Genomic DNA, 57,671 nt, shown 5'->3' on the forward strand with positions numbered 1-57,671 from the left:
TTTTCAAGTTGGCAAGAAGATGTGCTATCTAAACACGCCTTGGCAACGAGAAGTTTTAACTCACGACTATATTTGGACATAAAAGACCCCCAGTAATTAGTTTGTCCAACTATTGGGGGTCAGTTCACATTAGGCTGCTTTTTTGATTTTGCTAAGGCTAAGTTAAACGTCTAGGTTAGCAACAGATAAGGCATTGTCTTGAATAAAGTTACGACGTGGCTCAACTTCATCACCCATCAGAGTGGTAAACATTTGATCCGCTGCAATCGCATCATCAATAGACACCTGCAACATACGGCGCGCATCTGGGTCCATAGTGGTTTCCCAAAGCTGATCAGGGTTCATCTCACCTAGACCTTTATAACGCTGTATCGCCATACCACGTGATGCTTCTTTCATTAACCAAGACTTCATATCTTCAACAGTATCAACATGTTGAGTACGCTCGCCACGCTTGATGAAAGACTCTTCTGTGAAGATCTCATTAATCAAACCAGACATAGCAACCATACGCTTGTATTCAGCTGATGCGAAGAAGGTTTGCTCAAAGCGATAATGGTTAGCAACGCCGTGAGACATAATTTCTACCGCTGGTAGATATAGATCTCTTTCATCATCATGATCAACTTTAAACTCAAAGCGGAAGCCTGTACGCACATCTTGTGGCATTAGCGCTTTCAGCTCATCAATCCAAGCGTTGACCTTAGCTTCATTGCTTAAGTCTTCTGATGTTAGCTCAGAGCAATACATAAGTTTGCCCATCACATCGGTTGGATACACACGTGACATACGTTCAATATCTTCTGATATCTCAATATAGTCATGCATGATTTTCGCTAGAGCTTCGCCTTGAATACCAGGAGCTTGATCGTTCACAAACATTTGCGCGCCAGATAAGGCAACTTCTATCAAGTGTTGCTCTAATGCAGCTTCATCTTTTAGATACTGCTCTTGCTTACCACGAGCAATCTTATAAAGAGGAGGCTGAGCAATATAGATATGGCCGCGTTCAATGACTTCAGGCATTTGACGGAAGAAGAAGGTCAAAAGTAGGGTACGGATGTGCGATCCATCCACGTCCGCATCCGTCATGATAACGATGCTGTGATAACGTAGTTTCTCAATATTAAATTCATCACGACCGATACCACAACCTAGTGCAGTAATCAGAGTTCCTACTTCAGCAGAAGAAAGCATTTTATCAAAACGCGCTTTCTCTACGTTTAAGATCTTACCTTTCAGCGGTAGGATGGCTTGAGTACGACGATCACGACCTTGTTTTGCAGAACCACCCGCAGAGTCACCCTCCACTAGGTATAGTTCAGAAAGTGCTGGGTCTTTCTCTTGGCAATCTGCCAACTTACCCGGTAAACCTGCAATATCCAAAGCACCTTTACGACGAGTCAAATCACGCGCACGACGAGCAGCTTCACGGGCACGAGCTGCATCAATCATCTTATTAACAATGATTTTAGCTTCGTTCGGAGACTCTAGAAGGTATTCAGATAAGCGACGGCTCATCTCTTGTTCTACAGCTGTTTTCACCTCAGAAGAAACCAGTTTATCTTTAGTCTGAGAAGAGAACTTAGGATCAGGTACTTTCACTGAAACTATGGCAGTTAGACCTTCTCGTGAGTCATCACCAGTTGTCGCTACCTTAGTCTTCTTACCCAAGCCTTCTTTTTCAATGAAGCTGTTTAGAGTACGAGTCAAAGCGGCACGGAAACCAGCTAGGTGAGTACCACCATCTCTTTGTGGAATATTGTTGGTATAGCAGTAAATGTTTTCTTGGAAACCTTCATTCCACTGCAATGCGACTTCAACTGCAATACCATCATCTAGGTCTTCGCGTTGGCAGATAAAGTGGAAAATTTGGTTAATCGGAGTTTTGTTGGTATTCAAATGCTCAACAAATGAACGTAAACCACCGGTGTAATTGAAAGACTCTTCTTGGCCACTACGCTCATCTTTTAAATTAATTGCAACGCCTGAGTTCAAGAATGAAAGCTCACGTAGACGTTTTGCTAAGATGTCATAATGGAATTTAATATTACTGAAAGTATCAGCAGAAGGCTTAAAGTGAACCTGAGTGCCGTTTGCTTCAGCATCACCGATTACAGCGATAGATGCTAACGGGTCACCATGGGAATAATGTTGTTCGTACAATTTACCATCTTTACGAATGGTAAGTGTAAGGCTCTCAGATAAAGCGTTTACAACCGAAACACCTACACCGTGAAGACCACCAGAAACCTTATAAGAATTATCATCAAACTTACCACCCGCGTGTAGTACTGTCATGATAACTTCGGCAGCAGACACTTTTTCTTCAGGGTGCATTTCAACTGGGATACCACGTCCATTATCGGACACAGTAATGGATTCATCTGGGTGGATAGTGACGTTGATAGTGTCACAATGACCAGCCAACGCTTCATCAATTGAGTTATCCACCACCTCAAATACCATGTGATGTAAGCCAGTGCCGTCATCCGTATCGCCGATATACATTCCTGGGCGTTTACGTACTGCATCAAGGCCTTTAAGTACCTTGATACTGGATGAATCGTAATTGTTTTCGCTCATTTAACTCTCCTGCAAAGCATCACTCGGATAATGGGACAATTCGCCTGCTTTCATTGCAAAGTGACGAACGTCGGTCGTCTCAGACCAGTCATAATCCATTATTTCTGGGCCGACACTTGTAATAAAAATTTGGCTATCTAACGCTTCTAATAATTGACAGAGTTTATCTCTGTGCTCTTTGTCTAGTTCAGCTGGTAAGTCATCTACCAGAAAGACGATCGAACGTCCTGATTCTATCAACAGCTTGCCTTGGGCTATTTTCAAGGCAGATACCACTAATTTTTGCTGGCCACGAGATAAAGCATCGAGAGCATCACCATGGGGTGTTTTTACTCTTAAATCAGCTCTTTGAGGTCCAGTATTAGAATATCCAGACTCAATATCTCGCGTGCGGCTAGCATCTAACACTTGAGCTAATGATTTTTGCGCATCCCAACCTTGGTATAGCTGCAAATTCACTTCAAGCTCAGCATTTAAGCTTAATAAAACCTGTTTAAAGACAGGAATTAAGCGATCTAGGTAATCATGACGGTACTGATTTACCTCTGAGCCTAATCGAATCAGCTCATGATCAAATGCTAACAACAAACTATCAGATATTTTACCACGTCTGAGTAAGGAATTGCGCTGTTTTAATGCTTTTTGCCAGCCTCGCCATGCATTTATAAAGCCTGTTGCATGATGAAACACACCCCAGTCAAGAAACTGGCGTCGAATCTTAGGAGAACCTTCTAATAATCGAAAGGCATCAGGGTTAATTAGCTGTACGGGAAGGGCTTGGGTAAGCTCAACCAAGGATTGAATTTTTTGACCTGAGACCCGTGCATCTAAACTCCCATCTAGTTGGCGTTTGAGGCCTATTGGCTGAGGTGATTGACGCATACCAGAAGCCGTTTCAGCTTGCTCAAGCAAAGCAAAAATTACGCACTCAGAGGTTTCTTTTTGAATATAGGTTTTATGTTTATGGCTGCGAAAAGAGCGACCTAAGGATAATAGGTGAATCGCTTCCAAAACAGAGGTTTTACCACTGCCATTGGCACCAGAAATTAAATTAACTTGAGGAGAAGGTTGCAAACGGACGTTGGATAAATTTCTTAGCTGGGAGATATCCAAGCGATGCAGGGGCATACAGATAAACCTTGTGGGATAGCGTCTAATGCCAAACTAGGTTTGATCATCACCTAGCTTGGCATTATAAGAATCGATTATAGACGCATTGGCATCACGACATATTGCGCCGCGTGACTATCAGCTTCTTCGACTAGCGCACTGGCAGTCGCATCATTTAATGAAATACGAACTTCCTGGCTATTCACTACACCTAAGACATCTAGCAAGTAGCTTACGTTAAAGCCAACTTCTAGGTTTTCACCTTGGTATTGAACCAATACAGATTCTTCGGCTTCTTCTTGCTCTGGGTTGTTCGCAAAAACTTGCAACATACCATTCGTAAGAATCAAGCGAACACCACGATACTTTTCATTAGAAAGAATCGAAGCACGAAGGAAAACTTGACGTAATTCCAGACGGTCAGCAATCACAATCTTGTCATTATTACGTGGAATTACTCTGTGATAATCAGGGAACTTACCTTCTACTAATTTAGAAGTGAAAATGTAATCTGCGACCTTCGCACGGATATGGTTTGAACCAATTTGAAGCTCAACCGTTTCATCTGTATCACTTAATAAGCGGTTAAGTTCTAGTACACCTTTACGAGGTACAATAACTTGGGTGAGGTCACCAGACACTTGTGCATCTTCAATTGCCGTTGCTAGACGGTGTCCGTCAGTTGCAACAACACGCAGTTGTCCATCAGCAACTTCAAACAACATGCCGTTTAGATAGTAACGAACATCTTGGTTCGCCATGGCAAAGCCCGTTTTCTCAATCAATTTGCGTACGCTGTTTTGCGCCACAACCACGCTTAGGTCACCTTGCATATCTTGGATATTAGGGAACTCATCAGCAGGTAAGGTCGATAAAGTAAAACGAGAACGTCCTGAACGAATTACTGCACGAGTATCATCCACAGACAATTCAATCACAGCACTGTCCGGTAAACTTTTGCAGATATCCATTAGCTTACGAGCAGGAACAGTAATACGGCCTTCTTGGCACTCATCTAATGTGATATGACCCACTAATTCTACTTCTAAATCAGAGCCAGTTAAGGTTAAAACATTGTCTTTAACCTCTAACAATACATTGGCTAAAACAGGCATAGTTTGCTTGCGTTCAACCACACCAGCAACAAGTTGGAGTGGCTTTAGAAGTGCCTCGCGGACAACTGAAAATTTCATTATTTTCCTCGTATTTATCAATCACGACCTTAGGTCGTCAAAATTCGCATAAGTTGCTTATAGTCTTCACGAATATCCGAATCCGTATCCTGTAGTTCTTTGATCTTACGAATAGCATGGAGTGCTGTTGTATGATCTCGACCACCAAAAGCATCACCGATTTCAGGCAGGCTATGGTTTGTCAGTTCTTTTGCAAGTGACATGGCAACTTGACGGGGGCGGGCAATCGAACGATTACGACGCTTCGACAATAAATCACTTATTTTAATCTTGTAATACTCAGCCACAATACGCTGAATATTATCTATGTTTACTAGCTTATCTTGCAATGCAAGTAAGTCTTTTAAAGACTCTCTAACAAAGTCAGGTGTTATAGCACGGCCCGTAAAGTGAGAGTTGGCAATAACACGTTTTAGCGCCCCTTCTAATTCACGTACATTGGAGCGAATTTTCTGTGCAATAAAGAAGGCTGAGTCATAAGACAGTTTAATATTACTTTCATCTGCCTTACGCATCAAAATAGCGACTCGAGTTTCAAGCTCAGGTGGCTCAATCGCTACCGTTAAGCCCCAACCAAATCGAGATTTAAGTCTGTCTTCTAACCCTTTGATCTCTTTAGGATAACGATCACAGGTCAGAATCATTTGCTGGCCACCCTCTAATAAGGCATTAAAGGTATGGAAGAATTCTTCTTGGGTTCTATCTTTTCCAGCAAAGAATTGAATATCGTCAATTAGCAAAGCATCAACAGAACGGTAATAACGTTTAAAGTCATTAATCGCATTAAGCTGTAATGCCTTCACCATATCAGCAACAAATCGCTCCGAATGTAGATATACCACCTTAGCATTCGGATTATGACGCATTAACTCAGTACCCACAGCTTGCATTAAGTGAGTTTTACCTAAACCAACTCCACCATAAATGAATAATGGGTTATATGCGCCACCTGGATTTTCAGCAACTTGTAATGCCGCAGCATGAGCTAATTGGTTCGACTTACCTTCAACAAAGTTATCAAAAGTAAAAGAATTATTTAGATTAGCACCGTGATTAATCCCTCCTTCCACATCGACTTTACGATTAGATGAAGGAGATAAAGGAAGCTGTCCTTGCTTATAAGGTTCTAAATCACCAATCAAGCCACTATCAGAAAGCTTTAATGGTGCTTCAAATTCAAGGTCTGCATGCTTTTCAGTGTCCTCTTCCATTAAGCTAAAGCCTGGTCGATAGCTGACATCTGAAGAAAGATCTTCACTGATAGGAGTAACAACGGTTTCTACGACTGGCGCAGGTGCTGGCGGAGCACTAGGTTTGCTAAAACCTTGTGAACGAACGGTAAAGGATAAAACGGGTGCAGGCTCACTACCAGCAAACTCTGTTAGCAGCTCTTTTATACGCGTTTGATACTTATTACTCACCCAATCTAATACAAATCGATTAGGGGCCGAGAGAATTAAATCGCCATTTGAATTGACTTCAGCATCAAGAGGACGAATCCAAGTATTGAATTGTTGAGCAGAAAACTCATCTTGTAATCGCTTTTGACAAAGATCCCAATACTCCAACGACACTAACTTTTACTCCTGCTGGGCAAATAAAAAACAGTTAAGCGCGAAATTCTAACTCGGAGCGAACCAGTTATCCACAAAAAGATGTAAATTAGTTAAGAATACACAGGAAAAAGTGAATTCGTTAGAAAATGTTAATAACAGGGGCAGTTATTAACACAAGCAAAATTAAAACCTTAAATGTGGATAAAACACCTAGTTATCAACATAAAAACATTCTCTTGTTAATTGTTTTATTAACATCTTTTTTCCAATTTAAGACAATGATTTTATTCACAATTAGCATGTAAAAAACATAGACTGTGAATATCTTTTTAACTTTTTAATTTTTTTCGTCCACACATTTCATGAAGCTTGTTAATAAAATGTTGATGTATTATTTCTCTAGTTTTTTAGCCCAATTGTATGTTTAACGATTGAATTCATTGACAAACTCCAATAAAATTCGCCGCCTGATTTTGAATCAAAAAGAAGAGGCTTGGCTAAGGCTAACCCTCAAAACTGAAACACTGCTTCAGTAGTGAGAGAAAGAAAATGAAAAGAACTTTTCAACCTAGCGTTCTAAAACGTAAGCGTAACCACGGTTTCCGTGCCCGTATGGCTACTAAAGGCGGTCGTGCTGTTATCACACGTCGTCGTGCTCGTGGTCGTAAGTCTCTAAGCGCATAAGCCGTTTATGACAGACTTTTGTTTTCCCCGGCAGGTCAGATTACTGACTGCTGGGGATTATCAAACCGTATTTAATCACACCTCTTGTAAAGTCTTTGCTGGCGAATTTCTTCTTTTAGCAACCAAACGAGATGACGACCTTTCAAGGTTGGGGCTCATTGTTGCTAAAAAAAATGAAAAACGAGCAGTAGGACGAAACCGCATCAAACGACTCGTACGGGAGTCCTTCCGTCATCATAAAGTCGAACTCGCTGGATTTGACATTGTCTTTCTAGCACGCCAAGGAATTAAAGAGTTAGATAACCCAACTTTGTCAAAACGCATAGACAAAGCATGGAATCAACTTATTAAAAGGTCTAAAAAAACCAATAATCAGTCAAAAGACACGAAAGCCAAACAGAAATAGGCTGAAAAAAGCTTGAAAGGCTGGTTTAATAACGCCAGTTTTTTTCGTGAAGCTTTTGTCTGACATACGCGACCATTATTGGCAGGATGTAAGAGACGTGAGTTTCAGGGCCTGGCCCTTTTTTCTAACCAAACAATATTAGTTGAATACCATGGATTTCAGACGTTATTTTTTATGGGGTGCACTTTTTGTTGTTGGCTATATGCTGTTTTTACAGTGGAACCAAGACTATGGTTCGGTGGCTACAAACAATGTTGCTCAAACAACCCAAACACCAGTTTCCTCTAACAACACTGACATACCTTCAACGGTTGCTGCTCCTGCTGCATCCAATGACATTGTGGTCGACGCTCAACAACCCGCTTCAGGAACTCTGATTCAAGTTGAAACAGATACCTTAATAGTGTCTATCGATCCATTAGGTGGTGATATTGTTAAAGCGTCTTTGCCTGATTATAAGACAGCACAAGGTTCAACTGATCCCTTCGTTCTATTAGATAATGGTGTAGAGCGTATTTATGTCACTCAAAGTGGTCTTGTTGGAGCCAATGGTCCTGATGCAAATAAGGCAGGCCGCCCACATTACCGTGCTGAACAAACTCAATTTACCTTAGGTGACGGCGAAGACAGCCTTCAAGTTAACCTGTATTTTACGGATGAAAATGGCGTTCAATATACCAAGACCTTCACTTTCAGTCGTGGTAAATACGCAGTTCGCCAAGTCATAACGGTTGATAACAATGCCTCAACCGCTTGGCGTGGTAATTTATTCGCGCAAATTAAGCGTGATAATACAGAAGATCCAAGTGCATCTAGTGCAATGGGCCTACAGCCTTACTTAGGTGGCGCTATTTCGACAACAGAGACTCCATACTCTAAAGTAAGCTTCTCTGATATGGCAGAAAGCCCAACTAAAGTCACGACGACTGATGGCTGGATTGCTCTACTACAACATTACTTTGTAAGTGCTTGGGTACCAGAGCCAAACCAAAAAGCAACCCTGTATACACGCCAAAAAGGCGAATTCAATATCATAGGCTTTACTGGCCCAAGTGTTGAAATTGCAGCAGGTACTCAAGGTTCATTGAGCTCAACTTTGTACATGGGTCCTAAGTTACAAGATCAATTAAGTGCAACAGCAGAGAACTTAGAACTCACCGTAGACTATGGTTGGCTGTGGTGGTTAGCACAGCCTTTATTCTGGCTACTAACAGCAATTCAATCTTTTGTTGTTAACTGGGGTATTGCCATCATCCTTGTGGTTGTTGTGGTAAAAGCTTTGTTCTTCAAACTATCTGCAGCAAGTTATCGTTCAATGGCTAAGATGCGTAAATTTGGCCCAGAGCTAACACGTTTACGTGAACAGCATGGTGATGATAGACAAAAAATGTCTGCCGCCATGATGGAGTTATATAAGAAAGAGAAGATTAACCCGTTAGGGGGCTGTTTACCTATCTTGGTACAAATGCCAGTATTCTTATCTCTATACTGGGTACTAATGGAAAGTGTAGAACTACGTCATGCGCCATTTATGCTTTGGATTAATGACCTTTCTGCAATGGATCCATTCTTCATCCTACCATTACTAATGGGTGTGAGTATGTTTGCTCAACAAATGTTGAACCCAACACCGCCAGACCCAATGCAAGCACGTATTATGAAGATAATGCCTGTTGCTTTTACTGTTTTCTTCCTATGGTTCCCAAGTGGCTTGGTACTATACTGGGTAGTCAACAATACCTTATCTATCCTACAGCAATACGTTATTACTAAGCGTATTGAAAATGAAGCCTAAAGGTTTCAAGTAAGATAAGATAATTTAAAAGGGCCTCTGATGAGGTCCTTTTTTATGACCTGTTTTAATCCAGACTAAGCTCTTTTAGTGGCTTGAGATTGCCCTTAGACTAGCTGATAATTTAAGCACTCCATACATAGCTCGATAACATATAGGCAAATAATGACGGAATTAAGCCAAGTCCTAGATAAAGATACAATTGCAGCACAAGCGACACCACCTGGTAGAGGTGGCGTAGGTATTATCCGACTATCAGGCCCTTTAAGTTTAACCATAGCAGAGCAAATTTTAGGCTTTAAACCTAGCCCTAGACACGCTCATTATGGACCCTTTAAAGATGCTGCTGGGGAGCAAATAGATTTAGGAATAGCGATTTATTTTCCTAATCCTAACTCCTTTACTGGTGAAGATGTCATTGAGTTTCAAGGTCATGGTGGACCTGTCATTATAGATATGTTGCTTAGCCGAACTCTTGAGCTAGGTGCGAGATTAGCCCGTCCTGGAGAGTTCTCAGAACGTGCTTTCTTAAATGATAAAATGGATTTAACACAAGCCGAAGCCATTGCGGATTTAATCGATTCAGCTTCAACTCAGGCAGCTAAATGTGCTTTAAGATCCTTACAAGGTGCTTTTTCTAAACGTATTGATGAACTCGTTGAGTCTCTTATCCATTTACGTATTTATGTCGAAGCGGCGATAGACTTCCCAGAAGAAGAAATCGACTTTATTGGCGACGGTAAAGTAGCCAAAGAGCTGGCTGGTATTCAGCAAAACCTTATAGCAGTTCAGAAAGAAGCCAAGCAAGGAGCCATCATACGAGAAGGTATGAATGTGGTAATCGCAGGCCGTCCTAATGCAGGTAAATCTAGCCTGTTAAATGCTTTATCGGGTAAAGACTCTGCCATAGTCACCAATATAGAAGGCACCACACGAGATGTGCTTAGAGAGCAAATTCATATTGATGGCATGCCATTACATATTATCGATACAGCTGGCCTCAGGGAAAGCCCTGATGAAGTTGAGCAAATAGGGATTGAAAGGGCATGGCAAGAAATCCATAAGGCAGATCGTATTTTGCTTATGGTAGATAGTAAGTCCTCTTCGAATGAGACAGATCCAGCACAAATTTGGCCAGAGTTTGTCGCACAGCTCGCTAATCGAGATAACCTAACCTTAGTTCGTAATAAAGTGGACCTGACCGAAGAGAAGGTAGGGGTAACTCAAGTAAATGATATCCCTGTTATTTCTTTATCTGCTAAAAATCATGATGGCGTTGAAAACCTTACCCAACACCTTAAAGATGTCATGGGGTACGACAGTACGACAGAAGGGGGCTTTATTGCTCGCCGTCGTCATATTGAAGCCCTGAACAAAGCACAAGATTTTCTGAACGCTGGATCATTGCAGTTACATGATTTCGGTGCGGGAGAATTATTAGCAGAAGACTTAAAAGAAGCTCAAAATGCCTTGAGTGAAATCACTGGAGCCTTTACGAGTGATGACTTATTAGGTCGTATTTTTGGTTCTTTCTGTATTGGTAAATAGCCATAATAAGGCAGATAAAGCGATTTTATCTGCCTCTTAATTTTGTATTAATCCTTCAATCCCCACACCAGATTTCAATTCTAATCCTCCCTTACTTTTAAGCTATTTAGCTAAACCGCTAAACTCGGTGTTAATCAGGTACTTTTACATTTAGCCAAACTTTGTGAATAAAGAATCCTGTTCCTAAAATACCTTATCCACTGCTACAAACCAAAAAAGTAAGCAAAAACGCTTACCTGTTGAAAGTATTATTCACATTCTTTGTCTTTTTTAAGAAACATTTAACTTTTTTTATGTTTTTTAATGTGGATAAAAAAATATTGAAATTAGATTAACAATGTCTTTAAAAGTCTTATTTTATCAACTGATTCAGCTACTTACGCACAAATAAACAAGTAAAAACACCTTGTTAATAAGTGTGGTGATATCCTAACATTAAGTTTTGCACAGTTTTGAACAAGTAGGAGGCTTTAAAAACCAAGTGTATAACTATACATTTTATACACACCTTTAGGTTTTCCACATCACAGCTTAATGTATCTATTTCTAACAGTTTTATATTTTATTAACATGATGATTTTTAATGTTTTTTTATTTTTATCAACAGATTTTGATCTGTTATATAATAACTACAGATATAAGAATAGACATATATATACTTATATTTTTATTAATGATGACCGGGGGTAACAAGCTCGCTTCGCTTTCTTTTTGAAATTTTGGCTTTATACTAGCGCCCTCAAATTCGAGCATTGTTCGTTTTTTATTCGTTTTGTTTTTTCTTATTAGTAATACCGAGGTTCAAGTGGATTTCCCAAGTCGCTTTGATGTAATTGTTGTTGGTGGTGGTCATGCTGGCACTGAAGCGGCACTCGCTGCTGCACGCACAGGTGTGAAAACCTTACTTTTAACCCACAACATAGAAACGCTAGGGCAGATGTCTTGTAACCCTGCCATTGGTGGTATCGGGAAATCTCACCTAGTTAAAGAAATTGATGCTTTAGGCGGCGCTATGGCACTTGCTACAGATAAAGCAGGTATTCAATTTAGAACCTTAAACTCTCGTAAAGGACCTGCTGTTAGAGCAACCCGTGCTCAAGCAGATCGAATTCTTTATAAAGCGGCGATACGAGACATGTTAGAAAACCAAGAAAACCTTTGGTTGTTCCAACAATCTGTTGAAGACTTAATTGTTGAAAATGGACAAGCATCTGGTGTTGTGACTCAAACGGGTATTCGCTTTCAAAGTAAAACGGTTGTTTTAACTGCTGGAACCTTTTTAGGTGGCCTTATTCATGTGGGGCTTGAAAATCATGCTGGTGGTCGTGCTGGTGATCCACCATCTATTGGTTTAGCTGAAAAACTCAGAGCTCTCCCTTTTAGAGTTGACCGCCTTAAAACTGGAACACCTCCACGTATTGATGCTCGCTCAGTTGATTTTAGTGTGATGCAAGCTCAACCTGGTGATGACATTACACCTGTTATGTCTTACATGGGCTCTAGAGACCTTCATCCGGCACAAATAAACTGCTTTATTACTCATACCAATGAAAGAACTCACGACATTATTCGTGGTGGTATGGATAGATCACCTATGTATACAGGGGTGATTGATGGTATCGGACCAAGGTATTGTCCTTCCATTGAAGATAAGATTGTACGTTTTGCTGATAAGAACTCACATCAGATTTTTGTTGAGCCAGAAGGTTTAACTACGCATGAGCTATACCCAAATGGGATTTCAACATCTCTGCCTTTTGATGTGCAAATTGAGCTAGTACGTTCAATGAAAGGTTTTGAAAATGCTCATATTACACGTCCAGGTTATGCGATTGAGTATGATTATTTTAATCCTCAAGATCTAAAATACTCATTAGAAACGAAACATATGCCTGCTTTGTTCTTTGCTGGTCAAATTAATGGCACAACAGGATATGAAGAAGCGGGTGCTCAAGGCTTATTGGCCGGTTTAAATGCCTCTTTATTAGCACAAGGTAAAGACGCTTGGTGTCCAAGACGTGATGAAGCCTATATCGGTGTATTAGTTGATGACCTTATCACCATGGGGACAAAAGAACCTTATCGTATGTTTACCAGCCGCGCTGAATATCGCTTAATTTTACGTGAAGATAATGCGGATTTACGTTTAACTGAAAAAGGGCGTGAATTAGGCTTGATTGATGATGAGCGCTGGGCTGCTTTTTGTCACAAAAAAGAAGCGATCGAAACCGAACAAACCAGACTTAAGTCTAATTGGATTGTGCCTAACACAGATGAAGCGGCAGAAATTAATCCAAAATTAGAAAATCCAATTACTCATGAATTCAGTTTAATGGACCTACTTAAGCGCCCTGGTGTTGAATATGCTGATGTAGCTAATTTAAAAGATGCTCCTGCAGAGCCTGTTTCAGAACAAGTTGCAGAGCAAGTACAAATCGCAGTTAAGTATGCTGGTTACATTAGTCGTCAAGCAGAAGATATTGAACGATTACGCCGCCAAGAAAATACACCTTTACCGCTTGATATGGACTACGCCAATATTGAAGGCCTATCAAATGAAGTAAAACAAAAGCTGATAGAAGCCAAGCCTGAAACGCTAGCGGCGGCCTCTAGAATCCAAGGCATAACCCCTGCTGCGGTTTCATTATTGCTAATCAGTCTTAAAAAACGTGCCATTGCGAGCAAAAGTGCCTAGAATCAGCAGCCGTTAACCTTATTTTTTACGGAATTGATTGTGACGCATTTTGAGACTATTCAGAAAGGCGCCCAAACGATGGGCGTCGATCTTCCTGAGACAACTATTCAAAAGCTGGTAGATTACCTAGCGCTATTGCAAAAGTGGAATAAGGCCTACAACCTTACTGCTATCCGCGATGTGGATCAGATGATTGCCTTACATCTAATCGATAGCTTATCAACGATTCCTTATATTCAGGGTAACAAAATCATAGACGTTGGTACCGGCCCTGGTTTACCTGGCATGGTTCTGGCTATTTGTTTTCCTGAGAAGTCATTTACTCTCCTAGATAGTAATGGCAAGAAAACACGTTTTTTAACTCAGGTAAAAATGGAGCTAGCTGTTAATAATGTAACAGTAGCTAATGAAAGAGTTGAACAGCATGCTTTTGCTGGTGAATATGATCACGTTATTTCAAGAGCCTTTGCATCGATTCAGGATATGATTAATTGGACTTTGCCTTTGCCTAAACAAGATGGAAATTTTTTAGCAATGAAGGGCGTATATCCTGAACAAGAAATTCAAGAGTTACCTGCTGAAGTCTATGTTGATACGGTACATAGTTTAACTGTTCCCCATGTTGACGCAGAGCGTCACTTGGTCGTCATGAAACGTAAAGGAAGCGAGTAATGGCAAAAATTATAGCCGTCACTAACCAAAAAGGCGGTGTCGGTAAAACCACAACCTGTGTCAACTTAGCGGCATCATTAACAGCGATGAAGCGCAGGGTGCTGCTTATCGACTTAGATCCACAAGGTAATGCCACTACAGGAAGTGGGGTAGACAAGGAGTCTTTAAGTGTCAGCGTATTTGATGTTCTGGTTGGAACGCATGGAGTCAAAGATGCTGTGGTAGATGTTGAGCCCGCTGGTTATAGTGTGTTACCTGCAAATGGTGACTTAACCGGTGCTGAAGTTGTATTGTTGGATTTACCTAGCAAAGAAACACGGCTTAGATCAGCGCTCTATGAAGTAGAGCAAGAATACGACTTCGTTTTGCTTGATTGCCCGCCTTCTTTGAATATGCTCACTGTAAATGCGTTAGCGGCAGCACAAGGTGTGCTCATTCCTGTACAGTGCGAATACTATGCGCTAGAAGGTTTAACCGCATTGTTACAGACCATAGAGCGTATTACACAAGCTTTAAATCCTACTTTGGCCATAGAGGGGATCCTACGTACCATGTATGACCCAAGGCCAAGTCTTACTCATGATGTATCTCAGCAGTTAATAAAACACTTCGAAGAAAAAGTTTATGATACCGTGGTACCGCGTAATATTCGTTTAGCAGAAGCACCAAGTTATGGTGTGCCTGTTTTACACTACGAAAAGCAATCGCGAGGTGCAATTGCATACCTTGCTTTAGCTGGTGAGTTTATTCGTAAAAATCAGGCCTAAAAATTGCCTGAATATCAAGAAAGTTAGCAGTAGTTAAAGCATGCTTTTGTCGTAACAAGAGTATTACTTGTAAAAAGGGTTAGAAGATGACGGTAAAAAAACGTGGTTTAGGTAGAGGCTTAGATGCCTTATTAGCACCTCAGGTTGTTGCTAATGAAGAGCAAACAGATGAGGTGGTAGAGCAGCTGACAGGGCTTACCTATCTAGATCATGACTTACTCTGCAAAGGTAAGTTTCAACCTCGTCGTGATATGAACTCAGTTCAACTTGATGAATTGGCTATTTCTATCAAACAGCAAGGGATAATGCAGCCTATTGTTGTTCGTCCAATAGAAAGCGGTAAATATGAAATTATTGCCGGTGAAAGGCGCTGGCGCGCTGCTAAAATCGCCGAATTATCAAAAGTTCCAGTTATTGTGCGTCATGTGGAAGATTCTGACGCGGTTGTCTTAGCTCTCATTGAAAACATTCAACGCGAAGATCTTAATCCAGTAGAAGAAGCCATTGCTTTACAACGTTTAATTGAAGAGTTTGAATTGACTCAACAAGAGGTCGCTGAAACTGTTGGTAAATCCCGTTCAGCAGTGGCGAATTTATTGCGACTATTGAGCCTAACCCCAGAAGTAAGACGCCTACTAGAGCATGGTGACCTAGAAATGGGTCATGCTCGTGCTTTACTGCCTCTTGAGCATGACGAACAGATTCATGCTGCCTCTCAAGTGGTTACAAAAAGCATGTCTGTTAGGGAAACTGAGCGCTTAGTGAAGGCGATTCAGTTTAAATCGCAAAACACTGATCAAGAAAGCGTCAGTCTCCCTGATTTCAGCCAAAGGGAAGAAAACATTAGCCAGAAAATTAATGCGGCGGTGAAGATTCAACAAAACCCGAAAGGTAAAGGGAAATTGGTAATTGAATACCGTAACCCTGAGCACTTGGAATTGCTGTTAAGTGAACTATTTGAGGCCAACTAAGGGCCTCATATGCGTTTTTTTTGTGCATTTTTTCCATAAAACTTAAGAATCATCGACATGAATAGCCCTATAGTGTTGAACGCGCCACATATTCCCCCTATAATGCGTCGAATTTTTAACCTCTAGGGTATTTTGTAGATTCAAATTAAGTATTTGAGTTTGTTAAATAAGCTGGTAATTATTCGGTTTGTTTAGCGGCAAAATTTAGAGATTTGGTACCGATGACACAGAGTAAGCCACTAAGTTCTAAAGAACTTATTAAAGCGAAAAAAACAGCAGTCTACCGCTTTGTCTTTTTTCAGTTTTTAGCGGCGTGTGCTGTTTCAGTGGTTATTTACTTTGCGAATAGTGAGTTATCTGCCTACTCATTTTTTTTAGGCGCTATCGCAAGTGTAATACCAAGTGCCTATATGGCGTTTAGAGTATTTGGAAGTAAAAAGGTTAGACCGGCTCAAGAGATCGCGAAATCTTTTTACAAAGGCGAAGCTGGCAAGTTAATCATCACTGCAATCATGATGAGCCTGATTTTTAGCCTAGTAAAACCATTAGCCGCAGGTTACTTCTTTGCAGGTTTTGGTATGACAGTTTTAAGCCATTGGCTTAGCCCTTTTGTCCTCAAGCACTAAGGACAATTGGATGACAGTTTTTAATCATTAAAGAGCGTGGATAGATAATATGGCAAGTGAAAATCCAACAGCTTCTGAATATATTCAGCATCACCTTCAGAATTTGACCTTTGGTCAACATCCTGATGGAACATGGGGTATTGCCCATGGTGCAGCAGAAGCAGCCGACATGGGCTTTTGGGCAATTCACCTAGATACAATGGGTTTCTCCATTGCGCTGGGTTTGTTGTTCATTTGGCTATTTAGAAAAGCAGCTAAGAAGGCATCTGCTGAGACTCCTTCAGGTTTGCAAAACTTTGTAGAACTTATGGTTGAGTTCGTTGACGGTAGTGTCAAAGAAACCTTCCATGGTAAGAGCAAAGTTGTTGCTCCATTAGCATTGACGATATTTGTCTGGGTGTTCTTGATGAACCTCATGGACTTAATACCTGTAGACTTCTTGCCTACACTAGCCTCTCTTGCTGGTATTCCTTACTTTAAAGTGGTACCGACAACAGACATGAATGCGACGCTAGGTATGGCCTTCTCTGTCTTCTTCTTGATTGTTTTCTACAGCATCAAGGTGAAAGGTATTTCTGGATTTATTGGTGAGCTAACCTTACAGCCTTTCGGTAAGTGGATGATTCCATTCAACTTATTACTAGAAGGTGTTGGTCTTATTGCTAAGCCAATTTCCCTAGCATTGCGACTTTTCGGTAACCTGTACGCAGGTGAGTTGATCTTTATCTTGATCGCTATTCTACCGTTCTGGGTACAGTGGGCATTATCTGTCCCATGGGCAATTTTCCATATCTTGGTAATCGTATTGCAAGCATTCATCTTCATGATGCTAACAATTGTATACCTAAGTATGGCACACGAAGATCACTAAGATCTTGGTGTAAAACGAGCACAGAGTTATATAAAGTTTTTTTAAACCTTCAATCTAAAACTATGAAAATTAGGAGTTAAAATGGAAACTGTAGTTGGTCTTACTGCGATTGCTGTAGCCCTTCTTATCGGTCTAGGTGCCCTAGGTACTGCGATTGGTTTCGGTCTACTTGGTGGTAAATTCTTGGAAGGCGCTGCGCGTCAACCTGAGATGGTTCCAATGTTGCAAGTTAAAATGTTCATCGTAGCGGGTCTTCTTGATGCCGTAACTATGATCGGTGTAGGTATTGCGTTGTTCTTCACTTTCGCAAACCCATTCGTTGCTCAGGTTGCTGGCTAAGTTTTTGCTTTTTTTGCAAGAATTTTTTAAACGACTTAGAGCGAGGATATTAGCGTGAACTTAAATCTCACACTTATAGGCCAAGCTATCTCGTTTGCCTTTTTTGTCTGGTTCTGCATGAAGTATGTGTGGCCACCAGTAATTGCTGCGCTTGAAGAGCGTAGTGCAAAAATTGCAGATGGTTTAGAAGCAGCTAACCGTGCTTCACGTGATTTAGAGTTGGCTCAAGAAAAAGCCACTCATACTTTACGTGAGAGCAAGGAACAAGCGGCCGAAATTATTGAACAAGCCAACAAACGGGCTAACCAAATTATTGACGAAGCAAAAGAACAAGCATTGGCTGATGGCCAACGTTTGCGCGATGCAGCAAATTCTGAGATTGAACAAGACGTTGTTCGTGCTAAAGAAGCACTACGCGCTCAAGTTTCTCAACTTGCTCTTATCGGTGCTGAGAAGATTTTGGGTGCCAGTGTTGACGAGAAAGCCCACAGCGAACTAGTTGAAAAACTAGCACAAGAGCTTTAAGCGAGGGTCCAATGGCTGAATTAATGACAGTCGCTCGCCCGTATGCCAAAGCTGCGTTTGAAGTTGCTCGTGAGCAAGGTCAAGTAGCAGAATGGGCCAATATGCTTAGCGTATTGGCTACCGCTGCGAGTGACACGACATTAGCACAGGCAGTGCAAAATCCTGCTTTTAGTGCTGAAGAAAAAGCAAACGCGTTGGCAGATGTTTGCAATGAAGTGATGACAGATCAAGGTAAAAACTTTGTGAAATCATTGTCGGAAAATGGCCGCCTAACTTTGTTGGTAGCAATTTCCGAATTGTTTAATCAGTTCAAACTGAACTTCGAAAAAGCAGTCGACGTTAATATGACGTCAGCTTACGAACTTTCAGCTGAACAAGAGCAAGCAATCAGTGCTTCATTGAGCAAAAAGTTGGACCGTACCGTCAACTTGGCGACTGAAACAGACGCAAGCCTTATCGGTGGCGTGGTTATCCGTACAGGCGATTTAATCATCGACGGATCAGTTCGCGGGAAACTTGCGAAACTGGCCGAGGCGATAAACTCCTAGCGTTTCGATAAATCGAAACCAGGGTTGAGGAATTTAGCATGCAGCAACTGAATCCATCTGAGATCAGCGAGATTATCAAGAAGCGCATCGAGAACCTTGATGTGACTTCTGAAGCCCAAAATGAGGGCACAATTGTCAGCGTAGCAGACGGTATCGTATTGATTCACGGTCTGGCTGATGTAATGTACGGGGAAATGATCGAATTCCCTGGTGGTGTTTATGGTATGGCATTGAACCTAGAGCGTGACTCTGTAGGTGCTGTAGTATTAGGCGGCTACCAAAATCTAGTCGAAGGTCAAAAAGTTAAGTGTACTGGTCGTATTTTGGAAGTTCCAATCGGTCCAGAACTACTAGGTCGTGTTGTTGACGCATTGGGTAACCCAATCGACGGCAAAGGTCCTGTAAATGCACAGCTTACTGATGCGGTTGAAAAGGTTGCACCTGGTGTAATCGAACGTCAATCAGTAGACCAGCCTATCCAAACTGGTTATAAAGCAATTGACGCAATGGTTCCTGTTGGTCGTGGTCAGCGTGAGTTGATCATCGGTGACCGTCAGGTTGGTAAAACAGCACTCGCTATCGATACAATCATTGCTCAAAAAGGCAGTGGTATTAAGTGTGTGTATGTAGCCATTGGTCAAAAGCAATCTACTATCGCTAACGTAGTACAAAAGCTAGAAGAAAACGGCGCATTAGAGTACACAACAGTTGTTTCAGCTGGTGCTTCTGATCCTGCTTCTATGCTTTACCTTGCACCATACACTGGTTGCACAATGGGTGAGTACTTCCGTGACCGCGGTGAAGATGCCCTAATTATTTATGATGATTTGACTAAACAAGCTTGGGCTTACCGTCAAATTTCATTGCTACTACGTCGTCCACCAGGTCGTGAAGCGTACCCAGGTGACGTATTCTATCTTCACTCTCGTCTTCTTGAGCGTGCGTCTCGTGTAAACACAGACTACGTTGAGAAATTCACCAATGGTGAAGTGAAAGGTAAGACAGGTTCTTTGACTGCGCTACCCATCATCGAGACTCAAGGTGGTGACGTATCAGCATTCGTACCAACCAACGTAATCTCCATCACTGATGGTCAGATTTTCTTGGAAACAAGCTTGTTCAACGCAGGTATTCGTCCTGCAATGAACGCGGGTATCTCTGTATCCCGTGTTGGTGGTGCTGCACAAACTAAAATCATCAAGAAACTAGGTGGCGGTATCCGTCTTGCCCTAGCTCAGTATCGTGAATTGGCGGCTTTCGCTCAGTTCGCATCTGACCTTGATGAAGCTACTCGTAAACAGCTAGAGCACGGTAAACAGGTTACTGAACTGATGAAACAGAAGCAGTTTAGCCCTATGTCTATAGCTGATATGGGCGTAATCCTTTACGCTGCCAACGATGGCTTCCTTGAAGATGTTGAAACAAACAAGATTGGTAGTTTTGAACAGTCTTTGCTTAGCTACATGAACAGCGAACACGCTGATCTTATGGCTGACATTAACAAAACTGGCAATTATAACGGCGAGATTGAAGCGACTTTTAAAGCGGCAATCGAGAAGTTTAAAGCGACACAAACTTGGTAATAAGTTGGTGGAAGCTACGCAAGTAGCCTCCACCAGTCTCTATTTGCAGTTTGTGAATTAACATTCTCACAAGGGCAGTTCATTATGGCAGTCGGAAAAGAGATACGTACTCAGATTTCGAGCATTAACAATACGCGTAAAATTACTCGCGCTATGGAAAAAGTAGCTGCAAGTAAAACGCGTAAAGCTCAGGATCGTATGGCCGCTTCTCGTCCGTATGCGGAACGAATTCGCCAAGTAATTGGCCATTTGGCTAATGCGAATCCTGAGTATAAACACCGTTACCTTACCGAGCGTGAGGCGAAGCGTGTTGGTTATATCGTAGTCTCTTCTGACCGTGGATTATGTGGTGGTTTGAACGTTAACGTGTTCAAGAAAACCATTAAAGATATGGAACAGTTTGCTAACGACGGAATCGAAATCGATGTCTGTGCTGTTGGCTCTAAAGCTGTTTCTTTCTTCAATAATTACGGCGGAAACGTTACAGCAGCCGTTACCGGATTAGGTGACGCACCTGAAGCAGAAAACCTAGTAGGTAGTGTGAAGGTGATGCTGGACGCATTTGATGAAGGCAAAATTGATCGTCTTTATGTAGTTTCAAACGAGTTCGTGAATACCATGACTCAGAAACCACGTGTCGAGCAGCTTTTACCTCTAAATGCGGAAGAGAATGCAGAGTTACAGCACCACTGGGATTACATTTACGAACCAGAAGCTGTTGAGATTTTGAACGATTTATTAGTTCGTTATATTGAATCTCAAGTATATCAGTCTGTAGTTGAAAACATTGCGTGTGAACAAGCAGCTCGTATGCTTGCCATGAAAAACGCGACTGACAACGCTGGTGATATCATTAATGAATTACAGTTGGTGTACAACAAGGCTCGTCAGGCAGCGATCACTCAGGAAATTTCTGAGATTGTAAGCGGCGCGGCAGCGGTTTAAGGTATTTAGGTATTAAGAGGATCCGAACATGAGTAGCGGACAAATCGTACAGATTATCGGCGCGGTAATCGACGTGGAATTTCCACGTGATAGTGTGCCAAAAGTATATGATGCCCTAACGATCGAGGGTAAAGAGTTGGTGTTGGAAGTTCAACAGCAACTAGGTGACGGCATTGTACGTGCTATCGCCATGGGTTCAACTGAAGGTATGAAACGTGGTTTGGTTGTAGAAAATACAAACAACCCAGTATCTGTTCCAGTTGGTACCAAAACACTAGGACGTATTATGGACGTTCTAGGTAATCCGATTGATGAAAAAGGTCCAATTGGCGAAGAAGAGCGTTGGGCTATCCACCGTGAAGCTCCAAGCTATGCGGAACAATCTTCTGATAACGCACTTTTGGAAACAGGTATCAAGGTAATCGACCTTGTATGTCCGTTTGCGAAAGGTGGTAAAGTTGGTCTGTTTGGTGGTGCCGGTGTAGGTAAAACCGTAAACATGATGGAACTTATCCGTAACATCGCTATCGAGCACAGTGGTTACTCTGTATTCGCTGGTGTTGGTGAGCGTACTCGTGAAGGTAATGACTTCTACCATGAGATGACTGATTCGAACGTAATCGATAAAGTATCTCTAGTATACGGTCAGATGAATGAGCCACCAGGTAACCGTCTACGTGTTGCTTTGACTGGTTTGACTATGGCAGAGAAGTTCCGTGACGAAGGTCGTGACGTACTTTTCTTCGTAGATAACATCTACCGTTACACATTGGCGGGTACTGAAGTATCTGCATTGTTGGGTCGTATGCCTTCTGCGGTAGGTTACCAGCCAACTCTTGCTGAAGAGATGGGTGTTCTTCAAGAACGTATCACATCTACTAAGACTGGTTCTATCACATCTATCCAAGCGGTATACGTACCTGCGGATGACTTGACTGACCCGTCTCCAGCAACAACATTCTCGCACTTGGATGCGACTGTAGTATTGTCTCGTGACATCGCTTCTTTGGGTATCTACCCAGCGATCGATCCTCTAGACTCTACATCTCGTCAGTTGGATCCTCTAGTAATCGGTCAAGAACACTACGATGTAGCTCGTGGCGTTCAAACTGTATTACAGCGTTATAAAGAATTAAAAGACATCATTGCGATCTTGGGTATGGACGAGCTTTCTGAAGAAGATAAGCTATCTGTAAACCGTTCACGTAAGATCCAACGTTTCATGTCTCAGCCATTCTTCGTAGCTGAAGTCTTCACTGGTGCGCCAGGTAAGTATGTTTCTTTGAAAGATACAATCCGTGGCTTTAAAGGCATCCTTGATGGCGAGTTCGACGAATTGCCAGAACAAGCGTTCTACATGATTGGTAGCATCGACGAAGCTGTCGAGAAAGCTAAGAAAATTTAACCATGCATAACCGACAGCGTCATTGCTGTTGGTTAAGCCTGACATAGAGAGGCATCTTATGGCTATCACAGTTCACTGCGATATCGTAAGCGCTGAGCAAGAGATTTTCTCTGGATCGGTAGAGACTCTTGTGGCAGCCGGTAGTTTTGGTGATCTAGGTATTAAACCTGGTCATGCACCATTACTGACTCCACTGCTTCCAGGCCCTGTTCGCGTGGTTAAACAAAACGGTGAAGAAGAGATTATCTTCGTATCGGGTGGTTTCCTTGAAGTGCAACCACACCGTGTAACCGTCTTGGCAGACACCGCTATTCGTGCCCATGATCTGGACGAAGCGGCTGCTCTAGAAGCGAAGAAACATGCAGAGGAATTACTGGATCAACAGAATTCAGATATTGATTTCTCTCGTGCTACCGCTCAACTAGCAGAAGCCGTTGCTCGACTACGTACTATTAGTCAACTTCGCTCGAAGTAACTGATAACGTAAAAGAGTCAAAAAAGCCCCGCTTACTTAGGTAAACGGGGCTTTTTTATATCTATAAATTGCCCTGAGCTAGAGTAAGCCCCACAGGGTATTAAAGATAATTTGCTGAGCCATGGCGATGTCTTTTGACTCGAGTACAACAGCTGATGGGAAGTTATCACTGGCTAAAGAGATAATGGCACACTTAGGTGGATAGATAGCAATATAGCTGGCATCAACCGCGCCTTCTGTACGTATCCATTTACGTTCAGACAACTCTGCATCCTCACCACCATCTCCAATCGCAATAACATTTACCTTGATGCCTAGCTTAATTCTTTGTTTAGTAAAGTTAGGAAAAGGGCGGTACAAAAAAGGACGAATAGGCTTAGAGGAAAATACACAATACTCTTTCTCTTTGTTTTCTTGCTCTGAAACCACATTAAGAATATCCCTCAGTACCCATTCAATCCCTTCATCACCTTCATAATATCGTACATTGGTTTGGTGGTAATCCGGTTGCATTTGATGCAAGTTGGGGATGATTGAATGCTTTAAGGAGTCTATTGCTTTATCAAGGTTTGTTCGCTTTTCTTCAGCGAGTTTTAAGAGAATTTCAGGATTTTCAGCACTAAAGAAGCGGCGTTTTCCTTTTGGGAAGTAGCTCACAACGCCTTTAGCTTGTAATTGCTTTAATGATTCATAGGCTGAGCCACGGTTAATGCCACTCTTATCTGCGATATCTCTGATAGAAGCAGGCCCGAGTTGTAATAAGGTCTGATATAACAGGGTTTCTCTAGGGCTTAAGCCTAATTGATCAAAAGCTTGCTGAATCATATTTATTCATCTTCCATAAAGCTAAAAGCTCGCTGTGATTGCGCGGTAAAATTGCGTAAAATTCCATTTTAAGCAAGTTAGCAATAAGTTGCGATCCTATTGTTGAGATAAGTGTTTAGTTTGGGGTTGGTTTGTGAGCGTGGAACAAAGGTTTGGTGGTATTAGGCGTTTATATGGTGTGAATGCTTATCAGTATTTTACTCAAGCACATGTTTGTGTTGTTGGTATTGGCGGTGTTGGTACTTGGGCTGCTGAAGCATTAGCAAGATCCGGCATAGGCCGAATTACACTCATAGATATGGATGATGTTTGTATCACCAATGTGAATCGTCAAATACATGCCCTGGATGGCAATATTGGCGCTGCTAAAGTCGATGCAATGTCACAAAGGATCAAGCTGATTAACCCTGATTGCCAAGTTGATGTGATAGAAGACTTCGTTACCCCTGATAGCGTCCAGGAGCACCTAGGGCGTGATTATGACTATGTGATAGATGCCATAGACAGTATTAAGCCAAAGGCCGCTATGGTTGCCTGGTGCAAGCGTAACAAGGTTAAACTTATTACTGTTGGTGGTGCTGGTGGGCAGATCGATCCGACTCAAGTGCAAATTGCCGACCTTGCGAGAACTGAGCAAGACCCTCTTGCGGCCAAACTAAGAAACTTTTTACGCCGTCATTATAATTTTACTCGTAATACCAAACGACGTTTTGATATTGAGTGTGTCTATTCCACTGAGCAGCTAAGATATCCCGCCACAGATGGCAGTGTCAGTACGGATAGAAGCAAGGCTCAAACAGGTGAAAAAATGGATTGTGACTCAGGCTTTGGTGCTTGTACCATGGTCACTGCAACCTTTGGTTTTGTTGCTGCTAGTCGAGTATTAGAGAAGCTGGCAAAGCAAGCGGATGAACTTGCACGACAAAGTTAATGCTGATTATTGTGTTAGTTCTTTTATTCTCGTAATTATGGCTAGAATGCCATTGTTACGAGAGCTGGTGAGATAAGCTTCTAAGTTTAAATTATTAAGCTGAGAGAGAAGATCAAGCTGTTGAATTTGTTTGGAATTTAATCCTTCCACATAGGCTAAAATGATGGCTAAAAAGCCACGAATGAGTTTGGCATCACTGTCTGCCTGAAAGTGCCAAAGGCCCGTCACCTTATCTTTTTCTGCCGTTAGCCAAACTTGACTTTCGCAGCCTGTAACCGTGTTATGATTAGATTTTAAATCTGTATCTAAACGAGCTAATGTTTTGCTTATTTTGACTAATGCTCTAAAGCTCTCTTCCTTAGATTGGCACTGTCTGAAAGTATCTTTAATTTCGCTTGTGTTCACTTAAAAGTCCAAAATTCTTTATATATCAATTTACTAAGTCTTAATCAGCCAATAAATCTATGGCATCTAAAAGAGTCGCGACAAAGTGATCAGCATCTCTTTCATTGTTATAACATGCAAAAGAAGCCCTTAAGGTGCCACTTACGCCGAGTTGCGCCATTAATGGATGGGCACAATGGCTACCAGAACGAATGCCTACTCCTTTACTGTCTAAAAAGGCGTTCAGGTCCGTCACGTTAATATTTTTAACGGAGAATGAAACAAGGGTGCTGTTAGAGGGTGAATAGACTTTAATGTCAGCCTCATTCATTAAAATTCGTCTGACACGATTGGCTAAGCTAATCTCCCAATCCAATATGGCCTGTCTATCTTGTTGCATCAGAAACTCACAAGCAGAAGCGAGCCCTATTACACCTTCAATATGAGGCGTACCGGCTTCTAGACGATAGGGCAGTTGGTTAAATTCAGTTTCGAGCAAGCTTACTTTTAATACCATCTCACCTCCTGTTTGCAGAGGTGTCAGCTTTTCTAGTGCTGTGGTTTTGCCATACAGCACACCAATGCCAGTCGGTGCGTACATTTTATGGCCTGAGAAAACGTAAAAGTCACAATCTAGTTGGGCCACATCTACAGGGTAATGAGCAACCGCTTGGGCTCCATCAATTAAGGTTAATGCGCCGACTCTTTTCGCTTCTTGAATGAGTTGCTCTAAGGGAAGTTTTACGCCGATAGCATTGGAGATTTGAGTACAGGCTAGTATTTTGGTTTTATCGCTAAAATAGTGGGCATATTCAGCTTCCCACTCGGCATCTGAGGTAAATGGAATTGAACGTAGTATCGCCCCAGTTCTAAGTGCAAGTTGTTGCCAAGGGACCAGATTCGCGTGGTGCTCTAAACTAGAGATAAGGATTTCATCACCCGCCTTTAATTGTGACTCTAAGCCATAAGCGACCTGATTAATGGCTTCGGTAGCGCCTTTGCACCAGATCACATGGCTGTTTTCAGGTGCTTGTATGAAATCAGCTAGTGTCTGTCTTGCCTGCTCAAAAGCATTAGTCGCTTTATCACTTAAAAAGTGAGAACCACGATGCACATTAGCATTACTGGTTTGATAATAATTCATGATGGCATTTAGCACCGGCTCTGGCTTTTGCGTAGTCGCGGCATTATCTAAATAAACCAAGGGATGGCCATGGGCTAATTGAGACAGAATAGGGAACTGCTGACGTATGCTGATTGGGTCAAATGGCATCATGATGAATGAAAAGCTGTCCTTAAAAAAAACAAAAGCTGAGATAAAATTGTAACCTAGTTTGAATCTATCTGGCGCTATCTAATTTGTCTCTAAAGGTTTAAATAGAAATATTGCTTGATTCCAGCAGGCATTACTTGGTTTTTCCTAGTCTTTTAGATACAGTTTTATTAAATAATATTTTAAAAGGTACAAAGCCGTGGCTGAATTTCTTTATCAAGGACTAGTGGATTGGTTTCAAGATCAAGTAGAGCAAGGTAAGTTAACGGCTGGCGATAAGATGCCATCCTTGAGAAAATTGGCAAAAGAGCAGGGAATGAGCCTGAATACAGTAATTCATGGGTATGAGTTACTAAGCCAGCAGGGTTGGATTGAATCTCGCCCTAAATCTGGTTATTTCGTTTGCCACCAAAGCCAGGTTCGTCCCGCTATTATGTTAGCTGCAGATCATCCACATTACTTAAATAATAAAGATTCTATCTCATTAGAAGAGCAAGTGAGTTATCAGAAAGCGCTGATTTGTCAGACTAGCGAACTGTTAGAGCAAGATATCTTCTCTCTTAACCCTCACAATCTAAGTGTTCATCATCCTCAGGGTGAAACGCCAGTTCGTCAGGCGCTAAGCCATTACCTAGAGCAGCTTGGTGTTCAAACCAAGTTAGATCAACTTTGGTTAGCGAATAACCCAAGCCAGTTACTGATTCAAAGTCTGCAATCGCTTACTCAAGTGGGCGACAAGGTACTTATTCTGACTCCATGTGATTATAGATTAAGGAATACAGTCCAAGCCCTAGGTCGTGAGGCCGTGTGCCTAAATGCAGGGGAAAGAGGAGTAGACCTTGATGTGGTTGATAAAATCATCGAACAAGATGAGATTAAATTACTACTCTTCCCTAGCCAGTTTTCTTTTCCAGCAGGGCAAGCAATCAGTAACCTTAGCTTACGACGCTGGTATGCGCTGATTGAGAAGCACGAATTACCAATTATTGAATGGGATTTATGCTCACATTTACCGAATAGACCACAAGCTGTTATGAGCTTAAAATCATTAGATCAAACGGGTTTGGTTGTATACATAGGTGGGTTTGAAGGTCTACATAATGCTTTGCCGAGTATTGCCTGGTTACAAGTAGGGCGTTATGAGAAACCATTAGCCCAAGCTTTGTCTGTGGCTGGTTTATGCCCGGGAGAAGACTTACAGCTGGCCTTGATCCCTTTGTTAAGCCAATCTCCTGTAAAAGCTTTTGCCGCCATGTCTCGGGCCATTTGGGCCAATGCTGAGAAAATGAAATCAGCCTTAGAGAGGTTAAAACCTGGGCATCTATCTGCTGTTATTAATAAAGGCGGACATAGCTTATGGGTACGCAGTAATAGTCCAATAACAGCTAGTCAGTGGCAGACATATCGTGCGGCCCATTTACATGGCTTGATACCAGGTAATTTACTGAGTCTTGCTGAAGATGCCCAACATTGGTTTGCAGTAAATCTAAGCTTACATCAAACTCAGGCTAGCCTAGATTGGTTAGAAAAAGAATGCTTTACCAGTAAAGAAAAGCCTAAGGAAGAAGTGAGTACTTACAATAGTGACACTAGCACAGAATCAACTAGCACGAATAATGAGCGAGAAAATAGCCCTGATGAGCCGGTTTATAACCCTATGCTAGATCTAATTAACCACGATTTCGGTTAATCCATTTGAGCTGGCAGGCATTAATGCTTGCCAGCTATTGGCTTCAAACTTTGATGGCGATGGTCAAAAGGGTCAATCGTTATTCCTGCTAACTCATCTAAAATCCATTTTTCAAATGCTTTAATACGTTCAATGCGAGGCGAAAACGCCTGATAATTCATGTAAAAAGTGAGGCTTTTACTAAAAGGAAATTGCGGCAAGATATGTACAAGTTCACCTGATTCTAGGTCATCTTGGATCATTATTTCTGGACAAATAAAAACGCCATGACCAGCTTTTACGGCGCTGATTCCCATATACCAAGAACCTACTTCTGCCCAAAGCTTTTGTTTTACATTGGTATCAATGCCATATTCTGTAAAAAAAGCAGACCATGAGAACTCAGCTTCGTCAGCTTGTATTAACCAGCACCTTAGTAAGTCGTCAATACTCTTAAATTTAATACTCTCAACGAGGGATTTTGAGGCAACTAAGACGAGGTTCGTTTCCAGCAGCTTTATTTGCTGACAATCTTTTTGAGAGTCAATTTCTGTTGTAATGTCGATATCGGCATTACCGGCTCTTAAATCTTCTCTGTAGTCACAACAAAGCAATCTAGCCGTAATCTCATCATGCATAGCGGTAAAGCGCCAAAGCTTAGGCATCACCCAGCTAGAAGCAAAACTCTGCGGGCAAATGACACTGAGGTTACCTGCAAAAGGCTCGGCTTTGACTCTGTCTAGTCCTTTTCCTATTAGCTCAAAAGCATCGCCTAAATAGTCTGCAAGAATATGACCTTGAGTGGTGAGCTGCATATCACGGCCAGCGCGATAAAATAATTTATTACCTAAATGTTCTTCTAAGAGGCGTATCTGTTGGCTCACAGCAGCTTGGGAGACGAAAAGTTCTTGGGCTGCCTTGGTATAACTTAAGGTTTTGCTGGCGACAGCAAAGTAATGAATGGCTTTTAAATGTGTGACTCTAGTATCCATAACTGAGCATCCATAAGTTTATCTTATTATTGACGTTAGTTTTTAGCGTTCGTGTATTACGCTTCTCTTAGGCATGATTAAAAGCCTAAACACAAGGAGATGCAAGCATGTACCCATTATTGATAAGTTTATTAGATGTTATTAAAAAAGCCTTTAAAGCCATTTTGAAAAATCTAGCTAAACACAATAATAACAACGATTTAAGTAGAGGAAATATATCTAAGAGAGAGTTTGATCAGCTGACAAACTTATCTAGTCATTTGCAAAAAGACATTGGCTTACCGCCTTATACGAGCCGCTCGAATAAAGGGGATTTATATTAATATGACTTTAAAGAAAGATAATAAGCAAAAATGTATGGACTAAAACTCACTAGAATATCTAATGAGTTTTAGCTTTTAAAGAAAGTATTAGGCGCTTTTTAATTGCGTTAAGGCTGCAAGAATATCTGTTAGCATTTGGTCCGCATTAAGATAGTCTAATGGAATTTGAATCATCTGATTTGCCATGACCAAGGCAATGGATGGAAAAGAGTTAAGCCCTAATTGACGCGCTATTTGAACTTCCTGTTCGAGTACCTCTGCTTTTTTACAGTGTTCCATGGCTTTTAAAAAACCGTCTTCCTTTAATCCAATTTTAGCTGCACATTGCGCTAACGTATCTAGATCGGACGGGTTTTGTGCGTTGAGATAATAGGCTTGTTGTATTTGCGCTGACATCTCTTTTTCTAGATTTTGATCTCTTGCTACTAGGCAAGCTCGACAAGCAGGGTAGGTGGAGCGTCTAGGTTGGCAATCTTGCCAAAAGTTATGATTAAACTGAGTGCCTAATTGGCTTTCGATCTGCTTCCAAACACCAGCTAGCTTGGTTTGCATAGGTAAGGGCATAGGTGCATTTGAATCAACAGCTAATCCACCTAACATTGGCTGGATTTGAATCTCCCCACTTTCAATATAGGGGGCAAGCGCTAATTGCAATGCTTTCCAAGTCGGTTGAAAGCCCCAACACCAACTACACATTGGGTCATAACAATAAATCAAAGTAGCAGACATAGGTGAGAGTCCTTAGGTTCTTAACTAAATTAGATAAGGCAGAATAATGCTTAATGCCTACCTAGAACAAGTGAGAAATTTATTGATGTGCAAAAAAAAGCAGCCCTTATAAAAGGACTGCTTTTAAGACGCTTTAATCGTTTTAGTTAGTTGTTCTGAACAACGGCACTAATTGCATCGCATAAAGGCTTAATATTCTCGTGAGTGATGCCAGCAACATTGATACGGCCTGAACCGACAATATAAATGGCAAACTCTTGTCTTAAACGGCTGACTTGATCGGGTGTTAAGCCTGAAAAAGAGAACATACCTTGTTGACGAGAGATGAAAGAGAAGTCTTGATCTACGCCGTTAGCTCTTAAAGTGCTAACAAACAGGCTACGCATCTCATGAATACGCTTACGCATACTTTCAAGCTCCATCTCCCATAAGCTACGCAGCGCTGGATCAGATAGAATTTCTGTCACAATGGCTGCACCGTGAGCGGGTGGATTGGAGTAATTTGTTCGTATGGTTCGTTGTAACTGAGTAAAAGCGGCATCCACTTGTTCTGTGGTATCACAAACAAGCGTAATGGCGCCAACACGTTCATTGTACAAACCAAAGTTTTTAGAAAATGAGCTCGCAATTAGCATTTCTGGTACTTGCTGAGTAAAGGTTCTCAAGCCCTTCGCATCTTCTTCTAAACCTACGCCAAAACCTTGATAGGCAAAATCAAACAAAGGTAAGAAACCTTGTTTGCTGCAAAGGTTCGCTAATTGCTGCCATTGTTCTGTTGTTGGGTCTATGCCGGTTGGGTTGTGACAGCAGCCATGGAAAAGAACCACATCGCCTTCAGGGATTTGAGACAAGCTTGCAAGCATGGCTTCAAAATCTAGACTTTTATTCACGGCATCATAGTAGGCGTAGCTAGCCACTTCTAAACCGACAGATTGAAAAACGGCTTGATGGTTTGCCCAGGTTGGGTTGCTTACCCAAACGGTCGCATTGGGAATATGCTTTTTAATAAATTCGGCAGCAACACGAAGTGCGCCCGTTCCGCCAGGTGTATGGGCGGTGTGAGCTAGTTTTTTGGTAATAATTGGATGGTCTTGGCCGAATAAAAGGCCTTGTACTGCTTCACGGTATTGAGATGTTCCTTCAATACTTAAATAACTTTTACTGGTTTCACTGGATAATAATCTTTCTTCTGCTTGTTTAACGGCTTGCAGAATAGGTGTTTTACCTTGCTCATCTTTATATACACCAACCCCTAAATTGATTTTGTTAGGGCTAGTTTCATTAGCAAAAGACTCGTTTAAACCAAGAATAGGATCTGCTGGCGCAGCTTGAATGTTTTCAAACATGGTGACTCCCCAAAAGGGTTACTCGCTCTATTATAATTATTAATTGCGTGCTATTTAATTAGCGCTTTAAAAAACCTAGCTATGTTACTCCAACAGGTCTAGCACCGCTAGCAAATGTCTGCAGTGAATGGAAAGCGTATGTAAACGTAAGTGAATTGAATGTTTTTTTAGGGCGGAAAAGGCACCTTGCTGGGAAAAACAGCAATAGAAGGGAATGATGTTTCCATTTGTTACCTTATTATGCCTAAGGTAATTAAGATCACATCAAAAAGTGAGCGTCAGCCGTTATTAACTTGGCTTTTTTCGCTTGTCAGAGCGAAATTAGTTAATATCCCATCCATTTGAAATGGAATCAGATAAGCTTTTTTGCTCTCGATAAGCTTCAATACCACGACGCGCTTTTAACATACGTACGCCGTCTTCTTTTTGTAGCTTCTCGTTTTTCTCATTATCAAAACTGATAGATGCGTGTAAAAGTTCTGTTTTTAGTTCACTTAACTCGGTAGCTAGTTTGTTCATCGTTTTTTCCTTTGATGTATTTCAATGACAATGAAATGCATAGATCACTGTCATCGACAGGTGAAAAAAGTCAAAATAGAGGTCAACAAGTTACAACACATAAAAAACCGTAAAATCGATCAAAAATCAACCACTATGGTAGTTTTTTTATGTGACAGAAAGATTAAATCAATTTTTAGCCACTTAATTAGCAAGGCGGAACCTGCTCAATGGATGTTTCTTTTATTCTTGATTCTTTAAATGATAAGCAACGAGAAGCTGTTGCTGCTCCCTTGCAAAATACCTTGATACTTGCTGGCGCTGGTAGTGGTAAAACACGTGTTCTAGTGCATAGAATTGCTTGGTTAATGCATGCCTATGAAGTCTCACCATTTAGCATAATGGCGGTAACTTTTACCAATAAAGCCGCTAAAGAGATGCAGGCGAGGATAGAGCAACTGGTTGGTGTTCCTCCTCAAGGTATGTGGGTGGGCACTTTCCACGGTTTAGCGCATCGTTTGTTACGTGCCCATTGGCGTGATGCTGGGCTAAAAGAAAATTTCCAGATCATGGATAGCGACGATCAGTTGCGTATGGTTAAACGTATCATGCGAGAACAAAATATTGATGAAACCCGCTGGCCTCCAAAGCAAGTTTGCTGGTTCATTAATGCTCAAAAAGATGAGGGCAGACGTGCCGCTCATGTTCCTGATAGCCATGACCCTTTCTCTAAAGGGATGCGTGAACTCTATTACACCTATGAAGAAGCCTGTGAACGTAATGGTACTTTAGACTTTGGTGAGCTTTTATTACGTGCGCACGAGCTTTTGTTAGGCAATCCGGCTTTATTACGCCATTACCAAGAGCGCTTTGTACATGTGCTGGTGGACGAATTTCAAGATACCAACAGCATCCAATATGCTTGGCTACGAATTCTTGTGGGTGATAAAGGCTCAATTACGGCGGTGGGTGATGATGACCAATCCATTTATGGCTGGCGCGGAGCAAAAATAGAAAACATACAGAACTTCACTAAGCACTTTAATGAGGTACAGACGATTCGTTTGGAGCAAAACTATCGCTCTACAGGCCACATTCTAAAAGCCGCTAATGGCCTGATTAAGAATAATGACGATCGTCTAGGAAAGGAGCTTTGGACCGAAAGCCCAGAAGGGGAAAAGATTTCCCTTTACGCTGGTTTTAATGAACAAGATGAAGCCAGATTTATTCTAAGTATCATTAAAAAATGGCGTGATGACGGATCAAGTTTAAGAGATATGGCTATCTTGTATCGCTCCAATGCTCAATCACGAGTATTAGAGGAGTGTTTGGTAAGAGAGCAAATGGCTTATCGTATTTATGGTGGCCATCGATTCTATGACAGATTAGAGATAAAGAATGCCTTGGCTTACGCCAGACTAGCGATAGATGCTAATGATGATGGTGCCATGGAGCGAGTGATTAATGTTCCTCCTAGAGGCATTGGTGAGCGAAGCATAGGCACAATTCGTGAACTAGCCCGAGACCAAGGCTGTTCTATGTGGCAAGCCGCCTCTGAAATTGTGCGACAAAAACTGCTTCCAGCCAGAGCGACCAATGCCATTGCTGCTTTTCTTGGTTTGGTTGATGGCATGACGAATAGTGTACAAAGCAATGACCTAGGCCTAGGTGAAGTATTTGAGCAGCTAATCCAAGAAGCTGGCTTGATTGCCTTCCATGAAAAAGAGAAGGGTGAGAAAGGCGAGGCTAGAGTCGAAAACTTAAAAGAGCTGGTTAGTGCTGCCAGTGGTTTTAGCTGGACTCAAACCGAAGCCGAAGAGCAAGAATATAGCTCCCCTATGATGGCCTTCTTAGACCAAGCGGTACTTGATGCAGGTGAAGCACAAGCAGATGAATACCAAGATGCTATTCAATTGATGACCTTACACTCAGCGAAAGGTCTTGAGTTCCCGCTTGTTTTCTTGACGGGTGTAGAGGAGAACTTGTTCCCAAGCCGTATGTCTTTTGAAGAGCCTGGACGCTTAGAGGAAGAAAGGCGCTTATGTTACGTGGGAATAACACGTGCAATGGAGAAGCTCTATATTACCTATGCTGAATCACGCCGTTTGCATGGTAGTGAGTCTTTTAATAGTCCATCACGCTTTATCAATGAAATTCCAAGTGACTGCTTAGAAGAGGTACGCCTAAGATCACAAGTGTCTCGACCTGTCTCGACTCAAAGGCCTAACTTTGCTCGTCCTAACAACTCAGTGCTAGATGGTTATCAAGTGCCTGAAACCAATATCAGCATGGGCGATAGAGTGACTCACCCTGTTTTTGGTGAAGGTTTGGTGATTAATTATGAAGGTCAGGGGCCTCAAGCGAGAGTGCAAGTAAACTTTGATGATGAAGGCACAAAATGGCTTGTCTTAGCTTTTGCTAAATTACAAACACTATAAATTTGAATAATGTTAAAAAAATCAGTTGAGACAATGAGCTAGTGCGCCTAGTATTTGTTTTACTAGTTTTGTTTAGATGGGCAAAGCTGACTTTTTAGACCTTATCAATAGGCTGATAAAAGCAATATAAATAACAATAAAAGCTGAGGAATCAAAATGTTTACAGCAAAAAGTTTTGGAAAGTGGGCGGTTGCAGGGTTAGCAGCCGCAACCTTAGTCGCTTGTGGCGGTGGTGAAAAAGCTGAAGAGCAAGCGAAGGTTGAAACTAAAGCCGAAGTGATCAACTGGAAAATGGTAACTACCTGGCCGAAAAACTTCCCTGGTTTAGGTACAGGTGCAGAGAAACTAGCAAAAAACATTACAGAGATGTCCGGTGGACGTCTGAATGTAAAAGTTTATGCAGCGGGTGAGTTAGTACCGCCACTAGAAGTCTTTGATGCTGTATCTCGTGGTACCGCCGAAATGGGCCACGGTGCGTCTTATTACTGGAAAGGTAAAGCGCCAGCGGCACAATTCTTTGCTGCGGTTCCTTTTGGATTAACTGCACAAGAAATCAATGCTTGGGTTAGTCATGGCGGCGGTATGGCTCTGTGGGAAGAGGTATATGCTCCATTTAATCTAGTCCCTATGGCAGCAGGTAACACTGGTGTTCAAATGGGTGGTTGGTTTAACAAAGAAATTAACTCTATTAATGACTTCCAAGGCCTGAAAATGCGTATTCCTGGCCTAGGTGGTGAAGTACTCAAAAAAGTAGGTGGTACACCGGTTAACTTGCCTGGTGGCGAAATCTTTACTGCTTTACAAACAGGCACGATTGATGCGACAGAGTGGGTTGGTCCATATAACGACCTAGCATTTGGTCTTTATAAAGCAGCTAAATTCTACTACTACCCAGGTTGGCATGAGCCAGGTACAACGCTTGAAGCTATGGTTAACAAAACAGCATTTGATGCATTACCAGCAGATCTTAAGTTGATTGTTAAAGCGGCTGGTCGTCAGGCTAACCAAGATATGCTTGATGAGTTTACGGCTTTGAACAATGACGCTCTAGAGACTCTAGTTAATGATCATAATGTTCAACTTAAGCCTTTCCCGAAAGAAGTACTCGCACAATTGCGTTCTGCTTCTGATGAGACTTTGAAAGAAGTGGCGGCAGGTGATGAAATGAGTAAGAAAGTATACGACTCTTTCATGGACTTCCGTTCTAAAGTGAGTAAATGGCATGCCGTGTCTGAACGTGCTTATATCAATGCTCGTGATGCTGACTAGTTAAATCACTTCACTAGTAAGTACAAAAAAGGCTTCAAAGTTTAACTTTGAAGCCTTTTTTAATGCCGTTAAACAGGGGTTAATCTGTTTTACTGCCTAACTCTAGAAGTGTTGCATTACCACCAACAGCGGTCGTATTGGTACTAATGGTTTGCTCCGTAGTGAATTGGTGAATAAAGCTTGGTTTAGCCTGATTTGAGTAATTGATGAAATCAGTTTCACTTACTAGCTGACATAAAAGGCCTTCTTTATTCGCAAGTGTCTGCTTTATTTCAATCAAGTTCTTATCATCAGTTAGTGCACAAACGCCAGCGAGTCGTATGTCTTGTAAGTTCTCTTGATGCTCTGCTTGGTTTGCTTCTTGTAAGACACCTTCAGGTAAATAAGCATCTAAACTCGCTAGAAGAGTCTGACCCATTTCACCATGATGAATCACACTGTTTCCTGCAACTAAGGCGGCATAAACCTGGCCTACAACAGCTGTAAATAGTTGCTCTCTTTGAGCTGACAAGTCTGTAATAAGGCTGACAAATACACCACGACCTTGGTTTGAAAGTAGGTTACTTTCTCCTGTAGGTCCTGGCATTAGCTGCTTAGCGGCAATTTGAGCTAGTGCATTATTAATCTGCCACTGAGCCATTTTTCTTGCATCACCTGTTAAGGTATTAAGGCTGTTTGTTAGCTTTTCAGCGCGTTGCTCAGTACCTAGTTGGTTCCATAGTGGAAACGCCTGCATTGCCTTATCTATTTGTGTTTTATTAGCATTCATAATATCTGTACCTAAATTCTTTTACCTGTATTGGCTGCTTATAAATAAAGTGTAGCGTCACACTTTATTTCATAAAGGCCGCTAAATAATGAGGTCCGCCCGCTTTTGGTCCTGTGCCTGATAGGCCTTGACCTCCGAACGGTTGAACACCTACAACGGCACCAATTTGATCTCGGTTAATATAAAGGTTACCTACACGCGCAAGCTCAGCAATGCGTTGGCAAGTGGTTTCATTACGGCTATGAACACCCATGGTGAGGCCAAAACCTGAATTATTGATTTCTTCAATCATATTCTCCAACTCGCTAGCTTGGTAGCGTACCAAATGCAGAATAGGGCCGAATTGCTCATCACCTAATTGATTAATGCTGCTTAGCTCAAACGCAGTTGGTGCAATAAAGGTACCTTGATCGCATGCTTCTGGTAGCTTTGTTTGACCAATTAACTTAGCTTCTTTTTTCATGGTCTCAATGTGCGCAGCAAGCTTGTTCTGAGCTGTTTTATCAATCACAGGGCCAAGGTCTGTACTGTGGAACTGAGGGTCAGCAACCACTAGCTCTTGCATCGCACCTTGTAGCATGGTGATAACACGGTCAGCGATATCTGCTTGTACAAAGAGTACACGCAGGGCTGAGCAGCGTTGACCTGCTGAAGCAAAGGCTGAATTAACCGCATCTCTTACAACTTGCTCTGGCAATGCTGTGGAGTCAACTATCATGGCATTCTGTCCACCTGTCTCAGCAATGAGAGGAACAGGGTCGACACCACGAGCAGATAGCGCACGGTTAATACGTTGTGCTGTTCCTGTGGAGCCGGTAAAAGCAAGACCAGCAATACGCTTGTCAGAAGTAATTGCATTACCCACAGTTGCGCCATCACCCGGTAATAGATGAATAACGTCGGCGGGAATGCCTGCTTCTAACAATAGCTCTACCGCACGCATGGCAATTAAGCAGGTTTGCTCTGCAGGTTTAGCAACAACCGTATTACCGACAACTAGCGCGGCAGTTACTTGGCCAAGGAAGATGGCCAATGGGAAGTTCCAAGGGCTAATACAAGCAAATACACCTCTGGCTTCAAATGTTTGCTGCTGTTGCTTGCCTCTAAAGTCAGTATAAGGCTTAGCTTGGGCTAGATTATCTTGGCTGAAGCAAGCGTAGTAACGACAGAAGTCTACCGCTTCTCTTACTTCATCAATGCTGTCTTGTATGGTTTTACCTGCTTCTTTGTGGCAAATTGCAACAAACTCAGCCAGATTTTGCTCTAACAAGTCAGCCATCTTTAAAAGGCAAGCAGCACGCTCAGACATAGGTCTTGCTGACCAACTTGGGAAAGCGTCTTGTGCTTTGCTGATAGCAAGGCTTACTTGATCTGCGTCTGCCCAGTTTAGTTCACCCACTACCTGACTTTGCTTGTATGGGCTACGAACTAGATGTTGTATGTCTGTCGCTAGTTTTTCACCAGAAACTAATGGGCCTGCTTGCCAAGTGTTTTGCATAAAGCTTTGCACTTCTTTTTCAAATGGCTGCCATTGAGAGCTGATGTCGATATTTGGGCTAAAAGAGTTTTGGCGCTCTTCGAACATATCAATTGGTAGCTTGATATAAGGATTAGCCAGTGTTTTGCGGCTTAACAGGGTTTCAACAGGGTGATGAGTTAACTCTTCGACTGGGCATTTAGCATCCACCAGCCTATGTACGAAAGAGCTATTCGCGCCATTTTCAAGCAAGCGACGAACTAGGTAAGGAAGTAGGTCTTTATGGCTACCAACAGGCGCATAAATACGTACATTCACAGATTGATCTTTGATTACGCGGTTATAAAGCGCATCACCCATACCATGTAGGCGTTGGAATTCGAACTCAGCTGTACTTGCACCTGTATTGCCTGCAATCGCATTAATCGCTGCAATTGTATGAGCATTATGTGTTGCAAACTGAGGGAAGATCCACTGCCTTGCATGCTGGCTTAATAGGTAATGGGCGCAGGCAAGGTAAGACGTATCTGTTGACTCTTTACGTGTATAAACAGGGTAACCATCAAAACCTTTTTGTTGACACAGTTTGATTTCAGCATCCCAGTAAGCACCTTTTACCAAGCGTACAGGGATCTGATCTCCTTGCTCTGCTGCAATGGCTGTTAACCAAGTTAGAACCGGAAGAGCGCGTTTAGAGTAAGCCTGAATGACTAAACCAAATAAGCCCCAGCCTTTACAAACAGGGTCTTGGTAAAGCTTTGCAAAGAGCGTCAAAGACATTTCTAGGCGATCAGCTTCTTCGGCGTCGATAGTAATACCAACATTTTTCGCTCTAGCTTTGATAATAAGGTTTTTTACGCTTTCAAATAGCTCAGACATTACTCGAGCTTCTTGTGCAACTTCGTATCTTGGGTGAAGAGCTGATAACTTGATTGAGATAGTTGGGTTTGCTGCGCTACCTTTATAAGTGTCTTTTGCCACGCTATCAATTGCGCGCATGTAAGCATCAAGGTATTTATCAGCATCCTGTTGTGTCAGTGCTGCTTCACCTAACATATCGAATGAATAGCTATAACCCTTATCACGATAGCTTTTACCGCGAGAAAGAGCTTCTTTGATAGAGCGACCTAGAACGAATTGGTGCCCCATGATTTTCATTGCTTGATACATGGCTTTTCGAATAACAGGTTCGGATAAGCGGTTTACCAAGCGATTCATCAGATTAGCGGGAGTGCCATCTTCTTTCTCATTCATGCCAACCACTTTACCTGTTAGCATCAAGCCCCAAGTAGAAGCGTTTACAAAAAATGAATCAGAATTTTTTAAGTGGCTATTCCAGTCCGCAGCGCTCAGTCTGTCACGGATAAAAGCATCGGCAGTTTCGCCATCAGGCACACGCATCAAGGCTTCTGCTAGACACATTAGAAGAATGCCTTCTTTGGTATCTAGGCTGTATTCTAATAACAATGAATCAATCATGCTGCTGGCTTCATCATCAGCACGTACGGCTTGAATAAGCGCTGTTGCATTGTTCGTGGTTGCTTCAAGCGTTTCTTTAGAAGGCTTAGCAAGAGGCAGTAGCTGAGTTAACCAGCTCGCTTCATCCACATTGTATAAGGGAGAGATCAGTTCCCATAACTGGGCAGGTTTTTGCTTGATGAAAGAAGAATCAAGCACATCAATTGCGTTAAACATAAGTAAGCTCCATACCCAAGTGGGGAGATAGAATACAAGCGCTCGCTGTTTTGATTTTAGAACAATATCGACAAATCAAACTGTGTTAGCGAGTTGCTAATGTGACATTTTGCTTACTGTATGATGACTTTTAATTTCAGTCTTATTGAATGCTCGCCTAATTTTACAAAAAACTCTGGGCGAACGAGGGAAGTTTAAGTGAGGTACAGCTTTTGAAAGCGAACTGGGCTTATCCCTAATTCTTGAGAGAAAAGTGTGGTCATTGCGCTTTGGCTGGAAAAACCACAAAGGCTTGCCGCTTGAGAGGCTGAGTAGCCATTGGCTAATAAAAATTGGGCATGTTTGAGGCGCTTTTGCTGTACATATTGATGGGGAGTTAGGCCCATTTTCTCTTTAAACCTTTGATGAAATTGACTCACACTTAAGAAACAAAACTGAGCTAATTCTTGCATCTGAATTCGGCGAGAAAGGTTGTTGTCTATATATTGATCCAACTTATCTATGTCTAATCGACGGCCAGCTGTTGTCGGCGTGACTATGTCTGTTTCGGTAAGTTGGTGGCGTATTGCACTAAGCAATGTGTTACCACAGGCTCTGGCAAGTAGCTTGTCATCAGGGTGCTGTTCTAACTCGCTGCTTAAGCTGGTGGCCAATAGTTTTAATCTGGCATTAAGCTGGAAAAAGCTTGCCTGATCAAACATGCGTGAAACCAACTCGTACTCTTCTTGGGTAATGGCCTGTTGAGGAGGGATAGGCAAGTTCACTACCATGATGCGGTTTTCACCTAAACCTGCAAAAGCATGGCCTTCACTTGAAGGTACGACACAACCACCGCCAGGGGCGAGCTGCTTACCTTGCCCTTGAATGTCAAAATCCGTGTCGCCATCAAGCACTATGACCAACTGATGATACTCATGGTCATGGGTGTGTGCCTGAATGGGCAAGGATAGTACATCAGAGGGCGTTAACACATTTCTCTCCGCCATTTAGTATAGATAAAATCAGTTTATACAATGGCGGCTAGAATAGGTAAAGACTTGTTGTCTTTTGTTTAGATAAAAGCTTTTCTAGAAGGTTAGAAAGCGTCCAACCTAGAGACTTCTTCTAAATAAGAAACTTTATAAGGTTCAACAAGATAACCATTAAACTTCTCAAGTTCAGGGCTTTCAGAAATCATTCGAACATATTCTTTATGATCATCAACAGAATCCCAGTTTTCTATCTCAAAAACTTTGTTGGCTCTATCAGGAGTAGTAAAGATGGTCACATTTTTGGCGCCAGCTTGAATCATACTCGCTTGGTGGGACTGGAGAAGGTCAATAAATTCATTTACTAAAGGTGGCTTAACTTTAAAGCTTACAACGACTGTCACACTCATATAAGGCTCCTTTCAAAGTGCATTATTAAGTTAGGCTAGCAAATAAGTTTGGGCTGAAATAGCGTATTAGTAAAGTTTCTATTTCATATAGTGAGCCTAGTTTCATTTTAAAAATATGGCCATTAAAACAAGGTATTAATGACCATAAAGTTGAAACCCTTCTCGATAGAAGAGAGTTTAATTCGCTAAAGTGACAACTAGGTTACCTAATGCACCTGCTTTTAAAACATCCTCATGGGCTTGGCCAAGTTCATCCAAAGAATAGGTTTTACGAACGACAGGAGTAAGTAAGCCTGAACTTAGTAGCGGGTAAAGTGACTTACCAATTTGCTTAAGAGCAGGTGTTTTTACATTAGCAAGGGCAACCCCAACAACAGCGGCATCACGAGCCATGAGGTCTCTTGGGTTAATTTCGACAGTACCTCTGTTACCGATAACCGCAACACAGCCTCCGTGGGCTAGGGCTTTTAAGTCCTGATCCAAGTTTTGGTCTGCAAGCATCTCGATAATGACATCAAAGCCATTCTCTAGGTTTTGAAAAGGGACAAGGTGGTCTGCATCTTTGTGATTGATCACATGATGAGCCCCTTGCTCCTTAAGAAGCGCTTCACCGGCTTCTGAGCCCGCACTAGCCACAACTTCTAAGCCTGCCGCTAAAGCAAGTTGTACGGCAGCAATACCAACAGCGCCTGTACCACCATGAATCAATACTTTTTGGCCTGCTTGAGCATGCGCTCGGCCGAATAAAGCTCTATGGGCTGTGGTGTAGGGTACGCCCAAGCAAGCGCCTTGTTCAAAGCTAATGTTATCAGGTAGCGGAAACGCCTTTTCAGCCAAGCATGAAGCGAATTCAGCAGATGATCCTGATAAACAACGACTAAAGTAGATACGATCGCCGACTTTAAACTCAGTCACATCGTCAGCCACTTCAACCACAGTACCTGCACCATCGTTCCCTGGTGTATGAGGGAAGCTGGCTTGATAGTTGTTAGTACCAGAACGAATATAAGTATCGACTGGATTGATACCTGCCGCGCCAATTTCTACTAATAGCTGACCTGCTGCAATGACAGGTTTTTGAGCTTCAACCACAGCCAAATCGGATGCTGGGCCATAATCTTGTATTTGAACCGCTTTCATAGGATGTCCTCTTATATGCTTGGCTTAATCACCGTAAATGACACTCGGTAACCAAGTGGCTAACTCAGGGTAAATGGCTAATAGCACCAACATGGCAACTTGAATCAAGATAAAAGGGACAACACCTTTATAGATTGATTGAGTTTTCAGTTCTGGCGGTGCTACACCTCGTAAATAAAATAGTGCAAAACCAAATGGTGGTGTTAGGAAAGATGTCTGCAGGTTAATTGCCATCATGATACCTAACCAAACGGGATCTAACCCCATTGCTAATAAAACCGGTGCAACAATAGGCACCACAACAAAGGTAATCTCGATAAAGTCTAAGATAAAGCCTAATAGGAACATGACTAACATGACAATTAGCATGGCACTAAAGACACCACCAGGTAATTGGCTAAAGAAGTTATGAATTAACTCTTCGCCACCAAACCCTCTAAAGACAAGGGAGAATAGTGACGCCCCGATCAGGATTAAAAATACCATTGAAGTAACGCGTGTAGTGGAGTAAACCACTTCTTTTAAGGTAGCAAGGTTTAAACGACCACTGGCTAGTGCCAAGATTGCTGCACCAAAAGCACCGACACCAGCAGCTTCTGTTGGCGTCGCAATACCTGTCAAAATAGAACCTAGTACCGCTAAGATAAGGGTCAGTGGTGGCACCAAGCCTTTTATCAGAAGAATATATACTGGCTCTGTAGAGCCTGCTAATAATTCATCCTTAGGCACTGCTGGGGCTTTGTGAGGCTGTAACCAAGCCACAATTGCTACATATAAAATGTAGGCAACTACTAATAGTAGGCCTGGAATCAAGGCACCAACAAAGAGGTCGCCTACTGATACGGTTTTAGGAGAAAAGATGCCCATTTCCAATTGTGCTTTTTGGAAAGCATTGGACATAACATCGCCTAAAAGCACTAGTGCAATAGAAGGTGGGATGATTTGACCAAGTGTCCCTGTTGCACAGATTGTGCCTGCGGCAAGGGATGGATCATAACCGCGACGTAACATGGTAGGTAATGAGATCATCCCCATGGTAACAACCGTCGCACCTACTATCCCTGTACTCGCTGCGAGTAGCATACCCACTAGAATCACAGAAATTCCCAAGCCACCGCGCAAAGTACCAAATAGCATTGCCATACTATCTAGCAGTTTTTCGGCAAGCTTAGACTTTTCTAACAAGACGCCCATAAGGACGAATAAAGGCACCGCAATCAGGGTTTCATTACGAATAATGCCAAATAGGCGATTAGGCAGAGCTTCTAAGAAAACGGGGTCGAAGGTTCCCATCATGCTGCCAAGGCCAGCAAAAATTAATGCTGTACCAGCTAATGAGAAGGCAACAGGGTAGCCAAAGAGTAAAAAGATACAAACAGCCCCAAAGAGCCAGAGTGGAATTAACTCAGTCATTTTGAGGTCCTTGTGTTGATTCAGAAGAGAGTTGGCCTGTAATTATGCCTATGCTCTTAAATATGTCGGCAAGGCCTTGAATAATGAGGGTAATCATCATTAAAGGTATCAAGGTTTTTAATAAGTAAACGAAAGGTAGGCCGCCAGGTTCTTGTGATGTTTCCATGACTCTCCAAGATGCAGAGACATAATCAAAACTCAAGTAACTGGTATAAAGGGTGACAGGTAAAAGGAAGAGAACTCCTCCTATTAGGTTTACCCAAGCTTTTTTCTTATCACTAAAACCGCGATAGAAAACATCTACACGTACATGTTCATCTGACTTAAAGGTGTAGGCTGCGCCTAACATAAAGACTAACGCGTGTAGGTAAAGTACTGACTCTTGTAAAGCGATAGAGCCGGCATTAAAGCCATAACGCATGACAACGATAAGGCAGGTTAGCGCCATCATTCCTAAAGTAAGCCAGGCAACGCACTTACCTATCACAGAAGAAAGCGACTCAGCTAGGTCGATTATTATTTTTAGCATGATCAAAGTCCACAGACTGTTTGTTATGTATTGATTTAAGACGTATTTTCGCCTTTGAGGCTCAAGTTTATGGGATTTCAAATGCCAAATACACAGTAAGTGTTAATTAGATCAAGGATTTATCTTAATAAGAAAAATAGCTGCATATAACAAATGTGACAAAGGGCGTAATAAAAGATGCTTTTATGACACTGATAAAGACGCATTAATTTAATAAAAAGCGCTTTTTTGAAAAAATAGTTAAAAATATTTATTTATAACTATTTGATATTTATGAAATTTATTGATAATAAACAAAAAACTTGAATACAAATTTAGGAGCCTGTCTGGCTTTAACATTTTTGTCACATTCCCTCGCTATAGTATCAATCATCAAACAAGATATGGGAATTACCCCATGAATTTGGATGTAACCACTGAGGCTATTGTAATGATGAAAAATTTAGTTGCCGGTCTAGCTCTTACTGCTGCCGCAAGTTTATCTGTAAGTGCTGTTGCTGCTGTTGATCCAATGCTGCCTTCATATAATAAGGCAAGCGGTGTTTCTGGCAACATTTCAAGTGTTGGTTCGGACACACTGGCAAACCTAATGACACTTTGGGCGGAAGATTTTAAACGTTTATACCCAAATGTTAACATTCAAATTCAGGCTGCTGGTTCTTCTACTGCGCCACCAGCACTAACTGAAGGTACTTCAAACTTCGGCCCAATGAGCCGTACTATGAAGGACAAAGAAGTTGCTGCTTTCGAAAAGAAATATGGCTACAAGCCAACAGCGATTCCAGTAGCAATCGATGCTCTTGCGGTTTTCGTACACAAAGATAACCCAATTAAAGGCCTATCTTTGCCACAAATCGATGCTATCTTCTCTTCTACACGTAAAGGTGGATACAACCAAGATATCACTAACTGGGGTGCAACAGGCCTAACTGGTGCTTGGGCTAACCGCGACGTTCAATTGTTCGGTCGTAACTCAGTATCAGGTACATACGGTTACTTTAAAAAGAAAGCGCTTTTCAAAGGTGACTACAAAAACAGTGTCAATGAGCAGCCAGGTTCAGCATCTGTTGTACAGTCTGTATCAACATCTTTGAACGGTATCGGTTACTCTGGTATCGGTTATAAAACATCTTCTGTACGCGCTATCCCACTAGCGAAAAAAGAAGGCGGTAAGTTCATAGAAGCGACGCCTCTAAATGCTGCGAAAGGTTCTTACCCACTATCACGTTTCCTATACGTTTACGTGAACAAGGCTCCAAACAAGCCTCTTGATCCACTACAACGTGAATTCGTTAAAATGGTATTGTCTCAACTTGGTCAAGAAGTTGTAGTAAAAGATGGTTATGTACCACTACCTAGCAAGGTTGCTAACAAGTACTTGAGCGATCTAGGCATTCAATAACATTTGAATGGTACAGCAAGATCATAAGCAGGAAAGATTAGTCTTTCCTGCTTTTCTTATGCTTGCTGTTGTCACAAATATGCAACAAATTACAAGATGATTTCTGATGAGTAAAACAACAGACCGTCAAGCCCCAGATTTGGATTTCAACAGCCCAGCTTTGCTACGCCACAGAAAAGTGAGACGAGCAAAAGACAAGGCTGCTACAGCCGGTATCGCAATAGGTGGAAGCAGCGTTATTCTTGCTGTACTACTGATTTGTTTTTACCTTTTATATGAAGTTGCGCCACTTTTTGCAGGTGCTGAAATCGAAGCGGAAGCCGTGTATAGCTTGCCGCACCAAGAAAGTGGTGCTAGCCATTACTTAACGGTTGAAGAGCAAAATGAAGTTGCCATGCGTGTTGCCCAAGACGGCAGCATTATCTTTTTTGATAACTTAAACGGCGATGTTATCAAACAAGTAAAAAGCACGGTTGCAGCGGATATGACAGCCTTTGCGATTGAAGATGATACCAGTCGTATTATGGCGCTAGCTTATGACAATGGTCAGCTTGTAATTGCTCAACATAACTACAAAATTACTTACCCAGATGGCAAACGAAAAATTACTCCGTTAGTTGAGTATCCATTTGGTGAGCAAGCGATTGATGCTGCTGACTTCCCCATTAAACAAGTCGCAATTAGAAACGGTGAAGAAGCCTTAACACTTGTTGTTATTGGTGATACTCAAAGCCGTATCGTTAAGCTTGAAAAAGACGTTAACTTTATCACTGAAGAGGTGGAGCTAACCGAACTTCAAGCCGAGCTACCATTTATTGATAATGCAACCTCTTTGCTTATCAGTGGCGATCAAAGATATCTATATATAGCCACTCAGTCAGGTGCTATGACAGAGCTTGATTTACGTGAGATTGATAATATCCGTATTAAGGCTCAGCATCAGCTTACCGAAGAAGGTAAGGATTTAACCTCAATGAGCTACTTACTGGGTCAATCATCTATCATGGTGTCTGACGCAAGCGGTAAAGTGAGCCAATGGTTTAACGTTCGTGATGAAGATAACGTTGAAAACCTAACCTTTATTCGTGATGTTACTCAACCTGTTGGCATTATCGATGTGGCGATGGAACAGCGTCGTAAAGGCTTCGCTACACTAGATACCCGTGGTGTTGTTGCGATTTATAATGCTACCTCTTCACGCCAAGTGATTAATGAAAAGTTGAGTGATGAGACAGCGACTAACATTGCTTTCTCTCCAAGAGCGAATGGTTTACTGCTAGAAGACAGCCAAGGTATCCGTTTCTTCAAAATTGATAATGAGCACCCTGAAGTATCATGGGGATCATTATGGTCTGAGATCTGGTACGAAGGTTATCAAGAGCCAACTTATACTTGGCAGTCATCTGCTGCTAACAATGACTTTGAGCCTAAATACAGCTTGATGCCACTTGCGTTTGGTACGTTAAAAGCGGCGTTTTATGCCATGGTTATGGCTGTGCCGTTAGCTATCTGTGGTGCTATCTATACGGCTTACTTTATGGCGCCTGGTCTTCGCCGTAAGGTGAAACCAGTAATAGAACTTATGGAAGCCCTACCAACGGTTATTCTTGGTTTCTTGGCGGGTTTGTTCTTTGCACCTTTCCTTGAAGAAAACCTAGCTGCAGCCTTCAGTATTCTTGTGGTGTTACCTATAGGTATCCTGCTATTTGCTTATATCTGGTCTCGTTTACCGAATCAGATTCGTTGGTTATTGCCTGATGGATGGCAACCAATACTCTTGATCCCTGTGATCATTTTCTTAGGTTGGGCATGTGTCGCCATGAGTCCGGTGATTGAGCTGAACTTCTTTGCGGGTGATATGCGTGGTTGGATCACTAATGACCTAGGCATTACGTTTGACCAAAGAAACGCTTTAGTTGTTGGTTTTGCTATGGGCTTCGCGGTTATCCCAACCATCTTCTCTATTACTGAAGATGCCATATTCAGCGTACCTAAAGCACTGACTCAAGGGTCATTAGCATTGGGTGCAACTTACTGGCAAACCATGGTTCGTGTGGTACTACCAACAGCGAGCCCAGGTATCTTCTCTGCCATTATGATAGGTATGGGTCGTGCTGTTGGTGAGACAATGATAGTACTGATGGCAACCGGTAATACACCGATTATGGATTTCAACATCTTCGAAGGTATGCGTACTCTAGCGGCCAACTTAGCGGTTGAAGTACCTGAGTCAGAAGTTGATAGCTCACATTATCGCATCTTGTTCTTGGCAGCATTTGTGCTCTTCTTGTTTACCTTTGTGGTTAACACGATTGCAGAAACTGTGCGCCAACATTTACGTAAAAAATACGGTTCTCTGTAACTTATAGTGAGCAAGAGTATGACAAGTATTAAAGAGAAAAAAATGCAAAAACCATCCGTTTCAAATTGGTTTAAGTCCGGTGATCCATGGGTATGGCTAAACGCTGGTGCCGTGGCAATATCTGTGATCATGGTCATTGGATTATTACTTCTTATCGCTGTACGTGGTTTAGGCCACTTCTGGCCAGCTGATATTGTTGAAGCTAGATATGAAGTACCAGGTCAACCTGCTTACAAGCTAGTTGCAGAAAGAGTAGAAAGTCTAGAAGTACCTGCTGTACAAGTGAGAGAAGCAGGTATTGAAATTAGCGAAGATAAAGAGATTGTTTCTCGTACGCTAATGAAAACAGGTAACCGTGATATTTACGGTTCTGACTTTCGTTGGGTAATTGATGATTTCCTAACGGAAGTAACAAAACCTGAAATGCTATTTGCTGCTGAAAGACATGAATGGGGTAACCTTTATGGTTACCTGCAAGCAGTGAAAGAAAGTGGCACCGTGATTGCTGAAACGCAAGATAAGCAAGCGACTGACAGTGCGTTAGCGACTTGGGAAAGTTTTGAGAAAAGCATCGAAAGAGCGTTAGTGATTCATGAAGACATCTATCAGATTGAAAAACATGACATAGGTGCGATTAACCATGGTTTAGAGCGTTTACGTTTAAAGCAACGTTCTTTAGAGCTTAATGATGAGCTAACACCAGCAATCTTAGCTGACCTAGATGCTGATAGAGCAGTATTTGATCAAGAGTATAAAGTGCTGCAAGAGCGTTTGATTACACTTTATGGTGAAATCAATCGTGATACCTTCGTAGTAGAAGCGATGGACGGCACTATTAGTGAGTTACAGGTTGCTAAAGTGGTTCGTGCTTTTAGACCTAATGCGATGAATGTCTTTGATAAAATTGGTTTCTACGGCGCTAAGCTATGGGAATTCTTATCTGATGATCCTCGTGAAGCAAATACTGAAGGCGGTGTATTCCCAGCTATCTTTGGTACCATCATGATGGTATTACTGATGACTATCTTGGTAACACCTTTTGGCGTTGTTGCAGCGGTTTACCTAAGAGAATATGCGAGCCAAGGTTGGTTAACACGTGTGATTCGTATCGCTGTAAACAACCTAGCTGGTGTACCTTCAATCGTATACGGTGTATTCGGTTTAGGTTTCTTCATCTACTTTATGGGTTCTTCGATAGACCAAGCTTTCTTCCCAGAAGCTCTACCTTCACCAACATTTGGTACAGGTGGCTTGATGTGGGCGTCAATTACCTTGGCTCTGCTAACGGTTCCTGTGGTCATTGTTGCAACAGAAGAAGGTTTATCTCGTATTCCTAGAAACGTCCGTGAAGGTAGTTTGGCTTTGGGTGCAACCAAAGCAGAAACCCTATGGCGTGTTGTTTTACCTATGGCGAGTCCAGCTATCATGACAGGTGTCATCCTAGCGGTTGCGCGTGCCGCAGGTGAGGTTGCGCCACTTATGCTTGTAGGTGTTGTTAAATTGGCGCCATCTTTACCGTTAGATGGTAACTATCCATTTATTCACCTAGATCAAAAATTTATGCACCTTGGTTTCCATATCTATGATGTGGGTTTCCAAAGCCCAAATGTTGAAGCGGCAAGACCACTTGTCTATGCCACAGCCCTATTGTTAGTGATAGTAATTGCTCTATTGAACTTAGCAGCCGTTACCATTCGAAATCACTTACGTGAAAAATATAAATCGCTGGAAATGTAGATAGCAGAGAAGAGACGATTATGAGCGAAATGAAAGCACACTCAATTGATATTTCGGCGATGCAGCGTAGCCAACAGACTTTGCGTATCGAAAATGAAACTCCTTGTTTAACTGTGAACAACCTAGAACTTTTCTATGGTGATAAGCAGGCATTGAATGGGATTGATATGATCATCCCAGAAAAGAAGGTAACTGCTTTTATCGGACCATCTGGTTGCGGTAAATCGACCTTATTACGTTGCTTTAACCGTATGAATGACCTAGTTGATACTTGCCGTATTACCGGTGAGATCAATCTACATGATACAAATATTTATGCGAAAGGAACTGAGGTTGCTGAGCTGCGCCGCCGTGTAGGCATGGTATTCCAAAAGCCTAACCCTTTCCCGAAAAGCATTTATGAAAACGTTGCTTACGGGCTTCGTATTCAAGGGATTAACAAAAAGCGCATTCTTGATGAAACAGTTGAATGGGCGTTACGTTCTGCAGCCCTTTGGGATGAAGTAAAAGACAGACTACACGAAAGTGCTTTAGGTATGTCTGGTGGTCAACAGCAGCGCTTGGTTATTGCACGTACCGTTGCAGTAAAACCTGAGGTTCTTTTATTAGATGAGCCTGCGTCTGCGTTAGACCCAATCTCAACCCTGAAAATTGAAGAATTGATCCATGAGTTGAAAGAAGAGTTCACCATCGCAATTGTAACTCACAACATGCAACAGGCGGCTCGTGTCTCTGACTATACTGCTTTCATGTATATGGGTGACCTGATTGAATTTGGGGATACTAATACCTTGTTTACTAACCCAAGTAAGCAACAAACAGAAGACTATATTACTGGTCGTTACGGCTAGCTCTGTCGATAAGGAAGAAGATCATGAAAGAACTAATGACACACCATATATCGCAGCAGTTTAATACTGAGCTTGAAGACTTACGCCAACACTTTCTAACTATGGGTGGCGTGGTTGAGAAGCAAGTAAGTGATGCGATTGAAGCCTTACTAAACAGTAACTCTGAGTTAGCTGAGGACGTACGTGAGCAGGATGCTACGGTTAATAAGCTAGATGAGCTGATTGACGAAGAATGTACACGTATTCTGGCTAAGCGTCAGCCTGCAGCCTCTGATTTACGTATGATCTTATCTATCTCAAAAGCGGTAAGTGAACTTGAGCGTATGGGTGATGAAGCTAAGAAGATTGCTAAATTTACCTTATCCTTGATCGAAGAGGGTGAGTCGCCAAGAGGTTATGTTGAGATTAACCGTATAGGTACCATGGTATCTCGTATGATACATGATGCGCTTGATGCGACCGCTCGACTAGATATCGATATGGCGATAAAGGTAGCTAAGCAAGACCGTGTTGTTGATATGGAATATAAAACAGCTTTGCGTTCCCTAGCGACTTATATGATGGAAGATCCACGCAGTATCACTCGTATTCTGAATGTGATCTGGGTGCTAAGATCTCTTGAACGTATCGGTGATTATGCACGTCATGTTTGTCAGCACTTAATCTATATGGTTAAAGGGGTGGACGTTCGTCACGTGCCAGCTCAAGAAATACAGCAAGAAATAGAATAATGCATCCCTGTGTGATGTATTAAGGAAAGGCTCCTAAGTGATTAGGGGCCTTTTTTGTATAGGGATATTTGATTATGATGGCTGGGCTAATTATTTACACCTCTAAAAGGGAAAGGACAGCGCAATGTTTACACTAGAAATAGATCAATCTTCATCTAAACCTGAGTTCTATGAATCTTTGAACTTACAATTAACTGGGTTATTGATGGAAGAAGAGGACATGATTTGTAATCTTTCTCAGTTTGCGGCTTTTCTGATGCAAAGCTTAGAAGAGGTTAACTGGGCTGGTGTTTATTTTGCACGAGGTGAGGAGCTGGTATTGGGACCTTACGTAGGTAAAGTCGCTTGTACGCGTATTCCTTTTGGTCGTGGTGTATGCGGAACAGCAGCCAGCACTCAAGAAATTCAGAGAATTGCGAATGTCCACGATTTCCCTGGCCACATTGCCTGTGATAGTGCGTCTGAATCTGAAATCGTTTTGCCTATTATGGTTGCGGGTAAGTTGATTGGGGTTTTAGATATTGATAGCCCTATTGCGAATCGTTTTGATGAAGAGGATCAAGCTGGCCTTGAAACCTTGTTACGCACTCTTACCCAAGCAACACAATTTGAGTGGCAGTTATAAACTTTCTCTCGCTATCCCCATTAAAGCAAGCTCATCTATGCTTGCTTTCAGTGCTGAGCTGAGGTCATCCAGCTTATCTTTATTAGCATTGAACTCATGCTGATCATGATTAATACAATGCTCTTCTAGGCTTTTTGCTAACTTTGATAATTGCATAAAGCCTAGGTTTGCGGCGGAAGACTTAAGAGAATGGGATTTGATTCGTAAGTCTTTGTGTTGCTCTACATGCCAGTTCTTCTGTAAAAAATGTATGTTCTCTTCTGCATTAGGAACAAACGCCTCAAATACTTCTTTAACCATGGCCAAACCAAGCTGACTTATAAGAAGAGTAATTGTATGTTTATCAATAAGTTCATCCATCTTTCTATCTCATCAAATGAGTAAAACTGATCTTGCTTAGGGTTAGTAAGCTTGACTAGATATAAAGTCTTGATGGGCTAACTCATTTAAAGCATGCCCCATGTTTAAGTGTAAAAGAGGCCCTTTATACAGTGCATGTGCAAGGGCTTTGGTTCGGTTCTGACTCAGGTTAGAGTCGGCCACAAGCTGGCTTCCTGTGTTAACTAATTTTTGTAAATTAATATAGGAGAGGTCATCTAACATGCTGTCATCTCCTATATAAATGTAATGAATCTTTTGTTCAGGAATTTGATTAAGTATTTGAGTATGTAGTGGCGTATTAAGTCCTAACGCATTGGCTTGCATTGCCATTAAGTGAGCCACTGAATCACTCGCTTCTAGAATAATCATATTCTTGTTGGTTAATGATTTAACCAAGGCTTGTGCCGCTTTACCTTCTTGAATCGGGGTGATTTGGTGGTGGAATATGGGCAGTTCCAGAATAAATTCACTGCCACCTGATTCTGGGCTATGACAGCTTAATTCTCCATGCATCAGGTGTGCGAGAGCACGACATAGGTAAAGACCTAAGCAGTATTTATTTTCAGGAAAGTTAGGTACCTGGCTATCCAATGGGCTTTGCAACATCTCCAGAATACTGTCTGATATGCCGATACCTGTGTCCTTGATTACCACCTGAATCATGCTGGCAGGTATTTCAGGGTACAGACTAGGTCGCCACTGTGGTGCTTTAGTCTGGGACATTCGCACGACTATGCTGATATGCCCAGAAGGGGTGAATTTGAATGAATTATCTATCAGGTTATAAATGATCTGATGTAAGCGGCTATTATCGTAAATAGCTTGGTCTGGCAGCGTTAAATCGATATAACTTAATACTCTCACCGCCTTAGGATTAGATCTCATAGCCGCAAATTTTATGCTCTTTTCTAACTCGTGCGCCAAGCTGAAAGGAGCATAATCTAACACCAAATTATCAGAGGCAATATCAGATAAATCAGAGAAGTCTTTGATTAAGTTTAGTAACAAGGTACCTGAGTCTTCTATGGTATCTAGAATCTGACATTGCTCGTTATTCAACCCCTTGGTTCTTAATAGCTTACTCATGTTAATCACCCTATCTAATGGGGTATTAATCTCATGGCTCATGGTTGCTAAAAAGTGTGTTTTATCTTGTGCAATGTTCTCGATCTGGTGCTCTGCTTCTTTTGCTTTCATGACAGCAATACGAGTGCTTCTAATATTTGTCATAAGCACTAGAAAGAGGGCGATGGCATTAATAATGAAAATAAGCATTATGTACTTAAATAGCTGAAATTCTTCGAGAATTTGCTCTCTTTGCTCAACTGAATAAGCACGGCTGCTTTGGTTAACCAGGCTGACAAACTTATTTATCTGTGGCTCAAGAAAATGCAGTTTATTAATAAGTTTATCTAGATTTGATAAATCGTTATTTTCGATCTGAACGATGTTGGGCTGCAGCAGCTCTAATTCGGCACTGATAAAGTTTAGGATACGTATACTACGGCCATCACCATAATAGTGAATGCGATTTCCGACGCTGCCGACTTTTAGCAGGTCGATACGGCTCATTAAAAGGTCATAATAAAAGAGTACATCACCAGCTGCTGGTGGATTATCTTTATCTAGGCGTTTGAGATAATCGACAAAGCGGTAGCTTTGTACTTGGAGTTGCAAGCTAGACCAGATACTACTCTCATAGGTTGTTCTAACATGCTTGGTACTGTTGGAGTTCGCTAAAAAGTAGAGCACAACGGAAGCGATTAGAGTGCAAGAAAAAATCACCAATAAGAAAGACGTGAGACGCTTCATCATGATTGATCTGACGTCTTTCGTTAATCCCTTCACATGCTACTCCTATCCTTGTACTACTAACTATTGGTTAACGACAATCTGGTTAACTTGCCAAATAGACTTACCATAATAAGATTCATTTTTAAGTTTTGGCTTATCATCAAAAGGATAGACGATCATGATAGGCCCTTTGTTTCTGATAGTCATAGGTACGCCGTCCATATGAGTCGCAAAGATGGCGCCGACTTCAGTAAAATCTTTAACTGGAATATCTATCATATAGTCATTAAGTGCAATCAGACTTAGGTTTTCACCTTCTACTCCAAGCAAATCGAAAAACTCTTGGGCATTAAAGCCTGTATAAGTATGTTTCCCTTCATTCCAGGGTGTGTGAGTACTGATACTTGATCTAGGTAGTTGATCTAGCATGTAACGGTCAAAAATCGCATTACTGTCTTTATTGGTATTACTAATCAGGCCACTGACAGTCAACAGTGTGCGAGTTGAAGGCAGTTCTAATGAGTAAGATACGGAAGAGAAAATTAAGCTAATGAATATTAAGCAAAACTTCAAACTTTGCATGGGGAGTCCCTTCGTAAGGTTAATGATCAATTTACTAATTATACTAGTCTAAAATTATGATTGATTGCAGTAACTATTCGGTAGTTTATGGAATAAAGACTCTTTTTTTACGCAAAGAACACAATAAACCAATAATTTAAGTTGAAGTTGAGAGATAAACTAGCAATATCTAGAAATTAATATTATATATCAATTAGATGGCATGAATTGTATGAAGATTAAAATAAAAAAAGCCTTCATCTAATCATAAATGAAGGCATCAAAGGGCATTGCAAAATTGTCTAGTTAATGTCTTTTAGTCTCACACACGCAGCTTCATGGGACTCGGTCACATTTTCCAGTTGAGGAATATGCTGAGCACATGCTTCTGTCGCGCTTGGGCAGCGAGTTCTAAAAACACAACCAGACGGTGGGTTAATAGGGGATGGCAAATCGCCAGATAACAACTGAATCTCTTTTTCTCTTTCTAGTTTTGGATCTGGCACAGGAACTGCGGATAATAAAGCTTTGGTATATGGGTGTTTTGGCGAGTCGTATAAAGAGTGTTTATCTGCAAGTTCAACGGCGTGGCCTAGATACATAACCAGAACACGGTCTGAAATATGTTTAACCACACTTAAATCATGAGCAATGAAGACTAACGAAAGTCCCATTTCTTTTTGTAGAGACTTAAGCAGGTTTACAACTTGTGCTTGGATAGACACGTCCAATGCTGATACTGGCTCATCACAGACAACTAGCTTTGGTTCAAGGATAAGCGCGCGAGCAATACCGATACGCTGACATTGGCCGCCAGAGAATTCGTGAGGATAGCGGTTAATAACGTTTGGTAATAAACCTACCTTAGTCATGATGGCACGAACTTTCTCTTTTACCGCATCATCACTTAAGTCAGGCTGGAAGGTCTTAAGTGGTTCAGCAATGATTTCACCAATTGTCATCCTTGGGTTTAAGGAGGCTAATGGATCTTGAAATATCATTTGTAATTCTTGGCGCTTATCACGCATGTCTTTCTTATTGAGTTGAGTTAGATCTTGTCCTAACCAAACAACATTGCCTTGAGTGATAGGCAGAAGACGTAATAGGGCACGGGCAAGGGTAGACTTACCGCAACCTGATTCACCTACTACACCAAGGGTTTCCCCTTCATATATTTTAAGACTCACACCATCTACCGCTTTTAGTGGGCGACCCTTCTCCCAAGGCCAAGCATTCTCATTCTTGATATTAAAGTGAACTTTTAAATCATTTACTTCCATTAGGACTTTGTTGTTCATGCTACTAGCTCCTTAATGGATTTGTGACAAGCGCGTAAACCATTGTTTTCACATTGAATAAGCTCAGGTGATTCTGTGCGACACTTATCCGAAGCATGAACACAACGTTCCTGGAAAGGACAGCCTTGTGGTAGTTGCAATAAGTTAGGTGGATTACCTGGAATGGTTGCTAGGATTTCCCCTTCCGTATCAAGACGAGGAATCGCTTCTAATAAACCCTGAGTATAAGGATGAGATGGGTGATAGAAGACATTATCTGTGGCGCCATACTCCATAGTACGACCAGCGTACATAACCAATACTTTGTCACATAAACCCGCAACCACACCCAAGTCATGGGTGATCATAATGATAGAAGTATTAAAATCAGACTTAAGCTCGTTTAGTAGCGTTAGAATCTGAGCTTGTACTGTCACATCAAGCGCTGTGGTTGGCTCGTCTGCAATTAAAAGTTTAGGGCGACACAATAGTGCCATCGCTATCATGACACGCTGACGCATACCACCAGAGAATTCGTGTGGGTACATATTCATACGTTTACGCGCTTCTGGCATTTTCACTGCGTCAAGCATGCGTACAGATTCTTCGAAAGCATCTTTTTTGGTCATACCCTTATGTAGGATCAAGACTTCCATCAACTGCTTACCGACCTTCATATAAGGGTTTAATGAGGTCATAGGGTCTTGGAAAATCATCGCGATTTTCTCTGAACGTATGTGGTTCATCGCACTTTCAGGCAAGCCTAAAATGTTTTGACCTTCAAATAAGGCATTACCTTCAACCAAGCCGTTGCCTGCAAGTAAGCCCATCAAGGCAAAGGCCGTTTGGCTTTTGCCAGAACCAGATTCGCCAACAATACCTAAGGTTTCACCTTCAGCTAAGCTGAAATTTAGATTGTTAACTGCAGTGACAGAACCGTCTGGCGTTTTAAAGTTAACGCGTAAGTCTTGGACATCTAATAAGTTCATATAACTCTCCTTAGCGATCTTTAGGGTCTAGTGCGTCGCGCAAACCGTCGCCTAGGAAGTTAAAACAAAACAGGGTAAGAATCAGGAAGGTTAGCGGCCAAGCAAGTTGCCAAATCGCAATTTCCATTGTGCCTGCACCTTCAGAAATAAGTGCACCCCAACTTGTCATTGGCTCTTGAACTCCAAGTCCTAAGAAGCTGATGAAAGACTCTAGAAGAATCATGCCTGGTACGAGTAGAGTGGCATACACCACAACGATACCCAGTAAGTTAGGAATAATATGACGGGTAATGATCTTGAAAGAAGACACACCGCAAGCGTGAGCGGCTTCAATATACTCTTTGTTTTTCAAACTTAATGTTTGTCCACGTACAATACGCGCCATGTCCAACCAAGAAATGGCACCGATAGCGACAAAGATCAAAAAGATGTGACGTCCAAAAATCGTCATCAAGATGATAACGAAGAACATGAATGGAAAAGAGTTAAGTATCTCTAGCGCACGCATCATCACACTATCGATACGACCACCTAGGTAACCCGATGTAGCACCATAAAGCGTACCGATAACGATAGCGACAAAACT

52 protein-coding genes (1 of these 52 running past the window's edge) are annotated in these 57,671 nt (G+C 41.8%); 28 read left to right on the top strand and 24 right to left on the bottom strand.

Annotated features, from left to right (window positions below; all coding sequences use genetic code 11):
* Positions 1 to 162: 162 nt before the first annotated feature.
* The 4 genes from gyrB to dnaA all read right to left on the bottom strand — a co-directional run bounded on the left by gyrB (position 163) and on the right by dnaA (position 6,463).
* Positions 163 to 2,586, bottom strand: coding sequence for a DNA topoisomerase (ATP-hydrolyzing) subunit B (gene gyrB, locus OA91_RS14160; protein ID WP_063338966.1), 2,424 nt, complete (start codon positions 2,584 to 2,586; stop codon positions 163 to 165).
* Positions 2,587 to 3,714 (bottom strand): DNA replication/repair protein RecF, encoded by a 1,128-nt coding sequence (gene recF / locus OA91_RS14165; RefSeq protein ID WP_063338967.1) that lies wholly within the window; start codon positions 3,712 to 3,714, stop codon positions 2,587 to 2,589.
* Positions 3,715 to 3,791: 77 nt separating this feature from the next.
* Positions 3,792 to 4,889 carry a DNA polymerase III subunit beta gene (gene dnaN, locus OA91_RS14170; protein ID WP_046015429.1) on the bottom strand — a complete coding sequence of 366 codons (1,098 nt, stop codon included), beginning with the start codon at positions 4,887 to 4,889 and terminating at the stop codon, positions 3,792 to 3,794.
* Between the two features lie 29 nt (positions 4,890 to 4,918).
* Positions 4,919 to 6,463, bottom strand: coding sequence for a chromosomal replication initiator protein DnaA (gene dnaA / locus OA91_RS14175; protein ID WP_063338968.1), 1,545 nt, complete (start codon positions 6,461 to 6,463; stop codon positions 4,919 to 4,921).
* Between the two features lie 531 nt (positions 6,464 to 6,994).
* On the opposite strand from dnaA, the gene rpmH reads away from it, so the two are divergent.
* The 17 genes from rpmH to OA91_RS14260 all read left to right on the top strand — a co-directional run bounded on the left by rpmH (position 6,995) and on the right by OA91_RS14260 (position 23,297).
* A complete protein-coding gene (gene rpmH, locus OA91_RS14180) occupies positions 6,995 to 7,129 on the top strand; it encodes a 50S ribosomal protein L34 (RefSeq protein WP_009834411.1) in 135 nt (44 codons plus the stop codon).
* Between the two features lie 7 nt (positions 7,130 to 7,136).
* Complete coding sequence (rnpA, locus tag OA91_RS14185) at positions 7,137 to 7,535, top strand: ribonuclease P protein component (protein ID WP_063338969.1); 399 nt, start codon at positions 7,137 to 7,139, stop codon at positions 7,533 to 7,535.
* A gap of 151 nt (positions 7,536 to 7,686) precedes the next feature.
* On the top strand, positions 7,687 to 9,330 hold the full coding sequence (gene yidC / locus OA91_RS14190; protein WP_063338970.1) for a membrane protein insertase YidC: 1,644 nt from the start codon (positions 7,687 to 7,689) through the stop codon (positions 9,328 to 9,330).
* A 162-nt stretch (positions 9,331 to 9,492) separates the two neighbouring features.
* Entirely contained in the window at positions 9,493 to 10,875 is a 1,383-nt protein-coding gene (gene mnmE / locus OA91_RS14195; protein ID WP_046015425.1) for a tRNA uridine-5-carboxymethylaminomethyl(34) synthesis GTPase MnmE, read from the top strand.
* 805 nt (positions 10,876 to 11,680) lie between these two features.
* Entirely contained in the window at positions 11,681 to 13,570 is a 1,890-nt protein-coding gene (mnmG, locus tag OA91_RS14200) for a tRNA uridine-5-carboxymethylaminomethyl(34) synthesis enzyme MnmG (RefSeq protein ID WP_063338971.1), read from the top strand.
* Positions 13,571 to 13,609: 39 nt separating this feature from the next.
* Positions 13,610 to 14,242, top strand: coding sequence for a 16S rRNA (guanine(527)-N(7))-methyltransferase RsmG (gene rsmG, locus OA91_RS14205; protein WP_082827952.1), 633 nt, complete (start codon positions 13,610 to 13,612; stop codon positions 14,240 to 14,242).
* Positions 14,242 to 15,009: a ParA family protein gene (locus tag OA91_RS14210; protein WP_046015422.1), complete on the top strand. Its 768-nt coding sequence runs from the start codon at positions 14,242 to 14,244 to the stop codon at positions 15,007 to 15,009. The genes rsmG and OA91_RS14210 overlap by 1 nt, the downstream gene beginning before the upstream one ends.
* Before the next feature lie 86 nt (positions 15,010 to 15,095).
* Complete coding sequence (locus tag OA91_RS14215; RefSeq protein WP_063338973.1) at positions 15,096 to 15,980, top strand: ParB/RepB/Spo0J family partition protein; 885 nt, start codon at positions 15,096 to 15,098, stop codon at positions 15,978 to 15,980.
* Positions 15,981 to 16,201: 221 nt separating this feature from the next.
* On the top strand, positions 16,202 to 16,606 hold the full coding sequence (locus OA91_RS14220; RefSeq protein WP_063338974.1) for an ATP synthase subunit I: 405 nt from the start codon (positions 16,202 to 16,204) through the stop codon (positions 16,604 to 16,606).
* Between the two features lie 49 nt (positions 16,607 to 16,655).
* On the top strand, positions 16,656 to 17,477 hold the full coding sequence (gene atpB, locus OA91_RS14225) for a F0F1 ATP synthase subunit A (protein ID WP_063338975.1): 822 nt from the start codon (positions 16,656 to 16,658) through the stop codon (positions 17,475 to 17,477).
* 81 nt (positions 17,478 to 17,558) lie between these two features.
* Positions 17,559 to 17,816, top strand: coding sequence for a F0F1 ATP synthase subunit C (gene atpE / locus OA91_RS14230; protein WP_009834415.1), 258 nt, complete (start codon positions 17,559 to 17,561; stop codon positions 17,814 to 17,816).
* Between the two features lie 54 nt (positions 17,817 to 17,870).
* Positions 17,871 to 18,341, top strand: coding sequence for a F0F1 ATP synthase subunit B (locus tag OA91_RS14235; RefSeq protein ID WP_046015418.1), 471 nt, complete (start codon positions 17,871 to 17,873; stop codon positions 18,339 to 18,341).
* 11 nt (positions 18,342 to 18,352) lie between these two features.
* Positions 18,353 to 18,889, top strand: coding sequence for a F0F1 ATP synthase subunit delta (locus OA91_RS14240; RefSeq protein ID WP_046015417.1), 537 nt, complete (start codon positions 18,353 to 18,355; stop codon positions 18,887 to 18,889).
* A gap of 38 nt (positions 18,890 to 18,927) precedes the next feature.
* Positions 18,928 to 20,472 carry a F0F1 ATP synthase subunit alpha gene (gene atpA, locus OA91_RS14245; RefSeq protein ID WP_063338976.1) on the top strand — a complete coding sequence of 515 codons (1,545 nt, stop codon included), beginning with the start codon at positions 18,928 to 18,930 and terminating at the stop codon, positions 20,470 to 20,472.
* A gap of 84 nt (positions 20,473 to 20,556) precedes the next feature.
* Complete coding sequence (gene atpG, locus OA91_RS14250; RefSeq protein ID WP_046015415.1) at positions 20,557 to 21,417, top strand: F0F1 ATP synthase subunit gamma; 861 nt, start codon at positions 20,557 to 20,559, stop codon at positions 21,415 to 21,417.
* A 28-nt stretch (positions 21,418 to 21,445) separates the two neighbouring features.
* Positions 21,446 to 22,822, top strand: coding sequence for a F0F1 ATP synthase subunit beta (gene atpD / locus OA91_RS14255; RefSeq protein WP_046015414.1), 1,377 nt, complete (start codon positions 21,446 to 21,448; stop codon positions 22,820 to 22,822).
* A 58-nt stretch (positions 22,823 to 22,880) separates the two neighbouring features.
* Positions 22,881 to 23,297: a F0F1 ATP synthase subunit epsilon gene (locus tag OA91_RS14260; RefSeq protein ID WP_046015413.1), complete on the top strand. Its 417-nt coding sequence runs from the start codon at positions 22,881 to 22,883 to the stop codon at positions 23,295 to 23,297.
* Between the two features lie 78 nt (positions 23,298 to 23,375).
* Here OA91_RS14260 and OA91_RS14265 read toward each other — a convergent pair whose 3' ends face one another.
* Positions 23,376 to 24,122, bottom strand: coding sequence for a TrmB family transcriptional regulator (locus OA91_RS14265; RefSeq protein WP_046015412.1), 747 nt, complete (start codon positions 24,120 to 24,122; stop codon positions 23,376 to 23,378).
* A 133-nt stretch (positions 24,123 to 24,255) separates the two neighbouring features.
* Between OA91_RS14265 and tcdA the strand changes: the two genes are divergently transcribed.
* Complete coding sequence (gene tcdA, locus OA91_RS14270) at positions 24,256 to 25,053, top strand: tRNA cyclic N6-threonylcarbamoyladenosine(37) synthase TcdA (RefSeq protein WP_063338977.1); 798 nt, start codon at positions 24,256 to 24,258, stop codon at positions 25,051 to 25,053.
* Between the two features lie 6 nt (positions 25,054 to 25,059).
* On the opposite strand, the gene OA91_RS14275 is transcribed toward tcdA, so the two are convergent.
* Positions 25,060 to 25,458, bottom strand: coding sequence for a SufE family protein (locus OA91_RS14275; RefSeq protein WP_063338978.1), 399 nt, complete (start codon positions 25,456 to 25,458; stop codon positions 25,060 to 25,062).
* Positions 25,459 to 25,498: 40 nt separating this feature from the next.
* The gene (locus tag OA91_RS14280) at positions 25,499 to 26,713 is read right to left on the bottom strand and encodes an aminotransferase class V-fold PLP-dependent enzyme (protein ID WP_063338979.1); all 1,215 of its coding nucleotides are present in this window, start codon (positions 26,711 to 26,713) and stop codon (positions 25,499 to 25,501) included.
* Positions 26,714 to 26,909: 196 nt separating this feature from the next.
* Here OA91_RS14280 and OA91_RS14285 point away from each other — a divergent pair, with 196 nt between their 5' ends.
* The gene (locus OA91_RS14285; protein ID WP_063338980.1) at positions 26,910 to 28,400 is read left to right on the top strand and encodes an aminotransferase-like domain-containing protein; all 1,491 of its coding nucleotides are present in this window, start codon (positions 26,910 to 26,912) and stop codon (positions 28,398 to 28,400) included.
* Between the two features lie 20 nt (positions 28,401 to 28,420).
* Here the strand turns inward: OA91_RS14285 and OA91_RS14290 are convergent, their stop codons facing one another.
* On the bottom strand, positions 28,421 to 29,371 hold the full coding sequence (locus OA91_RS14290; RefSeq protein ID WP_063338981.1) for a LysR substrate-binding domain-containing protein: 951 nt from the start codon (positions 29,369 to 29,371) through the stop codon (positions 28,421 to 28,423).
* A 107-nt stretch (positions 29,372 to 29,478) separates the two neighbouring features.
* On the opposite strand from OA91_RS14290, the gene OA91_RS14295 reads away from it, so the two are divergent.
* Positions 29,479 to 29,694, top strand: coding sequence for a hypothetical protein (locus OA91_RS14295; protein ID WP_046015406.1), 216 nt, complete (start codon positions 29,479 to 29,481; stop codon positions 29,692 to 29,694).
* A gap of 87 nt (positions 29,695 to 29,781) precedes the next feature.
* On the opposite strand, the gene OA91_RS14300 is transcribed toward OA91_RS14295, so the two are convergent.
* The 3 genes from OA91_RS14300 to OA91_RS14310 all read right to left on the bottom strand — a co-directional run bounded on the left by OA91_RS14300 (position 29,782) and on the right by OA91_RS14310 (position 32,288).
* On the bottom strand, positions 29,782 to 30,423 hold the full coding sequence (locus OA91_RS14300; protein ID WP_063338982.1) for a DsbA family protein: 642 nt from the start codon (positions 30,421 to 30,423) through the stop codon (positions 29,782 to 29,784).
* A gap of 146 nt (positions 30,424 to 30,569) precedes the next feature.
* Positions 30,570 to 31,769, bottom strand: a complete 1,200-nt coding sequence (locus OA91_RS14305; protein WP_063338983.1) for an amino acid aminotransferase — start codon at positions 31,767 to 31,769, stop codon at positions 30,570 to 30,572.
* Between the two features lie 321 nt (positions 31,770 to 32,090).
* A complete protein-coding gene (locus OA91_RS14310; RefSeq protein ID WP_046015403.1) occupies positions 32,091 to 32,288 on the bottom strand; it encodes a PA3496 family putative envelope integrity protein in 198 nt (65 codons plus the stop codon).
* Between the two features lie 209 nt (positions 32,289 to 32,497).
* Here OA91_RS14310 and uvrD point away from each other — a divergent pair, with 209 nt between their 5' ends.
* Entirely contained in the window at positions 32,498 to 34,705 is a 2,208-nt protein-coding gene (uvrD, locus tag OA91_RS14315; RefSeq protein ID WP_046015402.1) for a DNA helicase II, read from the top strand.
* A 156-nt stretch (positions 34,706 to 34,861) separates the two neighbouring features.
* Positions 34,862 to 35,974 carry a TRAP transporter substrate-binding protein gene (locus OA91_RS14320; protein ID WP_046015401.1) on the top strand — a complete coding sequence of 371 codons (1,113 nt, stop codon included), beginning with the start codon at positions 34,862 to 34,864 and terminating at the stop codon, positions 35,972 to 35,974.
* 79 nt (positions 35,975 to 36,053) lie between these two features.
* Here the strand turns inward: OA91_RS14320 and OA91_RS14325 are convergent, their stop codons facing one another.
* From OA91_RS14325 to OA91_RS14355, 7 genes are all read right to left on the bottom strand, one after another.
* The gene (locus OA91_RS14325) at positions 36,054 to 36,743 is read right to left on the bottom strand and encodes a hypothetical protein (RefSeq protein WP_046015400.1); all 690 of its coding nucleotides are present in this window, start codon (positions 36,741 to 36,743) and stop codon (positions 36,054 to 36,056) included.
* A gap of 64 nt (positions 36,744 to 36,807) precedes the next feature.
* On the bottom strand, positions 36,808 to 39,915 hold the full coding sequence (gene putA / locus OA91_RS14330; protein ID WP_063338984.1) for a bifunctional proline dehydrogenase/L-glutamate gamma-semialdehyde dehydrogenase PutA: 3,108 nt from the start codon (positions 39,913 to 39,915) through the stop codon (positions 36,808 to 36,810).
* Between the two features lie 194 nt (positions 39,916 to 40,109).
* Positions 40,110 to 40,886 (bottom strand): AraC family transcriptional regulator, encoded by a 777-nt coding sequence (locus tag OA91_RS14335; protein WP_231870376.1) that lies wholly within the window; start codon positions 40,884 to 40,886, stop codon positions 40,110 to 40,112.
* Between the two features lie 104 nt (positions 40,887 to 40,990).
* On the bottom strand, positions 40,991 to 41,293 hold the full coding sequence (locus tag OA91_RS14340) for a putative quinol monooxygenase (protein WP_063338985.1): 303 nt from the start codon (positions 41,291 to 41,293) through the stop codon (positions 40,991 to 40,993).
* Positions 41,294 to 41,470: 177 nt separating this feature from the next.
* Complete coding sequence (locus tag OA91_RS14345) at positions 41,471 to 42,433, bottom strand: NADPH:quinone reductase (protein WP_063338986.1); 963 nt, start codon at positions 42,431 to 42,433, stop codon at positions 41,471 to 41,473.
* 24 nt (positions 42,434 to 42,457) lie between these two features.
* Entirely contained in the window at positions 42,458 to 43,846 is a 1,389-nt protein-coding gene (locus tag OA91_RS14350; RefSeq protein ID WP_063338987.1) for a TRAP transporter large permease, read from the bottom strand.
* Positions 43,839 to 44,375, bottom strand: a complete 537-nt coding sequence (locus OA91_RS14355; protein WP_063338988.1) for a TRAP transporter small permease subunit — start codon at positions 44,373 to 44,375, stop codon at positions 43,839 to 43,841. Before OA91_RS14355 ends, OA91_RS14350 begins: the two co-directional genes overlap by 8 nt.
* A gap of 397 nt (positions 44,376 to 44,772) precedes the next feature.
* Here OA91_RS14355 and OA91_RS14360 point away from each other — a divergent pair, with 397 nt between their 5' ends.
* The 6 genes from OA91_RS14360 to OA91_RS14385 all read left to right on the top strand — a co-directional run bounded on the left by OA91_RS14360 (position 44,773) and on the right by OA91_RS14385 (position 52,083).
* Positions 44,773 to 45,777, top strand: a complete 1,005-nt coding sequence (locus OA91_RS14360; protein WP_197477817.1) for a phosphate ABC transporter substrate-binding protein PstS family protein — start codon at positions 44,773 to 44,775, stop codon at positions 45,775 to 45,777.
* A 106-nt stretch (positions 45,778 to 45,883) separates the two neighbouring features.
* On the top strand, positions 45,884 to 48,139 hold the full coding sequence (locus OA91_RS14365; RefSeq protein WP_063338989.1) for an ABC transporter permease subunit: 2,256 nt from the start codon (positions 45,884 to 45,886) through the stop codon (positions 48,137 to 48,139).
* A gap of 42 nt (positions 48,140 to 48,181) precedes the next feature.
* On the top strand, positions 48,182 to 49,876 hold the full coding sequence (gene pstA, locus OA91_RS14370) for a phosphate ABC transporter permease PstA (RefSeq protein WP_231870377.1): 1,695 nt from the start codon (positions 48,182 to 48,184) through the stop codon (positions 49,874 to 49,876).
* Positions 49,877 to 49,896: 20 nt separating this feature from the next.
* The gene (gene pstB / locus OA91_RS14375) at positions 49,897 to 50,727 is read left to right on the top strand and encodes a phosphate ABC transporter ATP-binding protein PstB (RefSeq protein ID WP_046015391.1); all 831 of its coding nucleotides are present in this window, start codon (positions 49,897 to 49,899) and stop codon (positions 50,725 to 50,727) included.
* A gap of 23 nt (positions 50,728 to 50,750) precedes the next feature.
* Positions 50,751 to 51,458, top strand: a complete 708-nt coding sequence (gene phoU, locus OA91_RS14380; protein WP_046015390.1) for a phosphate signaling complex protein PhoU — start codon at positions 50,751 to 50,753, stop codon at positions 51,456 to 51,458.
* A 124-nt stretch (positions 51,459 to 51,582) separates the two neighbouring features.
* A complete protein-coding gene (locus OA91_RS14385; RefSeq protein ID WP_063338991.1) occupies positions 51,583 to 52,083 on the top strand; it encodes a GAF domain-containing protein in 501 nt (166 codons plus the stop codon).
* On the opposite strand, the gene OA91_RS14390 is transcribed toward OA91_RS14385, so the two are convergent.
* From OA91_RS14390 to oppC, 6 genes are all read right to left on the bottom strand, one after another.
* On the bottom strand, positions 52,078 to 52,443 hold the full coding sequence (locus tag OA91_RS14390; protein WP_063338992.1) for an Hpt domain-containing protein: 366 nt from the start codon (positions 52,441 to 52,443) through the stop codon (positions 52,078 to 52,080). The two genes, OA91_RS14385 and OA91_RS14390, sit on opposite strands and share 6 nt — an antisense overlap.
* Before the next feature lie 42 nt (positions 52,444 to 52,485).
* Entirely contained in the window at positions 52,486 to 54,312 is a 1,827-nt protein-coding gene (locus OA91_RS14395) for a sensor histidine kinase (RefSeq protein WP_063338993.1), read from the bottom strand.
* Positions 54,313 to 54,339: 27 nt separating this feature from the next.
* Entirely contained in the window at positions 54,340 to 54,840 is a 501-nt protein-coding gene (locus tag OA91_RS14400) for a hypothetical protein (RefSeq protein WP_063338994.1), read from the bottom strand.
* A 281-nt stretch (positions 54,841 to 55,121) separates the two neighbouring features.
* Entirely contained in the window at positions 55,122 to 56,117 is a 996-nt protein-coding gene (gene oppF, locus OA91_RS14405; protein WP_063338995.1) for a murein tripeptide/oligopeptide ABC transporter ATP binding protein OppF, read from the bottom strand.
* A complete protein-coding gene (gene oppD, locus OA91_RS14410; RefSeq protein ID WP_063338996.1) occupies positions 56,114 to 57,085 on the bottom strand; it encodes an oligopeptide ABC transporter ATP-binding protein OppD in 972 nt (323 codons plus the stop codon). Before oppD ends, oppF begins: the two co-directional genes overlap by 4 nt.
* A gap of 10 nt (positions 57,086 to 57,095) precedes the next feature.
* Positions 57,096 to 57,671: the 3' portion of an oligopeptide ABC transporter permease OppC gene (oppC, locus tag OA91_RS14415; protein WP_063338997.1), read on the bottom strand. 351 nt of this gene lie beyond the right edge of the window; 576 of the gene's 927 nt are visible here — the last part of the coding sequence; its start codon lies beyond the right edge, outside the window; it ends in the stop codon at positions 57,096 to 57,098.

The sequence above is a fragment of the Marinomonas sp. SBI8L genome (genome assembly GCF_001624705.1).
GTDB lineage: Bacteria > Pseudomonadota > Gammaproteobacteria > Pseudomonadales > Marinomonadaceae > Marinomonas.

Excerpts from the sequence above, each read along its gene's own strand:
- gyrB (WP_063338966.1), bottom strand. The coding sequence starts at position 2,586 with ATGAGCGAAAACAATTACGATTCATCCAGTATCAAGGTACTTAAAGGC.
- recF (WP_063338967.1), bottom strand. The coding sequence starts at position 3,714 with ATGCCCCTGCATCGCTTGGATATCTCCCAGCTAAGAAATTTATCCAAC.
- dnaN (WP_046015429.1), bottom strand. The coding sequence starts at position 4,889 with ATGAAATTTTCAGTTGTCCGCGAGGCACTTCTAAAGCCACTCCAACTT.
- rpmH (WP_009834411.1), top strand. The coding sequence starts at position 6,995 with ATGAAAAGAACTTTTCAACCTAGCGTTCTAAAACGTAAGCGTAACCAC.
- rnpA (WP_063338969.1), top strand. The coding sequence starts at position 7,137 with ATGACAGACTTTTGTTTTCCCCGGCAGGTCAGATTACTGACTGCTGGG.
- yidC (WP_063338970.1), top strand. The coding sequence starts at position 7,687 with ATGGATTTCAGACGTTATTTTTTATGGGGTGCACTTTTTGTTGTTGGC.
- mnmE (WP_046015425.1), top strand. The coding sequence starts at position 9,493 with ATGACGGAATTAAGCCAAGTCCTAGATAAAGATACAATTGCAGCACAA.
- OA91_RS14210 (WP_046015422.1), top strand. The coding sequence starts at position 14,242 with ATGGCAAAAATTATAGCCGTCACTAACCAAAAAGGCGGTGTCGGTAAA.
- OA91_RS14215 (WP_063338973.1), top strand. The coding sequence starts at position 15,096 with ATGACGGTAAAAAAACGTGGTTTAGGTAGAGGCTTAGATGCCTTATTA.
- OA91_RS14220 (WP_063338974.1), top strand. The coding sequence starts at position 16,202 with ATGACACAGAGTAAGCCACTAAGTTCTAAAGAACTTATTAAAGCGAAA.
- atpB (WP_063338975.1), top strand. The coding sequence starts at position 16,656 with ATGGCAAGTGAAAATCCAACAGCTTCTGAATATATTCAGCATCACCTT.
- atpE (WP_009834415.1), top strand. The coding sequence starts at position 17,559 with ATGGAAACTGTAGTTGGTCTTACTGCGATTGCTGTAGCCCTTCTTATC.
- OA91_RS14240 (WP_046015417.1), top strand. The coding sequence starts at position 18,353 with ATGGCTGAATTAATGACAGTCGCTCGCCCGTATGCCAAAGCTGCGTTT.
- atpA (WP_063338976.1), top strand. The coding sequence starts at position 18,928 with ATGCAGCAACTGAATCCATCTGAGATCAGCGAGATTATCAAGAAGCGC.
- atpG (WP_046015415.1), top strand. The coding sequence starts at position 20,557 with ATGGCAGTCGGAAAAGAGATACGTACTCAGATTTCGAGCATTAACAAT.
- atpD (WP_046015414.1), top strand. The coding sequence starts at position 21,446 with ATGAGTAGCGGACAAATCGTACAGATTATCGGCGCGGTAATCGACGTG.
- OA91_RS14260 (WP_046015413.1), top strand. The coding sequence starts at position 22,881 with ATGGCTATCACAGTTCACTGCGATATCGTAAGCGCTGAGCAAGAGATT.
- OA91_RS14265 (WP_046015412.1), bottom strand. The coding sequence starts at position 24,122 with ATGATTCAGCAAGCTTTTGATCAATTAGGCTTAAGCCCTAGAGAAACC.
- OA91_RS14280 (WP_063338979.1), bottom strand. The coding sequence starts at position 26,713 with ATGATGCCATTTGACCCAATCAGCATACGTCAGCAGTTCCCTATTCTG.
- OA91_RS14290 (WP_063338981.1), bottom strand. The coding sequence starts at position 29,371 with ATGGATACTAGAGTCACACATTTAAAAGCCATTCATTACTTTGCTGTC.
- OA91_RS14295 (WP_046015406.1), top strand. The coding sequence starts at position 29,479 with ATGTACCCATTATTGATAAGTTTATTAGATGTTATTAAAAAAGCCTTT.
- OA91_RS14300 (WP_063338982.1), bottom strand. The coding sequence starts at position 30,423 with ATGTCTGCTACTTTGATTTATTGTTATGACCCAATGTGTAGTTGGTGT.
- OA91_RS14305 (WP_063338983.1), bottom strand. The coding sequence starts at position 31,769 with ATGTTTGAAAACATTCAAGCTGCGCCAGCAGATCCTATTCTTGGTTTA.
- OA91_RS14310 (WP_046015403.1), bottom strand. The coding sequence starts at position 32,288 with ATGAACAAACTAGCTACCGAGTTAAGTGAACTAAAAACAGAACTTTTA.
- uvrD (WP_046015402.1), top strand. The coding sequence starts at position 32,498 with ATGGATGTTTCTTTTATTCTTGATTCTTTAAATGATAAGCAACGAGAA.
- OA91_RS14320 (WP_046015401.1), top strand. The coding sequence starts at position 34,862 with ATGTTTACAGCAAAAAGTTTTGGAAAGTGGGCGGTTGCAGGGTTAGCA.
- OA91_RS14325 (WP_046015400.1), bottom strand. The coding sequence starts at position 36,743 with ATGAATGCTAATAAAACACAAATAGATAAGGCAATGCAGGCGTTTCCA.
- putA (WP_063338984.1), bottom strand. The coding sequence starts at position 39,915 with ATGTTTAACGCAATTGATGTGCTTGATTCTTCTTTCATCAAGCAAAAA.
- OA91_RS14340 (WP_063338985.1), bottom strand. The coding sequence starts at position 41,293 with ATGAGTGTGACAGTCGTTGTAAGCTTTAAAGTTAAGCCACCTTTAGTA.
- OA91_RS14345 (WP_063338986.1), bottom strand. The coding sequence starts at position 42,433 with ATGAAAGCGGTTCAAATACAAGATTATGGCCCAGCATCCGATTTGGCT.
- OA91_RS14350 (WP_063338987.1), bottom strand. The coding sequence starts at position 43,846 with ATGACTGAGTTAATTCCACTCTGGCTCTTTGGGGCTGTTTGTATCTTT.
- OA91_RS14355 (WP_063338988.1), bottom strand. The coding sequence starts at position 44,375 with ATGCTAAAAATAATAATCGACCTAGCTGAGTCGCTTTCTTCTGTGATA.
- OA91_RS14360 (WP_197477817.1), top strand. The coding sequence starts at position 44,773 with ATGAATTTGGATGTAACCACTGAGGCTATTGTAATGATGAAAAATTTA.
- OA91_RS14365 (WP_063338989.1), top strand. The coding sequence starts at position 45,884 with ATGAGTAAAACAACAGACCGTCAAGCCCCAGATTTGGATTTCAACAGC.
- pstA (WP_231870377.1), top strand. The coding sequence starts at position 48,182 with ATGCAAAAACCATCCGTTTCAAATTGGTTTAAGTCCGGTGATCCATGG.
- pstB (WP_046015391.1), top strand. The coding sequence starts at position 49,897 with ATGAGCGAAATGAAAGCACACTCAATTGATATTTCGGCGATGCAGCGT.
- phoU (WP_046015390.1), top strand. The coding sequence starts at position 50,751 with ATGAAAGAACTAATGACACACCATATATCGCAGCAGTTTAATACTGAG.
- OA91_RS14385 (WP_063338991.1), top strand. The coding sequence starts at position 51,583 with ATGTTTACACTAGAAATAGATCAATCTTCATCTAAACCTGAGTTCTAT.
- OA91_RS14390 (WP_063338992.1), bottom strand. The coding sequence starts at position 52,443 with ATGGATGAACTTATTGATAAACATACAATTACTCTTCTTATAAGTCAG.
- OA91_RS14400 (WP_063338994.1), bottom strand. The coding sequence starts at position 54,840 with ATGCAAAGTTTGAAGTTTTGCTTAATATTCATTAGCTTAATTTTCTCT.
- oppF (WP_063338995.1), bottom strand. The coding sequence starts at position 56,117 with ATGAACAACAAAGTCCTAATGGAAGTAAATGATTTAAAAGTTCACTTT.
- oppD (WP_063338996.1), bottom strand. The coding sequence starts at position 57,085 with ATGAACTTATTAGATGTCCAAGACTTACGCGTTAACTTTAAAACGCCA.